57 protein-coding genes (1 of these 57 cut by a window edge) are annotated in these 55,059 nt (G+C 65.8%); 23 read left to right on the top strand and 34 right to left on the bottom strand.

All coding sequences use genetic code 11. From position 1 onward, the window contains the following. A protein-coding gene (locus ACOZ4H_RS05565) for a thioredoxin domain-containing protein (RefSeq protein WP_424328361.1) crosses the window boundary here: on the bottom strand, positions 1-126 show its start. The gene continues 531 nt to the left of window position 1, outside the view; the window shows 126 of its 657 coding nt (coding positions 1-126); the start codon lies at positions 124-126; its stop codon lies beyond the left edge, outside the window. Positions 127-588: 462 nt separating this feature from the next. On the opposite strand from ACOZ4H_RS05565, the gene ACOZ4H_RS05560 reads away from it, so the two are divergent. From ACOZ4H_RS05560 to ACOZ4H_RS05550, 3 genes are all read left to right on the top strand, one after another. Beyond that, positions 589-1,233 carry a helix-turn-helix domain-containing protein gene (locus ACOZ4H_RS05560; RefSeq protein WP_424328360.1) on the top strand — a complete coding sequence of 215 codons (645 nt, stop codon included), beginning with the start codon at positions 589-591 and terminating at the stop codon, positions 1,231-1,233. 119 nt (positions 1,234-1,352) lie between these two features. Continuing rightward, positions 1,353-2,942 (top strand): oleate hydratase, encoded by a 1,590-nt coding sequence (locus ACOZ4H_RS05555; RefSeq protein ID WP_424328359.1) that lies wholly within the window; start codon positions 1,353-1,355, stop codon positions 2,940-2,942. Between the two features lie 56 nt (positions 2,943-2,998). Next, positions 2,999-4,378: a hemolysin family protein gene (locus tag ACOZ4H_RS05550; RefSeq protein ID WP_424328358.1), complete on the top strand. Its 1,380-nt coding sequence runs from the start codon at positions 2,999-3,001 to the stop codon at positions 4,376-4,378. 8 nt (positions 4,379-4,386) lie between these two features. On the opposite strand, the gene ACOZ4H_RS05545 is transcribed toward ACOZ4H_RS05550, so the two are convergent. Beyond that, a complete protein-coding gene (locus tag ACOZ4H_RS05545; RefSeq protein WP_424328357.1) occupies positions 4,387-5,577 on the bottom strand; it encodes a GNAT family N-acetyltransferase in 1,191 nt (396 codons plus the stop codon). A gap of 143 nt (positions 5,578-5,720) precedes the next feature. Here ACOZ4H_RS05545 and ACOZ4H_RS05540 point away from each other — a divergent pair, with 143 nt between their 5' ends. Continuing rightward, entirely contained in the window at positions 5,721-6,692 is a 972-nt protein-coding gene (locus ACOZ4H_RS05540) for an aldo/keto reductase (protein ID WP_424328356.1), read from the top strand. A gap of 63 nt (positions 6,693-6,755) precedes the next feature. Here the strand turns inward: ACOZ4H_RS05540 and ACOZ4H_RS05535 are convergent, their stop codons facing one another. Further along, positions 6,756-7,820 (bottom strand): Brp/Blh family beta-carotene 15,15'-dioxygenase, encoded by a 1,065-nt coding sequence (locus ACOZ4H_RS05535; RefSeq protein ID WP_424328355.1) that lies wholly within the window; start codon positions 7,818-7,820, stop codon positions 6,756-6,758. A gap of 149 nt (positions 7,821-7,969) precedes the next feature. On the opposite strand from ACOZ4H_RS05535, the gene ACOZ4H_RS05530 reads away from it, so the two are divergent. Next, positions 7,970-9,493, top strand: a complete 1,524-nt coding sequence (locus ACOZ4H_RS05530) for a phytoene desaturase family protein (protein ID WP_424328354.1) — start codon at positions 7,970-7,972, stop codon at positions 9,491-9,493. Positions 9,494-9,610: 117 nt separating this feature from the next. Continuing rightward, a complete protein-coding gene (gene hpt, locus ACOZ4H_RS05525; protein WP_014041107.1) occupies positions 9,611-10,159 on the top strand; it encodes a hypoxanthine/guanine phosphoribosyltransferase in 549 nt (182 codons plus the stop codon). 19 nt (positions 10,160-10,178) lie between these two features. On the opposite strand, the gene ACOZ4H_RS05520 is transcribed toward hpt, so the two are convergent. Beyond that, positions 10,179-10,481, bottom strand: coding sequence for a hypothetical protein (locus tag ACOZ4H_RS05520; protein ID WP_424328353.1), 303 nt, complete (start codon positions 10,479-10,481; stop codon positions 10,179-10,181). A gap of 117 nt (positions 10,482-10,598) precedes the next feature. On the opposite strand from ACOZ4H_RS05520, the gene ACOZ4H_RS05515 reads away from it, so the two are divergent. Together ACOZ4H_RS05515 and ACOZ4H_RS05510 are read left to right on the top strand one after the other, a co-directional pair. Further along, on the top strand, positions 10,599-11,018 hold the full coding sequence (locus ACOZ4H_RS05515; RefSeq protein ID WP_424328352.1) for a disulfide bond formation protein B: 420 nt from the start codon (positions 10,599-10,601) through the stop codon (positions 11,016-11,018). A 62-nt stretch (positions 11,019-11,080) separates the two neighbouring features. Next, positions 11,081-12,112: an aldo/keto reductase gene (locus ACOZ4H_RS05510; protein WP_424328351.1), complete on the top strand. Its 1,032-nt coding sequence runs from the start codon at positions 11,081-11,083 to the stop codon at positions 12,110-12,112. Between the two features lie 392 nt (positions 12,113-12,504). Here the strand turns inward: ACOZ4H_RS05510 and ACOZ4H_RS05505 are convergent, their stop codons facing one another. The 4 genes from ACOZ4H_RS05505 to ACOZ4H_RS05490 all read right to left on the bottom strand — a co-directional run bounded on the left by ACOZ4H_RS05505 (position 12,505) and on the right by ACOZ4H_RS05490 (position 17,668). Further along, on the bottom strand, positions 12,505-13,338 hold the full coding sequence (locus ACOZ4H_RS05505; RefSeq protein WP_424328350.1) for an endonuclease III domain-containing protein: 834 nt from the start codon (positions 13,336-13,338) through the stop codon (positions 12,505-12,507). Positions 13,339-13,777: 439 nt separating this feature from the next. Continuing rightward, the gene (locus tag ACOZ4H_RS05500) at positions 13,778-16,246 is read right to left on the bottom strand and encodes a DUF5059 domain-containing protein (RefSeq protein ID WP_424328349.1); all 2,469 of its coding nucleotides are present in this window, start codon (positions 16,244-16,246) and stop codon (positions 13,778-13,780) included. 79 nt (positions 16,247-16,325) lie between these two features. Continuing rightward, entirely contained in the window at positions 16,326-17,102 is a 777-nt protein-coding gene (locus ACOZ4H_RS05495) for an SAM hydrolase/SAM-dependent halogenase family protein (RefSeq protein ID WP_424328348.1), read from the bottom strand. Then, positions 17,102-17,668, bottom strand: a complete 567-nt coding sequence (locus ACOZ4H_RS05490; protein ID WP_424328347.1) for a nicotinamide-nucleotide adenylyltransferase — start codon at positions 17,666-17,668, stop codon at positions 17,102-17,104. Before ACOZ4H_RS05490 ends, ACOZ4H_RS05495 begins: the two co-directional genes overlap by 1 nt. A 170-nt stretch (positions 17,669-17,838) precedes the next feature. On the opposite strand from ACOZ4H_RS05490, the gene lonB reads away from it, so the two are divergent. Together lonB and ACOZ4H_RS05480 are read left to right on the top strand one after the other, a co-directional pair. Beyond that, a complete protein-coding gene (gene lonB, locus ACOZ4H_RS05485; protein WP_424328346.1) occupies positions 17,839-19,968 on the top strand; it encodes an ATP-dependent protease LonB in 2,130 nt (709 codons plus the stop codon). Then, positions 19,969-20,790: a lysostaphin resistance A-like protein gene (locus ACOZ4H_RS05480; RefSeq protein WP_424328345.1), complete on the top strand. Its 822-nt coding sequence runs from the start codon at positions 19,969-19,971 to the stop codon at positions 20,788-20,790. Here ACOZ4H_RS05480 and ACOZ4H_RS05475 read toward each other — a convergent pair. From ACOZ4H_RS05475 to ACOZ4H_RS05445, 7 genes are all read right to left on the bottom strand, one after another. Beyond that, positions 20,787-21,290, bottom strand: coding sequence for an MGMT family protein (locus ACOZ4H_RS05475; protein WP_424328344.1), 504 nt, complete (start codon positions 21,288-21,290; stop codon positions 20,787-20,789). The two genes, ACOZ4H_RS05480 and ACOZ4H_RS05475, sit on opposite strands and share 4 nt — an antisense overlap. A gap of 218 nt (positions 21,291-21,508) precedes the next feature. Further along, positions 21,509-22,510, bottom strand: a complete 1,002-nt coding sequence (locus tag ACOZ4H_RS05470) for a glycerophosphodiester phosphodiesterase (protein WP_424328343.1) — start codon at positions 22,508-22,510, stop codon at positions 21,509-21,511. Between the two features lie 117 nt (positions 22,511-22,627). Next, positions 22,628-23,635, bottom strand: coding sequence for a deoxyhypusine synthase (locus ACOZ4H_RS05465; protein WP_424328342.1), 1,008 nt, complete (start codon positions 23,633-23,635; stop codon positions 22,628-22,630). A 369-nt stretch (positions 23,636-24,004) separates the two neighbouring features. After that, positions 24,005-24,439, bottom strand: a complete 435-nt coding sequence (locus ACOZ4H_RS05460; RefSeq protein WP_424328341.1) for an ester cyclase — start codon at positions 24,437-24,439, stop codon at positions 24,005-24,007. Positions 24,440-24,624: 185 nt separating this feature from the next. Further along, positions 24,625-25,188, bottom strand: a complete 564-nt coding sequence (locus ACOZ4H_RS05455) for a transcription elongation protein SprT (RefSeq protein WP_424328340.1) — start codon at positions 25,186-25,188, stop codon at positions 24,625-24,627. Positions 25,189-25,192: 4 nt separating this feature from the next. Next, positions 25,193-25,960, bottom strand: a complete 768-nt coding sequence (locus tag ACOZ4H_RS05450) for a Nif3-like dinuclear metal center hexameric protein (RefSeq protein WP_424328339.1) — start codon at positions 25,958-25,960, stop codon at positions 25,193-25,195. Between the two features lie 37 nt (positions 25,961-25,997). After that, positions 25,998-26,759 (bottom strand): hypothetical protein, encoded by a 762-nt coding sequence (locus ACOZ4H_RS05445; RefSeq protein WP_424328338.1) that lies wholly within the window; start codon positions 26,757-26,759, stop codon positions 25,998-26,000. A 229-nt stretch (positions 26,760-26,988) separates the two neighbouring features. On the opposite strand from ACOZ4H_RS05445, the gene ACOZ4H_RS05440 reads away from it, so the two are divergent. Further along, positions 26,989-27,861: a CheF family chemotaxis protein gene (locus tag ACOZ4H_RS05440; protein ID WP_424328337.1), complete on the top strand. Its 873-nt coding sequence runs from the start codon at positions 26,989-26,991 to the stop codon at positions 27,859-27,861. 84 nt (positions 27,862-27,945) lie between these two features. Here ACOZ4H_RS05440 and ACOZ4H_RS05435 read toward each other — a convergent pair whose 3' ends face one another. Then, a complete protein-coding gene (locus ACOZ4H_RS05435) occupies positions 27,946-28,914 on the bottom strand; it encodes an alpha/beta fold hydrolase (protein WP_424328336.1) in 969 nt (322 codons plus the stop codon). A 105-nt stretch (positions 28,915-29,019) separates the two neighbouring features. Between ACOZ4H_RS05435 and ACOZ4H_RS05430 the strand changes: the two genes are divergently transcribed. Continuing rightward, entirely contained in the window at positions 29,020-30,045 is a 1,026-nt protein-coding gene (locus tag ACOZ4H_RS05430) for an amidohydrolase family protein (RefSeq protein WP_424328335.1), read from the top strand. A 114-nt stretch (positions 30,046-30,159) separates the two neighbouring features. Here ACOZ4H_RS05430 and ACOZ4H_RS05425 read toward each other — a convergent pair whose 3' ends face one another. From ACOZ4H_RS05425 to ACOZ4H_RS05415, 3 genes are all read right to left on the bottom strand, one after another. Next, entirely contained in the window at positions 30,160-31,182 is a 1,023-nt protein-coding gene (locus ACOZ4H_RS05425; protein WP_424328334.1) for an NAD-dependent epimerase/dehydratase family protein, read from the bottom strand. Between the two features lie 219 nt (positions 31,183-31,401). Further along, positions 31,402-32,205, bottom strand: coding sequence for an agmatinase (gene speB / locus ACOZ4H_RS05420; protein ID WP_424328333.1), 804 nt, complete (start codon positions 32,203-32,205; stop codon positions 31,402-31,404). Between the two features lie 2 nt (positions 32,206-32,207). Then, complete coding sequence (locus ACOZ4H_RS05415) at positions 32,208-32,588, bottom strand: translation initiation factor IF-5A (protein WP_004515075.1); 381 nt, start codon at positions 32,586-32,588, stop codon at positions 32,208-32,210. Between the two features lie 197 nt (positions 32,589-32,785). Between ACOZ4H_RS05415 and ACOZ4H_RS05410 the strand changes: the two genes are divergently transcribed. From ACOZ4H_RS05410 to ACOZ4H_RS05380, 7 genes are all read left to right on the top strand, one after another. Next, positions 32,786-33,424: an HAD family hydrolase gene (locus ACOZ4H_RS05410; RefSeq protein WP_424328332.1), complete on the top strand. Its 639-nt coding sequence runs from the start codon at positions 32,786-32,788 to the stop codon at positions 33,422-33,424. Then, positions 33,418-34,341, top strand: coding sequence for a CobD/CbiB family cobalamin biosynthesis protein (locus tag ACOZ4H_RS05405; RefSeq protein ID WP_424328331.1), 924 nt, complete (start codon positions 33,418-33,420; stop codon positions 34,339-34,341). The genes ACOZ4H_RS05410 and ACOZ4H_RS05405 overlap by 7 nt, the downstream gene beginning before the upstream one ends. Continuing rightward, the gene (gene cobS, locus ACOZ4H_RS05400; protein WP_424328330.1) at positions 34,332-35,123 is read left to right on the top strand and encodes an adenosylcobinamide-GDP ribazoletransferase; all 792 of its coding nucleotides are present in this window, start codon (positions 34,332-34,334) and stop codon (positions 35,121-35,123) included. The genes ACOZ4H_RS05405 and cobS overlap by 10 nt, the downstream gene beginning before the upstream one ends. A gap of 11 nt (positions 35,124-35,134) precedes the next feature. Then, positions 35,135-35,674 (top strand): NTP transferase domain-containing protein, encoded by a 540-nt coding sequence (locus ACOZ4H_RS05395; RefSeq protein ID WP_424330340.1) that lies wholly within the window; start codon positions 35,135-35,137, stop codon positions 35,672-35,674. A 66-nt stretch (positions 35,675-35,740) separates the two neighbouring features. Further along, positions 35,741-36,799 (top strand): threonine-phosphate decarboxylase, encoded by a 1,059-nt coding sequence (locus ACOZ4H_RS05390; protein WP_424328329.1) that lies wholly within the window; start codon positions 35,741-35,743, stop codon positions 36,797-36,799. Continuing rightward, positions 36,792-37,508, top strand: a complete 717-nt coding sequence (locus ACOZ4H_RS05385; RefSeq protein WP_424328328.1) for an adenosylcobinamide amidohydrolase — start codon at positions 36,792-36,794, stop codon at positions 37,506-37,508. Before ACOZ4H_RS05390 ends, ACOZ4H_RS05385 begins: the two co-directional genes overlap by 8 nt. 68 nt (positions 37,509-37,576) lie before the next feature. Then, positions 37,577-38,227 (top strand): cob(I)yrinic acid a,c-diamide adenosyltransferase, encoded by a 651-nt coding sequence (locus tag ACOZ4H_RS05380; RefSeq protein ID WP_424328327.1) that lies wholly within the window; start codon positions 37,577-37,579, stop codon positions 38,225-38,227. 21 nt (positions 38,228-38,248) lie between these two features. Here the strand turns inward: ACOZ4H_RS05380 and ACOZ4H_RS05375 are convergent, their stop codons facing one another. After that, complete coding sequence (locus ACOZ4H_RS05375) at positions 38,249-38,518, bottom strand: hypothetical protein (protein ID WP_424328326.1); 270 nt, start codon at positions 38,516-38,518, stop codon at positions 38,249-38,251. Between the two features lie 74 nt (positions 38,519-38,592). Between ACOZ4H_RS05375 and ACOZ4H_RS05370 the strand changes: the two genes are divergently transcribed. From ACOZ4H_RS05370 to ACOZ4H_RS05360, 3 genes are all read left to right on the top strand, one after another. Further along, positions 38,593-40,068: a cobyric acid synthase gene (locus tag ACOZ4H_RS05370; RefSeq protein WP_424328325.1), complete on the top strand. Its 1,476-nt coding sequence runs from the start codon at positions 38,593-38,595 to the stop codon at positions 40,066-40,068. Between the two features lie 63 nt (positions 40,069-40,131). Further along, positions 40,132-40,899 (top strand): AAA family ATPase, encoded by a 768-nt coding sequence (locus tag ACOZ4H_RS05365; protein WP_424328324.1) that lies wholly within the window; start codon positions 40,132-40,134, stop codon positions 40,897-40,899. Continuing rightward, positions 40,896-41,450 (top strand): hypothetical protein, encoded by a 555-nt coding sequence (locus ACOZ4H_RS05360; protein ID WP_424328323.1) that lies wholly within the window; start codon positions 40,896-40,898, stop codon positions 41,448-41,450. Before ACOZ4H_RS05365 ends, ACOZ4H_RS05360 begins: the two co-directional genes overlap by 4 nt. Before the next feature lie 202 nt (positions 41,451-41,652). On the opposite strand, the gene ACOZ4H_RS05355 is transcribed toward ACOZ4H_RS05360, so the two are convergent. The 7 genes from ACOZ4H_RS05355 to ACOZ4H_RS05325 all read right to left on the bottom strand — a co-directional run bounded on the left by ACOZ4H_RS05355 (position 41,653) and on the right by ACOZ4H_RS05325 (position 47,417). After that, positions 41,653-41,886: an HTH domain-containing protein gene (locus tag ACOZ4H_RS05355; RefSeq protein ID WP_424328322.1), complete on the bottom strand. Its 234-nt coding sequence runs from the start codon at positions 41,884-41,886 to the stop codon at positions 41,653-41,655. 300 nt (positions 41,887-42,186) lie between these two features. After that, positions 42,187-43,002 (bottom strand): helix-turn-helix transcriptional regulator, encoded by an 816-nt coding sequence (locus ACOZ4H_RS05350; RefSeq protein WP_424328321.1) that lies wholly within the window; start codon positions 43,000-43,002, stop codon positions 42,187-42,189. 70 nt (positions 43,003-43,072) lie between these two features. Beyond that, positions 43,073-44,674, bottom strand: a complete 1,602-nt coding sequence (locus ACOZ4H_RS05345) for an FAD-binding domain-containing protein (RefSeq protein ID WP_424328320.1) — start codon at positions 44,672-44,674, stop codon at positions 43,073-43,075. Between the two features lie 155 nt (positions 44,675-44,829). Further along, complete coding sequence (locus tag ACOZ4H_RS05340) at positions 44,830-45,462, bottom strand: helix-turn-helix domain-containing protein (protein ID WP_424328319.1); 633 nt, start codon at positions 45,460-45,462, stop codon at positions 44,830-44,832. Positions 45,463-45,535: 73 nt separating this feature from the next. Beyond that, complete coding sequence (locus tag ACOZ4H_RS05335) at positions 45,536-46,234, bottom strand: class I SAM-dependent methyltransferase (RefSeq protein ID WP_424328318.1); 699 nt, start codon at positions 46,232-46,234, stop codon at positions 45,536-45,538. Further along, the gene (gene merB, locus ACOZ4H_RS05330) at positions 46,227-46,898 is read right to left on the bottom strand and encodes an organomercurial lyase (protein ID WP_424328317.1); all 672 of its coding nucleotides are present in this window, start codon (positions 46,896-46,898) and stop codon (positions 46,227-46,229) included. Before merB ends, ACOZ4H_RS05335 begins: the two co-directional genes overlap by 8 nt. A 231-nt stretch (positions 46,899-47,129) precedes the next feature. Continuing rightward, positions 47,130-47,417: a hypothetical protein gene (locus ACOZ4H_RS05325; protein ID WP_424328316.1), complete on the bottom strand. Its 288-nt coding sequence runs from the start codon at positions 47,415-47,417 to the stop codon at positions 47,130-47,132. 120 nt (positions 47,418-47,537) lie between these two features. Here ACOZ4H_RS05325 and ACOZ4H_RS05320 point away from each other — a divergent pair, with 120 nt between their 5' ends. Further along, positions 47,538-48,050 carry a hypothetical protein gene (locus ACOZ4H_RS05320; protein ID WP_424328315.1) on the top strand — a complete coding sequence of 171 codons (513 nt, stop codon included), beginning with the start codon at positions 47,538-47,540 and terminating at the stop codon, positions 48,048-48,050. Between the two features lie 59 nt (positions 48,051-48,109). On the opposite strand, the gene ACOZ4H_RS05315 is transcribed toward ACOZ4H_RS05320, so the two are convergent. From ACOZ4H_RS05315 to ACOZ4H_RS05285, 7 genes are read right to left on the bottom strand one after another with little or no spacing between them, the layout of a single operon-like run. Beyond that, entirely contained in the window at positions 48,110-48,643 is a 534-nt protein-coding gene (locus ACOZ4H_RS05315; protein WP_424328314.1) for a DUF7261 family protein, read from the bottom strand. Continuing rightward, the gene (locus tag ACOZ4H_RS05310; protein WP_424328313.1) at positions 48,640-49,044 is read right to left on the bottom strand and encodes a DUF7262 family protein; all 405 of its coding nucleotides are present in this window, start codon (positions 49,042-49,044) and stop codon (positions 48,640-48,642) included. Before ACOZ4H_RS05310 ends, ACOZ4H_RS05315 begins: the two co-directional genes overlap by 4 nt. After that, positions 49,037-49,741, bottom strand: a complete 705-nt coding sequence (locus ACOZ4H_RS05305) for a DUF7263 family protein (RefSeq protein ID WP_424328312.1) — start codon at positions 49,739-49,741, stop codon at positions 49,037-49,039. Before ACOZ4H_RS05305 ends, ACOZ4H_RS05310 begins: the two co-directional genes overlap by 8 nt. Beyond that, on the bottom strand, positions 49,738-50,184 hold the full coding sequence (locus ACOZ4H_RS05300) for a DUF7266 family protein (RefSeq protein WP_424328311.1): 447 nt from the start codon (positions 50,182-50,184) through the stop codon (positions 49,738-49,740). The genes ACOZ4H_RS05305 and ACOZ4H_RS05300 overlap by 4 nt, the downstream gene beginning before the upstream one ends. After that, positions 50,177-50,902 carry a DUF7289 family protein gene (locus ACOZ4H_RS05295; RefSeq protein WP_424328310.1) on the bottom strand — a complete coding sequence of 242 codons (726 nt, stop codon included), beginning with the start codon at positions 50,900-50,902 and terminating at the stop codon, positions 50,177-50,179. The genes ACOZ4H_RS05300 and ACOZ4H_RS05295 overlap by 8 nt, the downstream gene beginning before the upstream one ends. Beyond that, positions 50,899-52,791 (bottom strand): type II secretion system F family protein, encoded by a 1,893-nt coding sequence (locus tag ACOZ4H_RS05290; RefSeq protein ID WP_424328309.1) that lies wholly within the window; start codon positions 52,789-52,791, stop codon positions 50,899-50,901. Before ACOZ4H_RS05290 ends, ACOZ4H_RS05295 begins: the two co-directional genes overlap by 4 nt. After that, complete coding sequence (locus tag ACOZ4H_RS05285; RefSeq protein ID WP_424328308.1) at positions 52,781-55,018, bottom strand: type II/IV secretion system ATPase subunit; 2,238 nt, start codon at positions 55,016-55,018, stop codon at positions 52,781-52,783. Before ACOZ4H_RS05285 ends, ACOZ4H_RS05290 begins: the two co-directional genes overlap by 11 nt. Between the last annotated feature and the right edge of the window lie 41 nt (positions 55,019-55,059).

Raw genomic sequence — 55,059 nt, 5'->3', positions numbered from 1 at the left:
GGCTTCGAGGTCTGCGGCCGCCGGGTGGTCGTCGATAGACTCGCCGGTGTCCGCATCGCTGCTACAGCCCGCGACCGCGCCGACGACACCCGCCCCGGAGAGTGTCAGAAAGCGGCGTCTGTTCATATACGCCCGGTCGGCCCGCGCGGGTTTAGCGTTTGTTCTACTGTGTGGCTCCGATGAGTAACCGTCTTGTCGACGGCGGCGGTAGCATCTGCCGGCCGATGACGACGACTCACAGGGCCGAATCGGGGTGACTCCCCGTTGATGACGAGCCCTATGAGTGCCGAGGCCAGTCCGGTATAGACGATGCAACTCAGTAAGCCATAGCGCAATAGAACGGCCCAATCCGAAGCCTGTTAGACTTACGAGTAGCGGCGATTCGATAGCGGTGGCATACCTCCGGCGACAAACCGACCACCCCGTGCTGAGTGGCGACCGCAACGCGGCCCGGTACGATCAGTGATGCAGTTCGCACCCGGTGTCGAGATATCGTCCACGTTCGTCAAGCGACTCCGCCTCCGCCGGTCAGTTCCGACGCGTGAGAATTCCCAGTATGCCTTTATTTTGTTCGGCTGAGCAACACACATGAGTGTCATCTGTGAATTCGAGTTGCAGTCCGCAGATATGCCGCTGTGTACGGTTGCTGCCGAACTGAACACCCGACTGATCGTCGACAACGTCGTCTCCGGCACAACCGACGAGCCGGCGCTGGTGTTCTCCGCGACGGGCGTCGAACCGGATGCCCTCGAATCGGCATTGCTCGGCGACGAATCGGTCGTGGAGTTTGTTGCCATGGACTCGGCTATCGTCGAGTCCCGGTATCGGGTCGTTCTCGATACGGATTACGTCGAGATGTACACCCGGCTCGTCGACCGGCAGACGTATCCGATGGGTGCGCTCGTGACCGAGCCCGGGTGGAAAGTGAGCACGCAGTTCGCCGACAGAGCGGACCTCGAAGCGTTCCGGGACGCCTGTCAGTCCAGCAGTGTCACGTTTCGCCCGCATCGGCTCTGCGAGACGGAGCACGGCGGCGACAACTACGGACTCACCGCCCCGCAGCGAGAGGCGCTACTGGCAGCCCACCGACAGGGATACTTCGCCGTCCCTCGCGAGGCAGACCTGTCGGAACTCGCGGCGGAACTCGATGCCACCACGTCTGCGATTTCGGAGCGCCTCCGTCGCGGAACGGACCAGTTGATCGACCACACGATTGCCAGCTCCGAACAGTGACAGCAGGCTGGCCGGAGCGCGGCTATTTCGGCGAGCTACCTTCTCTTATAAATTGCTGTACATATGTTGGCAACGGTTAGGGCTGGGACTTGCGTACCATTACATGACGGTGACCCAATATGACCATCCACCAGCACCCACACGTCACTGACCGCGACGCACACTTCGTCGGGGGCGGCATTGCCTCCCTCGCTGGCGCGGCGTTCCTCGTCCGAGACGGCAACATGCCCGGCGAAAACATCCATGTCTACGAAAAGCTGGACGTCGTCGGTGGCGCGATGGACGGCGCTGGCGACCCGGACGAGGGCTACCTGATCCGGGGCGGCAGGATGTTCAACTACCCGACGTACGAATGCACGTGGGACCTCTTCGAGACGATTCCGTCGCTCGAAGACGACTCGCGGTCGGTCAAAGACGTGATGGACGAGTTCAACGAAGCGCACCCCTCGTATGCGAAAACACGGCTGATGCACGAGGGCGAACGGATCGACGCGGGCGAGTACGGACTGACGCGCCAGCATCGACAGTCGATAGCTCGGTTGCTCCTCACGCCCGAACCGCGACTCGGTGACGCGCGCATCGAGGAGTGGTTCGACGAGTCGTTCCTGGAGACGAACTTCTGGTACGTCTGGGCGACGATCTTCGCGTTCCAGCCGTGGCACAGCGTCGCCGAAGTCCGGCGGTACATGTACCGGTTCCTGCACGAGTTCCCGCGCCTGCACACCATGGAGGGCATCGACCGGACGAAGTACAACCAGTACGACTCGATGATTCTCCCGCTCCGGCGCTGGCTCGAAGACAGAGGCGTCTCCTTCGAGTACGGCCACGAGGTGACGGATATGGATATCGTCCCGTCGCGGACAGGGCGCACCGTCGAGCGGCTCTACTGTGAAACCGACAGCGGCACCGAGTCGGTCCCAGTTGAGCCGTCCGACCTCGTGTTCGTGACGAACGGGTCGATGACCGACGGCTCGTCCATCGGCGGAATGGACGAGGCCCCAGAACTGAACGAGACCGGGGCGTCGTGGGAGCTGTGGAAGTCCATCGCCGAGGACAATCCACAGTTCGGCAACCCGTCGGTGTTCGCGGACAACGTCACGGAGACGAAATGGGAGTCGTTCACCGTCACCCTGCACAACACCGAGCTGTTCGACCACATCGTCGATTTCACGAACGAGGAACCGGGCAACGGGCTCGTCACCTACCTCGGGTCGAACTGGCTGTTGTCGACGGTCGTTGCCGCACAGCCCCACTTCGCGAACCAGCCGGACGACGTGAAGGTGTTCTGGGGCTACGCGCTGTTCCCGGACCGCGAGGGGAACTACGTGGAGAAGCCGATGTCCGAGTGCACCGGCCGCGAGATCCTCCGGGAACTGTGTTACCACCTGCAGTGCGAGGACCGGCTCCCGGAGCTACTCGACGACGTGACCTGCATCCCGGCGATGATGCCGTTCATCACGGCGCACTTCCAGCCCCGGGAACCCGGTGACCGGCCCAAGGTCGTTCCGGACGGATCGAACAATCTGGCGTTCCTCGGACAGTACGCCGAACAGCCGCGGGACGTCGTGTTCACCGTCGAGTACTCGGTTCGGTCGGCGATGACCGCCGTCTACGAGATGCTCGACCTTGACCGGGAAGTCCCCCCGGTGACCAAACACTACCGGAAGCCCGGTGTCATCGCGGACACTGTCCGCGCCGCGTACCGCTGAGGGAGGCGACGGCGGTACGGGCGCGGAGATTCCAGCACTTTAGTACGGTGACGGAGATGGGTGTGTATGAACACACCGCCGCTCGCCGTCCGGAGGCTGCGATGGTAAACCTCGCGCTCTCGGCGGCACAGCTCGTCTTGGCGCTGGTACTCGTGGGACTGAACGGCTTTTTCGTCGCCGCGGAGTTCGCCTTCGTTCGCGTTCGCGGCACCTCTGTCGAACAGCTCGCTGACGAGGGGAAAGCCGGTGCGGGCTCGCTCCAGGCAGTGATGGCGGACTTGGACAACTACCTCGCGGTGACCCAGCTCGGTATCACGCTCGCCTCACTGGGTCTGGGGTGGGTCGGTGAGCCCGCCGTGGCGGCGCTGCTGGAACCCGTTCTGGCACCGATACTGCCGGAGACCCTCCTCCACCTCGTGGCGTTCGCGATCGGATTTACGATCATCACGTTCCTCCACGTCGTCTTCGGCGAACTCGCGCCGAAGACGTTCGCGATTGCCCAGACTGAGCGGCTCTCACTGCTGCTCGCGCCGCCGATGAAGCTGTTTTACTACCTGTTCTATCCTGGTATCGTCGTGTTCAACGGCTCGGCAAACGCCTTTACGCAGTTGCTTGGTGTCCCGCCGGCCTCGGAAACAGACGAGACGCTCGGCGAGCGCGAGATACGGCGGGTGCTGGCCCGGTCCGGCGAAGAGGGGAACATCGACGCGTCCGAGGTCGCCATGATAGAGAGCGTGTTCGACCTCGACGATACGGTCGTCCGGGAGGTCATGGTCCCGCGACCCGACGTTGTGAGCGTGCCGGCCGACGCCACGCTGTCGGATATCCGGGCAGTCGTTCTCGACGAAGGACACACCCGCTATCCGGTGGTCGAAGCCGACGACAGCGACCAGATCGTCGGGTTCATCGACGTCAAGGACGTGCTGCGGGCCGGCGAGGAAGGTAACGAGAACGCGACTGCCGGCGACATCGCCCGCGAGATACCGGTCGTCCCGGAGACGACGGCTATCAACGACCTCCTCTTGCAGTTCAGGCAAGACCGCCGGCAGATGGCCGCGGTCATCGACGAATGGGGGTCGCTCGAGGGAATCGCGACGATAGAGGACGTGGTCGAGGCCGTCGTCGGCGACTTACGCGACGAGTTCGACGTCGACGGCCGCGAACACGCGATACGCAAGCAAAGCGACGGGAGCTACGACGCCGACGGCGGCGTCCCGCTGTCGACAGTCAGTGAGGCCCTCGGTGTCGACCTCGACAGCGACGCAGTCGAAACCATCGGCGGCCTGGTGCTGAGCCAGCTCGACCGCGCGCCGGAAGTCGGCGACACCGCCGAGGCGGCCGGACACGTGTTCGAGGTGACAGGCGTCGACGGCACCCGAATCTCGACGATCCGAATCAGTGAGGGCGATATCGACGACTCGCCGTCGGCCGAGTGAGCGGCCGGTCAGAAGAACTCGTCCAGGTAGACGGGCTCGGAGCGAAAAACGTCCGCGAGCGGCTGGCGAACCGACTCGTCGAGTATCTCAAGCCCGGCCAGCCGGTCGGCGGCGTCGACGCCGTGGGTCCCGACGGCCAACTGGGAGAGCGTCGCGATGTCGACGGTCGCGTCGGCTGCCGAGTCGCTGGCTGGAAGCGGATCGACCGTCGCGGTGCCGCCGCTCACTGACAGTCGGAACAGACCGTCGTTCCGGTCGAGCAGCGGGTCGCTGACTGAGAGCGTGCAGTCCAGGTTCTCGGCGGGCCAGTCGAGGCGTTCGAGGTGGCCGACGTCGGTGAGGCGAACCATCGGCCCGGCCTCGACGGTACAGTCGACGGCTGCGGGGTCGTCGACGCGATGGAGCAGGGCAGCGTCAAGCGGTAACTGGAGCGTGATGCGCTCGATCTGTGCGCCGTGGTTCCCGAGAAATGCCAGCAGGGCGCGGCGGGCCTCCTCGTCGGCGGCCGCAAAGTTCGAAACCGAGAGCGTGTTGTCGGCATCGTCCGCGATAGTGTACACGACGTACCCACGGAGGTCCCCGTCGCGTTCGTAGCCGTAGCAGTACGGGAGGCCGTCGTCGTCCCAGTCGGCGAGCGTCCGCTCGCGCCACCACGCTTCCGAGCGGCGGAGCGAGAGCGCCGTTCCGGCGGCTGCAGCGGTCTCGACCCGACGGAGCCGCTCCCAGTTGTCGGCGTCGAGGCGGACCAGCTGTCCGGCGATGGAGTGGTCCGGGAGCGCCGACGGCGGCAGATCGAAGCGGCGGTATGTGTTCGCCGTTCCCCAGCCCAGGCGGCGGTAGAACGGCGTCGAAAACGGCCAGAGGGTGACGAACCCGACGTCTGCCTCGCGGTACTCGCGCAGTGCGTGCCGACAGAGGTCGGCAGCGTACCCCTGCCCGCGGTGTTCGGGCGGCGTCGCGACTGCGCCGAGACCGCCGACCGTCGTCGCCGCACCGCGAACGGTCGTATCGAGGAAGTACAGCTTGCAGACAGCCCGGAGGCTGTCGCCGTCGTAGAGGCCGCGCTGGTCGAACAGCGACGGTGGCCAGTCGCCGTCCGGGTCCGGGGTTGCGGGGCCTCGTTCGGAAGCGAAGGCGTACTGGAGAATCCGCTGGCAGGCTTCGCGGTCGGTCGCCGGGACAGGGCGGAACTCGGACATACCGTTGCAGGTGGTCGCCAGCTACAGAAACCTAGGCATCTGCGGGCCGTCAGCGTGACCTTGCGTTGACCGAGAGCTTCCGGACCTGCCGGCTACCACGGGGCCGACAGAGGACTTTACATCATCGTGGTCGACCGGGCAGTATGGAGTACTCGACGTTCAGTTCGACCGGCATCACCGTCTCGGACATCTGTCTGGGTTGCATGAGCTTCGGAACCAAAGGCGACGAGTGGACGCTCAACCGCGCGGAGAGCCGCGAAGTCATCGAGCGCGCGATCGACCTGGGAATCAACTTCTTCGACACGGCCAACGTCTACTCCGACGGCGAATCGGAGGAAATCCTCGGCGAAGTGATCTCGGAGTACGACCGCGACGAGTTCGTCATCGCGACGAAGGGGTACGGACAGATGCGCGAGGACGACCCCAACTCCGGGGGGCTCTCGCGGAAGGCCATCGAGCAGGAGCTGTCGAACTCGCTTTCCCGGCTCGGGATGGACACCGTCGACCTCTACCAGATCCATCGCTGGGACTACGACACCCCAATCGAGCAAACGCTCCGGGCGCTCGACGACGCGGTGCGGCGCGGCCGGGTCCGCCATCTCGGGGTGTCGTCGATGTGGGCCTATCAGTTCGCCGAGGCACTGCACACGTCGGACCGCCGCAATCTCGACCGCTTCGTCTCGATGCAGAACCTCTACAACCTCGTGTATCGGGAGGAGGAACGCGAGATGCTCCCGCTCTGTGACAGGGAAGACATCGCGGTGATGCCGTGGAGCCCGCTCGGCGCGGGCTTTCTCACCCGGCCCCACGAGGAGTTCGACGCGACGACCCGCGGGGAGCACGAGGCTGAAATCGGTCGCCCGTACGCGGCGGGTGGCGGCAGAGAAATCAACGAGCGCGTGCAGGAACTCGCCGCTGAAAAGGGCGTGTCGATGGCCCAGCTCGCCCTCGCCTGGCAGTTCCACAAGGAGTGGGTGACGACGCCGATTCTGGGCACCTCCAGCGTCGAGCACCTCGAAGCGGCCGTCGAGGCGCTGGAGATAGACCTTAGCGAATCGGACATCGAATACCTGGAAGAACCCTACGAGCCGGTCCCGGTTTCGGGCCACGAGTGAGCGGACGCCCCCGGTGCGGCAGTACAGCGGTGTCCACCGTCGTGGTAGTACAGCGGTGTCCGCTCACGGCACGTACCAGATGCCCCGGTCTTGGTCGAGGAGCGACCCGACGACGATGTGCGGGAGCGCGACGATACTGATGAACACGCTCCAGAACGCCACTGCGCCGGGGAGCAGGTCACTCGTTCCCAGCGGGTTCGGGAACGCCCAGTAGACGGCGACGAGGACGCCGAAGGTGGCCAGCGCTCCGACGACGAGGACGACCCAGGCCCGGAGTGCGACAGTCGAGGGGTCCGCGCCGCCGAGCAGGTCCCAGCGCTCGTCGCCGACCGGTTCGCTCTCGACGGCCGCCGTCCGCGCCACCTGTCTGGCGGAGTACCAGAACGGGAAGTACAGGCCGACGGCGACGAGGACCGGAACGAACGCGAAGTACGTCGCCAGCAGCAGCGACTCCCCCGCGTCGACGAGCCAGGAGCGGCCGCCGCCACGCACGTAGCCCAGCAGGACGTGCGTCGTCAGGGCGAGGCCGTAGCCCGATCCGATGACGATTCGGGTCGTGTCGAACGAGCCTGCGTACGGCGAGAGCGCCCCGGGTTCGACGAGCCCGACCATCAGCGAACTGAACGCGTGGAACGTCTCCGGCCAGAACACGATGGGGACGAGCATCACCGCGCCGCCGCGGACGGCCGCTGCGAGCCCGCGCTGGAACCGTGTCCGGAGGTGCTCGGTGCCGCTCGTGGCTTCCAGCACCTGCAGGCCGCCGAGCCCGCCTTTCGCCATCGCGACGGTCAGCGCCAGCGCGAGGCCGGCGACTGGAGCCACGAGGAACAGGCCGACGAATCCGCTGATAGCCGCCAGGTACACCGCGACATATCGCCAGCGAAAGGAGGGGCGACGGCGGCGAAGGTTCTCGAAGTGTTCGTACCCGCCGTGGGGGAGATTGAGCGCGACCATCCCGACGAGGTACACCACCATCTGGGCCCGGAGCGGGACCCTGACGCCGATGGTTCCGAGGAGACCGAAGGTGACGGCGAGTACCAGCAGGCTCGCCCGCGAGAGCCAGAGCGACGGGTGACGGTCGGTGTCCCGATGCCGCTGCCAGACGGACCCCAGGCCGGTCGTGGGCATGTCGTGGGCCTAGGGAAATGCTTACAATAAACGATACAAGGGATTCCAGCGAACTGGGAACAGACCGATGGATTGACTGGAGAGATATCCGTTGTGAGGTCCTGGGAATCCGAGGAACCCTTTTTCAAGCGTAGTCGCTAGCGGTGGATATGCGTGATGGCCTCCCTCGCGACCTGACGGTCACCGTCGTCGGCGGCGGCTTCGGCGGCCTCTCGGCCGCGTGCTACCTGGCCGACGCCGGGGCCGACGTGCGACTGCTCGAACGCCACGACCGCCTCGGCGGCCACGCGGGCGTCCTCGAACGCGACGGCTTCCGGTTCGACACCGGTCCGTCGTGGTATCTGATGCCCGACGTGTTCGAGCGCTTCTTCGGCCATTTCGACCGCGAGCCCGCGGACTACTACGAACTGGAGCGACTGGACCCCCAGTACCGGGTGTTCTGGAAGGACGGCGACCGCGTGACGATGCGGCCGAACCGCGAGAACGCCCGCGAGGTGTTCGAGTCCTACGAGGACGGGGCCGGCGACGCACTGGCCGACTATCTCGACACGGCCGAGCGGAACTACGACCTCGCGATGGACCGGGTCGTCTACGAGGGCCGCGAGCGGTTACGGGACTACGTCGACACCGACCTCCTCCCGCTCGCGCCGCGGGCGCGGCTGTTCGGCTCGATGGACGACTACGTGGGCCGCTACATCGACCACCCGAAGCTCCGGCAGCTGCTCGAATACACGCTGGTGTTTCTCGGCGGCGCGCCACACAACACCCCGGCGCTGTACAGCATCATGAGCCACGTCGACCTGAACATGAACGTGTTCTACCCGGAGGGCGGTATCGCCGGCGTCGTCGACGGCCTCGGGTCGCTGGCCCGGGAACTCGGCGTCGACATCCAGACCGGGACCGAGGTCCAGCACATCGCCGGCGAGGCGGGGGCGTTCGAACTGACTACCGAGGACGGCGTCCGCACCTCGGACATCGTGGTCAGCAACGCCAACCCCGCCTACACCGAGCAGAGTCTCCTCGACCCCGACGCGCGCGACCACGACCCGGGCTACTGGGACGACCAGACCTACGCGCCGTCGGCGTTCATGCTGTATCTCGGCGTCGAGGGCGACGTGGGTCCACTGGCCCACCACTCGCTGGTGCTGCCGACGGACTGGGACGGCCACTTCGAGCAGATATTCGACCGTCCGGCGTGGCCCGACGACCCCGCCTACTACCTCTCGGTTACGTCGAAGACAGACGAGACGGTCGCCCCCGACGGCCACCACGCCGTCGTCGTCCTCGTCCCCATCGCACCGGGGCTCGACGACGGCCCCAAGATTCGACAGGAGTACCGGGAGTTCGTGCTGGACGACCTCGCGGAACAGACCGGCGTGGACCTCCGTGACCGCATCGTCGTCGAGGAGTCGGCCTGCGTGAGCGAGTTCGCCGAGCGCTTCGGCGACCCGCAGGGAACGGCCCTCGGACTGGCCCACACGCTGTTCCAGACCGGGCCGCTCCGCCCCGGCCACCGCGCCGGCCTCGAGGGGCTCTACTACACCGGGGCCTACACGACGCCCGGTATCGGGATGCCGATGTGTCTCATCAGCGGCGAACACACCGCCCGCGATATCATCGAGGACAGCCCGTTCGAGACGGAACCGGACCGCTCGGTCTCGACGGCGGACTGACGCCGACCTCCCGATAGGCAGTTCTCGGGATCCGTCTGCGTCGCGGCATGACGCCGCGACCCACGGACCGCAACCCAGCCTCGAACGGTTTATTGTCCCCCTTCAGGTAACGAGGGCATGGAGAAGCTCCGCGAGTCGCTGCACGAGGCCCCGATCATCGACAAGGACGGATACTCCTACCTGGTCCACCCGCTCAGCAACGGCGTCCCGATGCTGGAGCCGGAACTCCTCCGCGAGGTCGTCGTCGGCGTGACGCGGGCGGCCGACCTCGACGTGGACAAGATCGTCGCGCCGGAGGCGATGGGTATCCACATCGCGACCGCGCTCTCGCTCCAGACGGACATTCCGCTCGTGGTCATCCGCAAGCGTTCCTACGGCCTCGACGACGAGGTCCCGCTGCACAAGACCACCGGCTACTCCGAGTCGGAGATGTTCATCAACGACATCGAGGCGGGCGACGACCTGCTCATCGTCGACGACCTGCTCTCGACCGGCGGCACGATGGCCTCCATCTGCGAGGCGCTCGACGATATCGGGGCGGATATCTCGGACATCGTCGTCGTCTTCCGGAAACAGGGCGAGTCAGCGCTTGACGACACCGACTACGAAGTGACCAGCCTGCTCGATATCTCGGTCGATCAGAACGGCGTCACCATCCACGACTGAGAAGGACTGCTGTCCCTGTTTACGCCTGCTCGACAGCGGCGGCCATGTGCTCTCGGGCTTCCTCGGCCGTCATCCCCCGAACGCCACACGCACAGGAGAGCAGTTCGGGGTCGGTCAGGTCGTCGACCTCCTCGGCGCTGGCCCGTTCGAGCGCGTCGTCCGCGGCGTCGTAGTCGAAGGTCACGCGATACGTGACCTGTGCCACGCCCTCGATCTGGTGGGACTCGTCGGGGTCCGGGTTCGCGATGGCCTCGGCGTGCTCTTCCTGCATCGCGGACTTCCACTGTTCGAGGTTCGCCTCGGGGTCCGAATCGTCGGGCATACGCTGGCTGTCGGCGGGGAGACTGAAAAAGCGAATGCTGACGAGTCAGCGCGGGGGCAGCCGTGAGACGGGTCGGTTCTCGGAACGCTTTTTTCACCGGCCGCCGCCGGCTTTGCTGTGGTCGACTCCCGATTCGTCTCTGACAAGTCTCGGCTCCTGTTGGCTGCCGCGACAGCCGTCGCCGCCGTTGCGACGGCCGGCAGCCTCTATCTCTCGCTGGGCCTCGGGCTGACTCCCTGTCGGCTCTGCTGGTACCAGCGAATCCTGATGTATCCGCTGGTGGTCGTCCTCGGCGTCGCAGCCGTCGAGAACCGCCCCGGCGTCGTTCGGACGGCGCTGCCGCTGGCGGTGCCGGGTGTCGCCATCGCGGCCTACCACTCCTGGCTGCAGGTGAGCCAGACCACCTGCGGTCTCGGGGCGGTTAGCTGTGCCCAGATACAGTACCGGGTGTTCGGCCTGACCGTGCCGAACCTCTCGCTGACGGCGTTTCTCCTGGTGACCGGGCTGGTCGTCGCGGCGTCCGTGAAGCGGTCGTAGAGTACCGGTCAGCCTTCGCCGGGACCGCGCCCCTTTTTCGGATCGCCCGACGTGGCCCCGGTATGGAGTACACACGACTCGGTTCGACCGGGACGACGGTCTCTCAGCTGTGTTTCGGCACGTGGCGGTTCGGCCGAGAGACCGGCGGCGTCGTCGAGACCGACCGCGATGAGGCCCACGACCTGCTCGACGCGGCGTGGGAGCGGGGCATCAACTTCATCGACACCGCCAACGTCTACGGCAACCCCAACGGAACCAGCGAGGCGTACATCGGCGAGTGGCTCGACGACTACGACCGCGAGGACTTCGTCATCGCCTCGAAGGTGTACTTCCCCTTCGACGGCCGCGGCGAGCCCGGGCCGAACGATTCGGGCCTGGGCCGCAAGCACATCCGCGCCCAAATTGAGGGGACGCTAGACCGCCTCGACACGGACTACCTCGACCTCTACTACATCCACCGCTGGGACGAGCACAGCGACATCGAGGAGACGCTGTCGACGCTCGACGACCTCGTCCGCGCGGGCAAGATCCACCACCTCGGCGCGTCGACGATGGCCGCCTGGCAGCTGACCAAAGCGCTCTGGAAGAGCGACGTAGAGGACTACGAGCGCTTCGAGGTGACACAGCCGCTGTTCCACGCCGGGTACCGCGACGACGTGAAGGACTACCTCGACGTGTGTGCCGACCAGGACATGGCCGTCTGTCCGTACTCGCCGCTGGCCGGTGGCTTCCTCACGGGCAAGTACGAGCGCACGGACGACGACGACCCGACGGCCTTCGAAGGGCCGGAAGGCGCCCGCGGCTCGCTGTCCGACCGCTTCGAGGACTTCTACCTCTCGGAGCGCGGCTGGCACGTCCTTGACGAACTCCGCGCCGTCGCGGACGAACTCGACGCCACGCCCGCGCAGGTCGCGCTCCGCTGGCTCATCGAACAGCCGGACATCACCTGCGTTCCCATCGTCGGGGCCCGCACCGTCGACCAGCTCGACGAGAACGTCGGCGCGGCGGACATCTCGCTGTCCGACGACCAGTTCAACCGGATCGTGAGTGCGCGGTACGCCGAGGACGGCGAGCGCTGGGGCCACCGGGAATGACTGCCAGGTTGTGTATTCTCGGCCGGAATACGCCCCAGCGCCGCTTCTAACAGCTAGAAAGCCCCCTGGCTTTGGCTCGCGGCTCCGCCGCTCGCCAAGACGACCGGGGTCCCTCGTGACCCGCGGCTTGCTGCGCGTGCTTCGCGTGCTTACTGCGCCGGGGTTCCCCGATAGCGCGGTCCCTTCCAGTCCAACCCAGCCCAGTTTGACCAACCGACTGCAGGTGGGACTGAAAGGGGCGAGGCGCTGGACGTTCGAGACGAGGCAAGCACTGGAGCGAACAGAGTGAGCGAAGGACACAGCGAGTCGCAGTAGCCCAGCGCCTCGGGGCTTTCTGGTTCTTTGGGGTCGCAGTCACCCAGACCGCTACTGAAAGCGCGGTATCGATTCCGTCAATCCGCTTCGGCGGGGTCGACGACCTCACCGGTCGCCGGATACACGCCGACCTGGTCGCAGTGGCCCGCCAGCGGGCACGCGTCGGGGTCGTCCAGACAGGCCGGCTTCCGGGCGCTACAGTACTCGCGGCCGAACTGAATCATCGCGGTATGCCCGAACCCGCATTTCTCCGCCGGCACGTCGCGCTCCAGATACTCGCGGACGGTCTCGTGATCGGCGTCGGCCGGGGCCAGCCCCATCCGACGGGCGATGCGGTGGACGTGCGTGTCCACCGGAAACACGCCACCGCGGCCGCCCGCGAACAGCAGGACGCAGTCGGCGGTCTTCGGGCCGACACCGTTCATGTCGAGCAGCGTCGACCGCACTGCGTCGGGATCGCCGTCTCGGACGAACTCGTCGAAGCCCGCTTCGCCACCGTACTCCTCACAGATACGCTGAGCGAGGGCGATGATGCGCTCGGATTTCTGGTTGTAGAGCCCGGCCGAGGAAATGGTCTCGGCGAGTTCGGGTTGGTCGGCGTCGGCCAGCGCACGGGCGAGGTCAGCATCGGTGCCGCCACCGCTTGCGGCCCCGCCGTCGCTCCCGTACCGCGCCATCAGTTCGTCGTGAGCGGGCTGGCTCGCCTTGTCCGAGGTGTTCTGACTGAGGATAGTCCGGACGAGGCACTCGAAGGCGTCCCGGCCGCCGTAGGTCTTCGTCCAGTACATTTCGCCGAGGTGATCCACGGTGGCTTCGGCCCGCGTCCCCGCCGTTTCCGGGTCGAACGTTGTCGACTGGCCGCCGCCGGCAGCCCCACCGCTGATGTTCTCCGCTGGTTCCTCGTCGCTCATGGTCGATGCCAAGGCTGGTGGACCCAAAACGCCTGCCCCGAAATACCGGTGGCAGTGTCGATTCGCCAGACACCGGTGGCTAACAAGAATCGGTGTTCCAGTGTGGTCCACGGCAAAGGACCTGAAATGGGGCGTCCTTGGGGCGAGACGCCCACGGGACAGACACGATAAAACTCGTGGCGCGCGGCGACGGGCTATGCCCACGGTGGTCGTCGCCGCTGAATATGGTCGAAGCTGACAGGTCAGAACACGCTCACGTCCTGGCTCTCACCCCCTGTAGGGCGGCGGTTGCGCGGACGACAGGGACGGCAGCACCCGACTCGCTACGGCGACAGATGTCCCGCCTCGATGTGGCCTGGTCGCCCGGCATACAATTGTTTAGGCCACCCTAAAACACAAAAAGCCATCGGTTTCTAGGCGGGCCAAAAGTCTGGGTGGGTTACTCCTCGACGATGACGGTGCCAACCATCCCCGCGGCTTCGTGCGGAATACAGACGTAGCCGTGTTCGCCGGCCGTTTCGAACGTGTGAACGTAGCTCTGGCCGGACTGAACTGCTCCCTCTCCGCTCTCCCATCCCTCGCGTGCGGCCGATTCGCTCTCGAACCCACCAGAGGCCCAGTAGGTCGCGTCTTCTGGGAGGTCGTCCTCGACAGCGGTGACCGAGTGCGGTTCGCCGCCGACGTGTTCCCAGGCGACTTTATCGCCGACGCTGACAGTGAGTTCTTCTGGCGCATACGCCACTGCTTCCATGTCGACGACGTGGTCGGCGTCCTCGGGAACGCCCTCAACGACGTTCGGGCCGCCGGACAGCGACGATTCGGTTTCCTCTGACTCCTCGCCGCCGTGGCCGCCGGACCCGCTCGGGGCGCTATCGACAGCGCCGACGACAGCGAACTGCCCGGTTCGTGTGGCATCCGCCATCCGTGTCGGGTTGCCGTCGCCGTTCGTCAGCCCCTTCGAATAGTCGCTCAACGCAGCCTCGAAGTTCTCGTAGGCGTCGTGGTCCGCTTCCTCCAGCATCTCGTGAACCCGTGCTTCCTCGAACGTCGCGAAGACGTCCTGCACGATGGCCGTCGCGGCCTCACCGTTGCCACCGGCGCTCCCGGCGATGGCGTACGCCGCCGCGATGGCCTCGTCGTTGAACGCCGTCGCCGCAGCGGTGACGTCCCCGCCGTCCTCAGCAGCGGAGCGAACGTCCGTCAGTGTCGATTCGAAGCTCTCGTAGGTTTCCTCGTCGGCTTCTTCCAGTGCCTCGTGGAAGCCCGCCGCGCCGCTCTCGAAGTGGGCGAAGGTGTCCTGAATGACCGTCGCCGCGCGATCAGTCTCGGACAGCGCCGCGAGCCCGGCCGCGTCGAAGGCCCGACCGATCATGTAGTCGGCCTCCGCCCCGCTGGCGACGGCCGTCGACAGAGCCGCTTCGAAGTCAAGCAGGGCCTGCTGGACCCCGTCGTGATGGGTCGCCACGGCCTCGCTGTCGTCGTTCTCGTAGGCCGACTGGAGCGACGTGAGGTGTTCCTCCTCGAAGCGGTGGTAGAGGTCCTCGCTCTCGTGTTCCATCGTCTCGTGGAAGCCGAGTTCGTTCTCCTCGAAGCGGGTGAACACGTCCGAGACGATAGTCGCGGCGCTGTCGGCGTCGCCGAGGCGATACAGTTCGCGGGCGTCCGCGATGCGCGCACGGAAGAAGGCTGACTCCAGCGCCGCCCGGGCGTCCTCGCCGCCGACCAGCGCTTCGATACCGGTCACGAGGTTCGTGTCGACCGTTTCGATGGCACTGTCGATGCCGTCTCCGCTACCGTTCTCGATGGCGCTGGAAAGGTCCTCCAGCCCGCCCTCGAAGGCTTCGTAGGCCTCGCCGTCGGCCTCCTCCAGCGCGTCGTGCGCGTTCGCTCCCTCGAAGTGAGCGAACACGTTCTCGACGGCCGTCGACGCTGCATCGGCCGCGTCGTTGGCGGCGAGCCAGTCCGAATCAGCGACGCGGGCACGGTAGCTGTTCAGCGTGACCGTATGCGCGTACGCCTGCCCGGGACCGCCGGCGGACGCGAGCGCGGCGGCGTCCCAGCCGCGGGCCTGCATCGTCGAGAGGTGGCCCGCGCCGGCGACCGACTCCGGTTGGACCAGCGCGTACGCGCCCGTAACGGTCGCATCGAGCGCGGCGCGGGCCTGTTCAGTGACGCCGCTTGCGTCTTCATTGCCCGCGGCGGAACCGATTCCGGCCAGTGCGTTCTCGAAGGCTTCGTAGGACTCCGCATCCGCCTCCTCGATCTGGCTGTAAACCAGCGCGTCTTCGAACGCGGTCATCGTCTCCGCCGCGATGGTAGCGGCCGCTTCGAAAGCGCCCAGCGCCGCGACCATGGCGGCATTGCTCGCCCGACTACCCAGCACGAGCAGGTCAAGCACTCTGGTTGCCTGCTGTCCGGCAGCGGCCTGCTGAGCCGTCTGGAGATGGCCCGACGCCTCGTCCGCGGCCGAGGCAGCTCCGGACACGTCGCCCTCGGACAGCGACGACTGGACCGTCCCAAGCGCGTCCTCGAACCCCTCGTACGCTGACTCAGACGTAGATTCAAGCTGTTCGTGGGCCCCGTACTCACCCGACGCGCCTTCGAAGCGAGCGAAAACGTTCTGCGCGACAGTCGCCCCTGCACCGGGCGCACCAGCCCGGCCCAGCGCGACGGCGTCGTACAGCCGCGCCCGGTAGACGTTCCACTCGGTCGCGACAGCGGTCATCGGCCCGACCGAAACCTCGCTTTCGCCCCCATCGTCGGTTTCTGTAGCCGTTCCCTGTTCTGTCGCCGCTTCGGTGTCCGCTGACGCCGTGTTCGGTTCGGACGACCCCTGGCTTGGACATCCAGCAAGCAGTCCCGTCGCAGCTATCCCCACCGTCTTCAGCAAGTCGCGTCTCTGTGGCATGCAGTCGATTAGGCAAGCCTAAAAGACTTAACAGCACCGATTTTTCGGCGAGCCTAAACCGTTGCGTGGTTACACGTCGTCACAGTGATACGGAAACTGTGTCGCCGGTACTGACACCGAACGCTTCGTCGCCGCGGCCGCGGTTGACCGCGAGTTCGACGTTCCCGTGGCTGCCGACGGTGACGAGTCGCTGGCCCTGGTCGACGGCGGCGTAAGCTCGGCGGACTGGGGCCTCGACGCCGTCGACCGCGACCGCCCCGCCGAACCGATCCGCGAGTACCTCACCGGGAATGTTCGTCACGGCGTTCCCGAAGTCATCGACGACGAGCACCTCGCCGGTCGCTCCGTCACCCTCGACTGCGGCCTCCGGAAACCGGCGGTCGACGTATTCGTCGGTCGGCTCGATTTCGGGCCGCATTTCGATGGTATCGACGCCGGTGTCGTGGACGGCCGCTGCGGCGGGCGCGAACACGTCCCGCCCGTGGAAGGTCGTGCTTGCGGGGTCGTCGTAGGCCCAGGTGAACACGTCGAACGCGTCCGCCCCGTCGGTCTCGTCGTCGGCCAGTTCGCGGGCGACCGGCAGGAGGACGCCGTTGTCCGGGCCTACGAGCGCGTGCTCGCCTGCGCGAACTACGAGGGCGTCTCTGTCGGTCCCGACGCCCGGGTCGACGACGACACAGTGGACTGCCGGCGGGAAGTACGGGAGCGTCTGCGTGAGCCAGAACGCCGCCGCCCTGACATCTTGCCGTGGAAAGTCGTGGGCGATATCCTCGATACGCGCGTCCGTCGCCTGACAGATGACGCCTTTCATCGCTGCGGGGTACGGCGAACCGAAATCGGAACTCAGCGTAATCATCAGTCGTCTAAGTCGTCGAGCGATTCGGTGACCGACTCGTCGCTTGCGGTGTACCTTTCGAGCGAGTCGCTGTCCGAAACGTGCTGGAGCCGCTTGATGCCGTGGATCTCCTCGATGACCTGCACGACGGACGGCGGGACCCGGTCGCGCCAGGACTCGTCGTCGATCATCCGCTGGCGGATCTCACTTCCCTCCAGCCGGTCGCGGTCGAACATCGGCGACTGGCGGACCTCGATGCCGGCCTCCTCGAACAACCGGACGACCAGCGGGTTGTTCGAGTACGCCACGTCGAAGTCTGGACACATGCTTTCGACGTGGCTCACCCAGACGGCGTTGCGGTTGATGTCTTCGAGGGGCACGACGTAGGTCGTCAGGTCGTACTCCGCGACGGCCTTCGTGATCATCATGATCCGCTCACCGGCGGTAAAGGGGTCGTGTGTGGTGTGTGAATCGTCGGCGCTTCCGATGCCCAGAACGAGCTCGTCGACCTCCTCCGAGATCCGCTCGACCATCGAGTGATGGCCGTTGTGGTAGGGCTGGAAGCGACCGATGTAGAACCCACGCATATTCCCCAGTGGGTGTGGTGGTTTGATAAACCCGACGACGCGGTACTGCCAGAATACGACCCCACCCAATTCGGACGCAGTCCTGCGGTTTCTGGGGTGTTGCAACAACCGACACGGGGAGAAAGTATATCAGTCGACAGGCCTTCCGTGAGTATGTTAGCAACGTTTGTATGAGCGACAACACCGACACCGACGCGACTCCCGACCCTGACCGGGAGGCAAGCGACGCCGGGGAGGAGGCGTCGAACGGCGGGGCCCAGCAAGACCCCGACGACCCTGCCTCTGAACCCTCGGCTGACGAGCCATCCGACCCGTCCGAGGAGCGATGGGGCGGCGAGGGAGAAACGTCCGAAACGACACTCGGAAGCGATGTCCAAGTTGACGGCGAGTCCGAGCTGGAAGGAGATGAGGAGGATCTCCTCGGCGGTCTCGAAATCGAATCGACCGCCGACATCGAAGTTCCAGACCGACTCGTCGACCAGGTCATCGGGCAGGACCACGCCCGTGACGTGATCAAGAAGGCGGCCAAACAGCGCCGCCACGTGATGATGATCGGCTCCCCCGGGACGGGGAAGTCGATGCTGGCGAAAGCGATGTCCCAACTGCTTCCGCGGGAGGAACTGCAGGACGTTCTCGTCTATCACAATCCCGACGACGGCAACGAGCCGAAAGTCCGCACCGTCCCCGGCGGCAAAGGGGAACAGATCGTCGAGGCCCACAAGGAGGAGGCCCGCAAGCGCAACCAGATGCGGACGTTCCTCATGTGGATTATCATCGCCATCGTCATCGGCTACGCCCTGATCCTCGTCCAGCAAGTCCTGCTGGGGATCCTCGCGGCCGGTGTCATCTACCTCGCCTTCCGCTACGGGTCGCGTGGCAGCGACGCGATGATTCCGAACCTGCTGGTCAACAACGCCAACCAGAAGACCGCGCCGTTCGAGGACGCCACGGGCGCTCACGCCGGCGCGCTGCTGGGCGACGTCCGCCACGACCCGTTCCAGTCCGGCGGGATGGAGACGCCGAGCCACGACCGCGTCGAGCCCGGCGCGATCCACCAGGCCAACAAGGGCGTGCTGTTCGTCGACGAGATCAACACGCTCGACATCCGCAGCCAGCAGAAGCTGATGACGGCCATCCAGGAGGGCGAGTTCTCGATCACGGGCCAGTCCGAGCGCTCCTCGGGCGCGATGGTCCAGACCGAGCCCGTCCCCTGTGACTTCATCATGATCGCCGCGGGGAACCTCGACGCCATGGAGAACATGCACCCCGCGCTGCGCTCCCGTATCAAGGGGTACGGGTACGAGGTGTACATGGACGATACTATCGAGGACGACCCCGAGATGCGCCGGAAGTACGCCCGGTTCATCGCCCAAGAGGTCGAAAACGACGGTCGGCTCCCGCACTTCACCGAGGAGGCCGTCCAGGAACTCATCCTGGAGGCCCGGCGTCGCGCCGGCCGCAAAGGCCACCTCAGCCTGAAGTTCCGCGACCTCGGCGGACTGGTCCGCGTCGCTGGCGACATCGCCCGCGCCGAGGACCGTGACCGCACCGAGCGCGCAGATGTCCTGCAGGCGAAACGGCGCTCTCGGTCCATCGAGCAACAGCTCGCGGACAACTACATCGAGCGCCGCAAGGACTACGAGCTCACCGTCAATCAGGGCGACGTCATCGGCCGCGTCAACGGGCTCGCCGTCATGGGCGAGGACAGCGGTATCGTCCTCCCCGTGATGGCCGAGGTCAGCCCGTCACAGGGCCCCGGCCAGGTCATCGCCACCGGGCAGCTCAAGGAGATGGCCGAGGAAGCCGTCCAGAACGTCTCGGCGATTATCAAGAAGTTCTCCGACGAGGACATCTCCGAGAAGGACGTCCACATCCAGTTCGTCCAGGCCGGTGAGGGCGGCGTCGACGGCGACTCCGCGTCTATCACGGTCGCCACTGCAGTCATCTCCGCGCTGGAGAACGTCCCCGTCAAGCAGAACCTCGCCATGACCGGCTCACTGTCGGTCCGGGGCGACGTGCTCCCGGTCGGCGGTGTCACGCACAAGATCGAGGCGGCCGCCAAGTCCGGCCTCGATACGGTCATCATCCCCGAGGCGAACACCCAGGACGTGATGATCGAAGACGAGTACGAGGACATGATCGAAATCATCCCCGTCTCGCACATCTCCGAAGTCCTGGAGGTCGCACTGACTGGCGAAGCGGAGAAGGACTCGCTGGTCGACCGCCTCAAGTCCATCACGGGCAAGGCGCTCGAACACGAGGTCGGCCGGCAGAGCGGCGGCAGTCCGAGTCCTCAATAAATGCCCGACTGGGCCGCATTCGTCGGCCTGACGGGGTTTCTTTTAACCGCGCTTCTCGGTCTCGCACGGCTCTCACAGGGAGCCGTCCGGCCCGACGGCGGCGTCTCATCCACAGTCGATCGCGTCTCGATACCCGACGGGGACCCGACCATCCCACGCTTCGAGACGCAACGGGCAGCGGCCCAGCGACAGCAAATGCGCGACACGCTGGCCCCGAGTGACGTCTCGACAGGGGCGTTGCTTGCCAACGTCGCATTCACGCAGGGGCTGTTCGGCGTGTTGCTGGTCGCCGGTGCGTTCTACTTCGAAATCCCGGCCAGCGCGTTCGGTGTTACCGTCGACGCACTCTCGACGGGACTGCCGGCACTGGTAATCGGCGCTGGCGCAGGAGTCGGCTTCTGGCTGGGCAACGAACTCGCCGCCGCGCTTGCCGACGGCTTCGGGGTCGCCTTCGACGAGTCGCTGCGGGAGTTGCTCGCCCCAGACTCGGTGGGCGGCTGGATCATCCTGCTGTGCGGCGTCCTGCCGGTCATCGCCATCGTCGAGGAACTCCTCTTTCGAGCGGCGGCTATCGGCGTCCCCGTGGCGGGACTGGGCGCACCGGCGTGGGCGATGGCTATCGTCGCTTCGGTCGCCTTTGCGCTGGGCCATGGCGCGCAGGGCCGGGCTGGTATCGTCGTCACCGGAACGCTCGGACTGGCGCTCGCCGGCCTGTTCATCGCGACAAACAGCCTGCTCGCCGTCGTCGTGGCCCACTACCTCGTCAACGCGCTCGAACTGATCGTCCACGAGGGGCTGGGCGTCGACCGGATCTGGGTCTAGAGGCCCTCGATAGCCCGGAGCTTCTGCTCGACGGGCGGCGGCGCGGCGCTCGGTCCATCACGGACTCGATGGTCCGGAATCAACAGCGGCACGGGGTTCGCCGCCAGCGACTCCCGGACCTGGGCCAGGTCGTCTTCGTCGTCATCGTCCAGGTCCGGCGTCATCCGCGCGACCTGTGCGACGGAGGCGTCCTCGCCGTAGGGAATCTCCCGGACGGCTTCCAGCACTGTGCGCTGGTCCGTCGGGACCGTGAGGCCGACGGTAACGTCGGTAAAGTCGTCCTCGACCCCCTGGAGATACTCGTCGATGCGGTCGAGCAGGGCGTGGTCCTCGCTGACATCGTCCTCTGGCTGGGACGGGAACGACAGCGAAATGATCCGGTCGCCGGCCTCGCCGAGCTGGACGTACCGGTCGAGATACGACGACTCGCGGGCGTAGATTCCTGCGTCCCCGGTCGGTGCTTCCATGCTAGCGTCGTCGGCCGGTCGCCCCTTCAACATTCGGCCTTGGATTGACTGTATACACAGACTGGGCAGCGATTTCGAACAGCCAGAATGCCCCGAGGCGCTGGGCTACTGCGACTCGCTGCGCCCTTCGCTCCAGTGCTTGCGTCGCCTCGTACGCCCAGCCCCTCGCCCCTTTCAGCCCCACCCAGCCTGGATTGTCCAACGCGCTTTCTGGTTCTTTGAAGAAAGAACAACGAAACCGAGTTCCGCCGTCAGTCCTGGAACCAGAGCACGCCGGGGTAGTCGGAGATGAGCCCGTCGACGCCGGCCTGGACCAGTTCTTGGGCCTGATACCACGTGCTGACCGTCCAGGTGTTCAGCGTACGATCCTCGTCGTCGGCGATTTCGACGAGGTCGATGTCGCTCAGGTCCGATTCGATGTAGCCGTCGTCGTCAAAGAGGGGCGTTCCCCGAATCATGTTCCAGGGAACGTTCATCGCTTCGCAGTCGTATCGGCGGGTGACTTCCAGGCCCTCCTCGATGCTGTCCCAGAAGAGGAAGGCGATAGGGACCGAGTCGTCGTAGTCCCGGACGGTCGCGAGCGCGGCCTCGTAGAACGAAGAAACGAGGATGTCGTTGTCGTACTCGCTGGCAAGGTCAAGCGCGCGCTCGGTGTAGGACTGCCACACCTCTCGCTGTGCCGACAACGTCTGGTCTGACAGCGACTCGGCGAAGTAGAGGTCCTCGCTGCCGGGGTTCTTGAACTCCAGATTGACGGCGACGCTGGGCGGAATCGAGTCCATGACCGTCTCAAGCGTCGGAACCGTCTCCTCGGTGCCCAGAACCTTCGCGCTGGTCACAGTGTCGGTGTCGGTCTCGAAGACGAGGCCCTCGGTGTCGGTCAGGCCGCGCTCGCCGCCGTCGCGCTCGGCCAGCCCGTTGTCGTGGAAGGTGACGAGCGTGCCGTCGGCCGTCGGCACGACATCGACCTCGATCATGTCGGCGCGCCGGTGGGCCGTATCTGTTCCTGGGCCGCCAAACGACGAGGCCTCGACGGCCAGTTCCGTGTTCTCCGGGTAAACGCCCGCGAACCCGCGGTGGGCGATCAGCGTCGTGTCGTCGGGCATCTCCCCGTCCCCGGTATCGTCGGCTTCGCTGGCATTCGATTCACCGCCGTCTGATTCCTGGGCCGTTGCGCCGCCCACGAGTCCCGCGCCTGCCAGTGTCGCCGCTGTTCCCTCGACGAACGTCCGTCGACCGATGTACTGAGACATGGCAGGTACGGCTGCCGGGCGGTCGCGAAAGACCGTTTATATGAGTGATATAGTTCACTCGATAGCCGTAGTCGACAGCGTTCAGGTCTGTAGCCGTACATACCGGAGCGTTCAGGCTTACTCGCCGATCCGTTCGCGGGCCGCTGCCACGACCAGCGGAAGCGTGATCGTCGCGTCGGCGTACACCGAGACGTTGCGGGCGTCCTTTTCGAGCTTGCCCCACGAGCGCGCTTCCTCCAGCGTCGCCCCGGAGAGCCCACCGGTGTTCGAGGGGTCCATCGTCAGCTGGACGGCGTAGTCGTAGGCGTCGGGCGAGACCAGCATCGTCTGGAGGACGTAGTTCTTCGGGACACCGCCGCCGACGACCATCGCGCCGGCGCTGTCGGCTTCGTAGGCGATGTCCGTGATCTGTGTCATGTCCGCCAGCGCGTCGACGGTGAACTCGCTGGTCTGGGAGTACATCCACGCCTGCAGGCCGAGTACCGAGTCTTGGAAAGCCGGGCAGTACACCGGCACGTCGTTCTCGTAGGCGGCTGCCAGCACGCCGGCGTCCTCTGGCACGTCCTCGCGCTCGTTGACCTCGCTGTTGGCCCGGCCGAGTGCCTCGGTCATGCGCTGGATCGAGACCGCGTCCTCGTCTTCCAGCGTCGAGAACACCTCGTCCCGGAGGTGGTTCTCGAACAGGGCGAAATGCTCCTGGGGGAGATAGACGTTGTAGATGCGGTCGACGCCCTCGTCCCGGAGCGTCTCGTCGTGTTGGCGCTCGGTCCGGCCCTCGGGTGTGACTTCGCCGTGGTGGTGCTTCCCGCCGATGGCCTCGATGCTGTCGTGGGTGCAGTTCGCGCCCGTCGTCACGAGTACGTCGATGTGGCCGTCGCGGATGAGTTCGCTGACGATGGCTCGCATCCCCGTCGGAACCATCGCACCGGCGAGACCGAAGAAGGTCGTCACGTCGTCGTCGAGCATTTCGCTGTAGATGTCGACGGCCTCGTGGATGTCGCTCGCGCCGATGCCGGCCTCGCCGTAGCTGTCAGCCAGTTCGCCGACCGTCATTCCGGCCCGGGCCTCCGCGTGGCCGATGGGGTCGTGATGGAACGTCTCCCGCTCGTCGGTGTGGTCGCTCATTGCTATCCAGTCAAGTGGCGGCGGGTTTCAACCTCGTGGTTCGCCGCGACAGTCACGGGGCGTGTGTCGTTTCATCACCCCACGCCCCAGTGGAAACGGAGGGCTTAGACGTCGCTGCGCTGAATGAGAGCCGCGAATACTGCTACGTTCCGGCGCAGCGTCGGCGACTGAGATGGCCGACCGCTGGGCGACCAGGTACCCAATGGAAGCTACCCCACGCTACGGGACTCGGGTTGACGACCTCGCGTCGGTGCGATCGGATGCTCCTGCTTGGAGCAGACCGAATCGGTCCCCGATTCTGTGTAGTCCGGTCGAAGCCGCCGCCGGGAATGTGGGACGGAAGACGCTCCTCCCGCCCCGAAATACGGTTCAGATTCGAAGGTGTGCCGGTGGATCGACGGCTTCGAGTTGTTCCAACAGCCCGAGACGGTTCTCTTCGACCCACACCTCCGCGATCTCGTCGTCCGCGAGCCGGTACATCGCCATCCCTGTCCACTCGACTTCGTGACCGGTCGGCTCGACATCGAGGTACTCGCCCTTGTGGGTCCCGCTGGCGGAGTATCGAACGGCAACGGTGTCGCCTTCTGTGACCATCGCGTCGGTCGTGCCGCTGTAATCGGGGAACCGCTCGAAGTGCGATTCGAGGAACTCGATGACCTCGTCGGGGCCGTGGAGGTCCTCGTGGATGCTGTGCTCGACAACGTCGTCCGCCAGAATGTCGGCCAACGTCTCCAAGTCTCGCTCGTTAAATGCGTGCAGGTACCGCCTGACGATGTCCGCGTTCGTGTGTTCTGTTGTTGACATTATCCCACCTCACGCGTGGCGATTCGGATACCGGGGCCGGGCTCCAGGTCATGCCCGCGGCCCCACATCAGTGTTCGTCGCGGGCCGTGTTAGTCTTTAACATAATGTGGCTGGGATCGGGAAGCACGCGCCGACGTACCACCGATATCCAAACATCGGACCGCAGCGGTCGGCACTGCCTGGAATCAACTCAGTTTCAGCGACGCTCCACAGCAGTCCGACCGGTACTGCTCGCGTTGCTTGACGAGCTTGCAGTCCTGATAACGGCGGGCGACGAGGTCGCCACACGCCTCGCAGGTGAGGACGTGCTTCGGGTCGGTGAAGGCCGGACAGTGGACATCGGTGTCAAGCTGGTCGGCCCGCTTCCGGAAGGCCCGGCCGTGGTCGGTCGTCCCGTCGCGTTGATACTGCTCGACGTGGATGAGTTCGTGGCGCAGCGTCGCTTCCCAGGCGTCCCGGTCGAAGGTCGAAAACGCGTCCCAGGTCAGCGAGACCGTACACGGAAGCGGACGGCCGTCGCTCCCGTCGACGCTGTCCCAGTCGTACCGCTCGCCGACGGTGGCGTCGGCCAGTTTCGGTCGCGTGACCGCGGCGGCGCGGCGCTTAGCGCGGTGGGACACCGCCCACTCGACGAGGTCGAACCGGACCGAGACGCCCCACTCGCGGCGGACACCCCGACAGTACTGCCGTGACCAGTCGACGAGGTCCGAATCCGAGCTAATACCTTCGTAAGAAACTACGCCGGCCATCGCCTCAGAGGGCGGTCGGGCAGTCGATATAGGTCGTCTCCAGTCCCCAGTCCTCAACGACGGTCTGGAGCGACTGGACGCCGAACGTCTCCGTCGCGTAGTGACCGGCGAGGACGACGTGAATCCCCTGCTCGCGCGCCTCGTGGAAGGCCTGCTGTTTCCCCTCGCCGGTGATAAGCACGTCGGCATCCGTCTCGACTGCCTCCTGAAGCCAGTCGACGCCGCTGCCGGTGACGATGGCGACGTCCTCGATGGTCGACGGGCCGAAGTCCAGAACCTGAACTGGCTGCCCCCCAGTATCTAAGTTTCCTTCAAGGGTATTAGTGAGATCCGAGACTGTCCGGGGCTCTGGGAGGGTTCCGCGCTGGCCGATGTACTCGCCGCCCATCGACCCGAACGGCGCGCGGTTGGCGAGGTCCAGCAGGTCCGCGACGCCGGCGGCGTTGCCCAGTGACTGATGGCCATCCAGCGGGAGGTGGGCGACGTATAGCGCGAGGTCGTCATCGATCAGCGGCGCGACCCGGCGGTAGTTGGTTCCGGTCACGCGCTCCATCCCGCCCCAGACGATGCCGTGGTGGGTCACGAGCAGGTCAGCGCCCGCCTCGGATGCGCGGTCGATGGTCTCGACGGCCGCATCCACCGCGAAGGCCACGTGCTCGACCGGCTGGTTCGCCGGCCCGACCTGCAGGCCGTTCGGACTGGCGTCGATGTCGGCGTAGGCCTCGGTGTCGAGTCGGTCGTCGAGACGCGTCGCGATGTCTCCTGCGTTCATAGCGCGGACTTCGAGATGACCGGTGGTATGCTTTTCTCTACCCGTCCGATTCGACCAGTTGTCCGTTCGCCTGCCCGATGAGGTCCCGGTCCACAGCGGCGTCGATGATGGCGTCGAACTGCTCCCCGTCGATGTCGTAGGCGTTGACCGCGACCTCACGGATCTCCGCGCGGTCGACCGGCATTTTGCGGTTCTGGAGCAGGCGCATCACCTTGTTGTACTCCAGTTTCGTCAGCGAGGGGCCGCCAGCGCTGCCGTCGCTGTTCTCGCTGCTCTCGGTGTCCTCGCGCCCCGTCTCGGCCGCTGTCTCGGTGTCGCTTTCCCCGGTGGGCTCCGCTGCCCGTTCGTCCGAGGCGTCCGCGGTGATATCCGCATCGGCCGTTTCCGTCGCATCCGCTTCTGGTGTCGAATCCACCGTCGCCGCCGACTGGTCCGACGGTTCCGGGTCCACCGCACTCGCGCTATCGTCGCCCAGAAGCGAGCCGTCATCGGCCGGTTCGACCACGCTATCGGTGGTCACCGGTTCGACGTCCGCCGGTGTCTCGGAATCGTCAAGCGGTCCCGGCGGCTCCGCGGTCCCGTCATCGGCAGCCGTCTCCACCGTGTCGCGGGCGTCCGCCTTCGCCGCCTCGACGGCCGGTTCGACGATGGTTGCGAGCTTCTCCCGGCAGGTCGAACAGAGGACGACGGTCCCCTGCTTCTCGGCTTCCGGATCCAGCGATTTCGGGATGATCGGATACTCGGAGAGCGAGACATCGAGCGCGCCACCGCAGAAGTAACACGACGAGAGTCGGTCCATGCTCGCTAAGTGGAGACGCTGCTTACTAAAAAGCGAGGAGAAAGCCTCGCGCTCTATCGCGGGGAGGATGTCAATAAAATGCTTATGCCGTTATAGCTGCTACACCGACCGTGGCCATCCCGTCGGGCGTACCGTCACTATGTGCGATGGATAGGAGGGCTCGATACTCCAAAGTCAGGCCGCTTGCCATCCGTGCAGCCGCGAATTGCGTTCTGAGAGGTATTAGACCGTGACACGGGCAATCGAACTCTCAACGACTGTGCTTTGTCCATCCGTTTCCGCGGAACCGAGCCAGGCGCAGTTTCGGCTCGACGGCGCAGGCGTCGCTGTCGAGGGCGGCCAACTAGCGGAGGAGGCCGGACTGGACGAGATCTTCGATGTCCGGCTGGGGCGGCCACCACAGGCCGCGACGGGCGCGCTGTCGGGGACGGTACTCACAATCGGGTTCGAGCGCGGTGGACAACGCGTCGTCCTGTTCATAGACGGGACGGAATCGACGTTAGATCGAGTCAGTGGGTTGTTGTTCCGCCGATTGCTCGACGGAACAGAGGCGGCCGCGTGCCACCCCGCGACAATCGGAGGGCGTGTGACAGAGCGGCGTTTTGATATCGGTGAACTCCGGGTCACCCCCGGGAGAATTGGGTGTACCGGTATCAGGCAACCGCTTAACGTCGAACTCGAAGCCGTAGTGGGCGTCAGCCGCGCTGAAAAGGAACTGCTGGGCCGTCAGGAACCGAGTGTCCACCTCCGGTACGTCAGACAGGGCGTCGTTGTGGGGGTCGACCTGTCGCTGAACCCGCCACGGAAGCTCAATCTACTCGGGCGGTACCTCCGGCGCAGATACGGTCGTCTGCGGCGGGAACTGCGGGAACTTGACCCCCCGGCCCCGGTCGTCCGGACGCTGACACGGCTCTACACGCACGGGGGACGTACAGAGTCCAGAAGCGTACTGGCACAGGAATCGGCAGATCCGGCGACCTTCCTCGAAGAGCTGATTGAGAACGACCTGGTGACGCTAGATGGCGGCGAAGTCCGGTTAGATATGCTGGGCTGGGTACTCGTCGCTGAGCGGGCCGTCGGCGTCGACGGGTCGGATAGCTGAGCACGTGTTTGTTGTTCACCGTGGGTCAAAGTTCGGCGCCATCTCTCACCGTGCCTGTATACCTTGTATTCAGTCGCATACAGTTTAGTCGAGGAACCCCTGGACCAGTTCAGCGGCTTCATCACCAGGCTCCAGCCACGGCGTGTGCCCGTGCCCTGGGAGTTCGTGGAACTCGGCGTCGGGCATCTTCTCGGCAACGGGACGACCGACATCTGGCGCATAGAAGGCGTCCTCCGTCCCCCAGACGAACTGCGTCGGACAGTCGATTCGCGCGATTTCGTTCCTGATATCGAACAGCGGGTGGGCGCGGCCGAACGAGCCCTGGGCGGTCGCCAGCGACCGCTGGCTTTCCCCTCGCCCGGGTAGGTCCTGCCCGGCGGCGAGCAGTTCGTAGAACACGTCGGGGATGGCCGAGGCGTCGACGACGTTGACCCGCTGCATCGACTGTCTCGCGTTCTCGACTGGATCGCCACGGTTGAGCAGCCACAGCAACACGCGGTTGAGGCCGCGAACGGTCAGCAGGCGAAACAAGAGCGGGAGATCCCGCGAGACGCCGCCCGGCGCACCGACCAGTTGCAGTCGGTCCACGCGGTCGTGGTCGAGCGCGAGCAGGAACGACTGGAGGCCGCCGTGGGAGTTGCCGACCACGTGGGGTCGGTCGATAGCGAGGTCGTCGAGGAAGTCGACGATGTACGCGACCAGAAACGACCGCAGATCACGGTCCCGGTAGCTCGGAGCGGCAGAGAGGGCGAGACCGGGCCGGTCGGGGGCGTACACGCGGTACTCGTCGGTGAGCGCCGGAAACAGGGATAGCCACGTCGCCGCCGGCGTCCCGACCCCGTGAAGGAGCAGCACGGGATCACCGTCCGGGTCGCCCCCGACCAGATAGTGAACGCGACCCACGGCGTCCGTCTCGGTTACTCTGGACTCGACGCCGAGGTCGTAGTGGTCGGCGAGGCGGGCCTGGGCGTCCGCGTAGCGTCGCTCGGCCGGATGAGACCAGTCGTCGGGCGACAGCGCGCGGTCCTCGGGGACTGTGGTACCGGTGCTCATACGCGGACTGTCCGGCCCCGGGCGTATCAGTATACCGCGGGCCGGTGCTATGTGATAAGATTGCGCCTCCAAGAGACACATATAGCTCCGCTCCCTCGCTCCCACATGGAGGCCATCGAGGGGACTGTCCTTGCCGGGCGGTCGTTTGAGCCGGTCCACGGCAGAGTTGTCGTCGAGGACGGCTACATAACGGCCATCGAGGAGACGTCTGAGCGCGAAAGCGGTCACAACCGCATTGTCCTACCGGCGTTCGTGAACGCACACACTCACGTTGGTGACTCAGTCGCCAAGGAGGCGGCTGTCGGTCTCGGCCTGGAGGAGGCGGTGGTACCACCCGATAGCCTGAAACACCAGCAGATCGCAGCGGCCGACGACGAGACGCTGATTGCCGCGATGCACCGCACACTTCGATTCATGCAGCGAACCGGCTCCGGGGCGTTTCTCGACTTCCGGGAGTTCGGCGTCGACGGGGCACGTGCGCTACGCGAGGCCGCTGCGGAACTCGATATCGAGGACTTCATTTTCGGGAGCGATGACGCTGCGGTGCTGGACGTGGCCGACGGGTTCGGTGCCAGCGGTGCAAACGACGACGATTTCACCGCCCGGCGGACCGCCACCGAGGAGCGTGGGGTCCCGTTCGCTATCCACGCCGGCGAACCGGACGCTACTGACATACACCCGGCGCTGGATCTGGAACCGGACCTGCTGGTCCACATGGTCCATGCCGAGGCGGAGCACCTCGAACGGGTGGCTGATCAGGACGTCCCTATCGCGGTCTGTCCCCGTGCGAACCGCGTCCTTGAGGTCGGCCGGCCACCGATTGAGTCGCTTCTGGAGTACACTGACGTGGCACTCGGGACTGATAATGTAATGTTGAACGCACCCTCGATGTTCCGTGAGATGGAGTACACCGCGAAGACCTTTGACCTCCCCTCGCGGACGGTGCTCCGGATGGCGACGACCGCTGGGGCCGACGCAGTTGGCCTCGACTGTGGTGTCATCGAACCCGGTCGCCGGGCCGCACTGCTGGTCCTCGACGGCGACTCAGACAACCTCTCGTCCGTGGCCGACCCGGTCGACGCGGTTGTCCGGCGAGCGTCACCACTGGATATCCACCGAGTTATCTGCTGAAGCCGACGGCGGGACTACTGATGCCCATGGCAGTGTGATTGAAAATGGGCAGTTTGGACGCCCGGTTTTCAAGCCCGTCAGTATCTCTAATGCGCTGGTTTTGCCAGTCGCTCCTCACGGTGTTGCGGTCTGTGCTATCTGCATGTCCAACCCGAGCTGGTCGAGTTCCCATGCCAGATAGTCACGCAGGCCGTCTTCCAAGGCTCGGAATTCTAAGTCGAGATCGCGTTTTGCCTTTGTGTTATCGACGTTGAATTGCCGTCCAGATAAGAAGTCCAGTATTTCTGCTTCGAGGCCGTCCGGCGGCGTGATGACATGTTCAGCCCCCCGCATGATGGTGGCTAACCCGCCGAATACAGCGTCCGGAACGGCTCGTGGGGCCGGGATTCCCGTGAGTCCCTCGGCGCAATCCAACACCTCAGGCATCGTTCGAGGTTGGCTGGCAACGATATACTCCTCGCCGGGTTCGCCAACCTCCATCGCCTGGATGTGCGCCCGCGCGATGTCGTCAACATGGTCCATTGGAAGGGTCCAGTCGCGGGGAACCATCGGGAGGTCACCTGTCAAGTAGTCCCGAAAAACTGTCTGGGGTTTCCCCGGCCCGTAGCGGCCGTTGTGGGGGCCGTAAACACCGCCGGGCTGAACAATGACCAGCGGGAGACCGTCCTCTATCATCGGTTTTGCAACCTCGAAGTGTGCTTTCCACTTTGTACGAACGTACTCAGCGTAGGTCGGGCACTCGGGGTCAGTCGATTCATCGATTATGTCCCCACTCGTTCCCGGATAGACACCTATCGTACTGGTGTAAACGCCCTTGGGAACGTCGAGTTCGTCCATCAGCTCCAGCACATTCCGCGTCCCCTCAACGTTGATTCGTTCTGCCTTTTCTGCCTCCTGAGGTCCGGGTCCGACGTAGAACCACGCAGCCATGTGGAACATGCCGTCGACGCCGGCCATCGAGTCACGCATACTCCCCTTCTCTGTGATGTCACCCTCAACGACGGTCACCTCGTCCGGCAGGTGGTTCGCGTTCGAGCGCGAGCGCGTCAACGCGACAACGTCGTGGCCTCCGTCGGCTAATTGTTCCACCACGTGGGTCCCGATGAGGCCAGTCGCCCCTGTGACGAAGTATTCCATAGTGTGACTAATGTTGACATATGACAAGTAGGTTGGGGGAGAACCAGCGATATTTGTACGCTGTCCCGTGAGCGGTACACACACTGTAGTCACCATATCACTCTTTGTACGGTCTGGAACCGACAGTAAGTATCCTGTTCAAGACGCAGGCACACTGTAGAGTCTACTGTCTGAAATCGGCCCAGTGCGAAAGGGTATGACCCCCCTCGAGGTCTCGACTCAGCTCTCGGCCGCGTGGGCGAACACGAACGCCCGGAGGAGTTTCGTCGCCAGCGTCGCCGCCTGCCCATCGTCGCGGTCGTTGACCTCGACCACGTCGAAGCCGACGGCCTGCGGAGCCGCGGCCCGCACCACCTCATGCATCTCTCGCGGTTCGAGGCCGAACGGCTCCGGCGTTCCGGTTCCGGGCGCGAACCCGGGGTCGGCGGCGTCGATGTCGACGGAGAGGTACACCCGCTCGTCGTCGAACGCGGGCGTCCAGTCGGCCACGTCCTCCGGCGGAACCACGGTGACGTCGTCTTCATTCGCACGGTCCCATTCGGCTTCCGAGCCAGTGCGTGCGCCCAGCACAATCGCTTCGTCGGCCACCGAGAGCGCGTGGCGGGTCACCGTCGCGTGGGAGTACTCGTCGCCGGCGTAGGACTCGCGCAAGTCCAGATGCGCGTCCAGACAGACGAACACGTCGGGGTCGAGGGCGCGCACGCCGGCGACGGAGACGGTGTGTTCGCCGCCGACGACGAGCGGGACGGCCCCCTCGCTGTCGAAATCCGAGAGGGTGCCCTGGAGGTACGTGAGGTACTCGGCGACGTCGGCCGTGGGGCCGATATCGCCGTGGTCGTAGACGGAACAGTCAGTGAAGTGCTGGCCGGTGCGGTGGTCGTAGTCGTCGAACCCCTGGCCGAACTGGCGGACGCGGCGCGGGCCAAAGCGTGCACCGGGGCGAAACGACGTCGACGCGTCGAGTGGCGCGCCCACGAGCGCGTAGTCGGCCGCCCCGCGGTCGGCCCCCGCACCGGGTAACATCGTTACGAGCGTGTGATCTTGCGCTGTTCCTCGTACTGGAGGTACTCGATCTCGTCGTCGGGCTGGAGGTCGATGTCCTCGGGGACGCGCATCGTGAACGTGTCGTAGGTGTCGAGGTCCATCACCTGAGCGTCGTTGCCGTCGGTGGAGACGACCTGCCCCTGCTTTCGGTTGACGATCGGGACCCAGACCTTCGCGTCGACGGGCTGGGACAGCGAGCGCTTCTTGCCGTCGAAGACGCCCTTGGCGTCGATTCGGGCCTTGGCGCTGCCGTGCTTGCCCGGCTTGGCCGTGCTGTAGGAGTTGATCTTACACGGCGTGTCTTCGATCATGACGTAGCTTCCTTCGTCGAGCTCTCGAACTTCGGTCTGCTCTCTTGCCATACCGCCGGATTACCCCTGTTTGGGTATAAACGGTTTGGAATGCCCCAAGCCAGGTCTGTCGCGACTGCCGCTCTGTGGGCTCGTCTGAAATAGCTGGGTGTCCAACATCCCGAAATCCCCGACGGCAGTACCGAGTCCCACAGCGGGTCCCGAGCCCACCCCCACAGTTCAAGTGAGCTTGCACTAACCACACGGGTGTGGCACTCTCGTTCGACCTGTTCGGGACGCTCGTTACGGCGGACCGACCAGAGGAGCCGTGGGAGGCCGTTTCAGAGACGCTCGCAGCCCGATCAGTTCGGGTCCCGGACGACTGGGAGGACGCCTATCGCTCGGCCCATCGCGACTACGACCGCGGCCGGGAAGCGCCGCTGGACGAGCACGTTCGACTGGCGCTTGCCAGCCGCGGCGTCGAGATCGCTGCGGAGACGGCGACTGAGGTCGTCCTCGATGCGTTCGACAGCCCGGTAACAGTCCGTGAGGGAGCCGTCGAGGCGCTCGATGCCGCAGCACAGCGAGGGCCGGTCGCTGTCTGTTCGAACTGCAGCGTCCCGGGACTGGTCGAGCGGACGCTCGCCCGAGCAGATATCGAGGCCCGAAGCGACCACTCGTTCGACGCCGTCGTCACCAGCGTCGACTGCGGCTGGCGGAAACCGCACCAGCGCATCTTCGAGGTAACTGCTGACGCGCTCGACGCGGAGCTTTCTGACCTCGTCCACGTCGGCGACGACGCCCGAACGGACGGCGGCGCGGGCCGCGTGGGCGCGCAGTCGATGTTACTGGAAGACCACCCGCTACCGGCGATAGCCGAAAAACTCCGGGAGGGGGAGCTGTGCTGAGCGCGTTGGCGGTGGCCGTCGCCGGGGGGCTGGAACTCGCAATCGGTGAGCCGCCGACCCGCTTGCATCCGGTTGCGTGGTTCGGACGGCTCGTCGGGGCGGTCGACCGCGAGTGGGACCACCCGCTTGCGGTCGGAGGGTTCGCCGCGGCGCTGTTGCCCGTCGGAGTTGCTGTCGTCGTCGGTGGCAGCGTCGCACTCGCCGCCACTCGCGAACCGCTGGCCGCCGTCGCGCTCGCCGGCCTCGCGCTGTTCCTGACCACGAGCCTCCGCAGTCTCCTCTCGACCGCTCGGGGCGTCATCGCCGACACCGACGCCGCCCTTCCTGCTGCTCGGGACGGGCTGCTCGCACTCGCTGGCCGCGACGCCAGCGCGCTCTCTGCGGGCGAGGTTCGCAGCGCCGCCGTCGAGAGCGCATCTGAGAACCTCGCCGACGGCCTCGTCGCGTCGCTGGCCGCGTTCGTCGGGGGTGGACTTGTCGCTACTGGCGTCGGCCTCCCGCCGCTGCCCGTCGCTGCCGGTGCAGCGGCGTGGGTCAAGGCCGTCAACACGATGGACTCGATGGTGGGCTACCGCTCGAAGCGCGTCGGGACGCCTGCGGCGCGGCTCGACGACGCCGTGATGTGGCTCCCGGCCCGACTGAGTGCGCTCCTGCTCGCTCTCGCCTGCGGGTCGCCCCGGTCGGTGGCCCAGGCCCGGGACTGGCTGGACGGTGTTCCCTCGCCGAACTCCGGGTGGCCGATGGGGACAGCCGCCGCGGCGCTGGACGTTCGACTCGAGAAACCGGGCGTGTACGTCCTGAATCCCGCAGGTCATCTCCCCGACGTGGCGACGGCCCAGCGCAGCGTCACACGGGTCGGCGTCGCCGGAGCGCTGGCGTACCTGCTCACCGGCCTGGGGGTGTACGCGTGGTTCTGACCGCGGTCCGGGGGGCGCTCGGATTCCTCTCGCGGCTCCCGGTCGGCCATAGCGAACGGGCGTGGGACGCCTTCGTCGGGACGCCGGCGGCGTTCCCGCTGGCCGGCTACGTCGTCGGCGGCCTCGTCGCGCTCCCGTTCCTCGCCGCCGGTCTGCTCCCGGCCCCCGTAATCGCCGCGGCCTACCTCGGAGGCGTCGTCCTCGTCACCGGCGTCAATCACGCCGACGGCCTCGCAGACCTCGGGGACGCCGCTGTCGTCCACGGCGACCCCGCGGAGCGCCGCGAGGTGATGCGGGACACGACTGTCGGCGTCGGGGCTGTCCTCGCGCTGGGGACCGTCCTCCTCGCGCTGGCGCTGGCTGCGCTGGCCGTTGCGGGGCTCCCGCCGCTGGTCGCCGTCGCGCTGGTCCTCGCTGCCGAAGTGGGGGCGAAGCTCGCGATGGCGACGCTGGCCTGCATCGGACACCCAAGTCATGAAGGGTTCGGCGCGACAGTCATCGACGGGAACACCCCACGCCACCTCGTCGGCTCACTCGCCGTCGCACTCCCGGCCGCTCTCGTCGTCGTTCCGGCGACCGCAGTCGCGGTGCTCACCGGCCCGCTGCTCGCTGTTGGCCTCTCGGGCTGGGCCGACCGCCAGTTGGGTGGCGTCAACGGCGACGCGTTCGGCGCTGCCAACGAACTCACGCGCGCCGTCGCGCTCCACATCAGCGTCGCCACGTGGTCGCTGTTCGGTGGTGTCTGGCCGGTGCCGCTGGGCGATATGGGGGTGCTCGCATGAACGCTCTGGTGATGTGTGGCGGCCGCGGGACGCGGCTGGACACCGAGGCCGAGAAACCGCTCTTTCGAGTCGGCGGTGTCCCGATGGTCGACCGAGTCGTCGGCGCACTTGAGAATAGTTCCGTCGAGAGAATTATCGCTGCAACGTCGCCGAACGCGCCGGATACGCAGTCCCATCTGGACGTTCCCTGCGTCGAGACGCCGGGCGAGGGATACGTCGCGGACCTCGACGCGGCGCTGGCCGACGACCGGCTCTCCCGGCCGGTGCTGACCGTCGCTGCGGACCTGCCGCTGCTTGACGGCGAGATAGTTGACCGTGTTCTCGACGAGCACGACGGGGGGTCGCTGACGGTCCTGGTCCCGGCCTCGCTGAAGCGTGCCCTCGGCGTGAGCGACGACACCACGTTCGAGCATGAGGATCGGGAGGTCGCGCCGACGGGCGTCAACGTCGTCGGCGACGGCCCCGACGATGCCTGGCTCACCCGGGACCGACGCGTTGCGGTCAACGTCAACACGCTCGCTGACGCGTGCGTGGCAGAACAGTGGCTGTAGCGACGGAACAGCGGAGGCAGTGCCGCCGCGAAACTTTCTCCACACCGCCCGCCGTAGTCCCTGTCCATGGACCCTGATTCGGTCGAGGGCTTGCGGGCGAGTGGCGGTGGTGGGGCCGGAGACGCTATCGGTCCGGACGGACGCGTGCCACACGGCAGCAGCGACGACCCGGACCTGCTGGATTTCAGCGCGAACACGAACCCCCGCGTCCCGCCGGACGCCGCGAAGACGTACCGGGAATCGTTCGAGGCCGCCCGCTCGTATCCGGCGGACGACTACCCCGAGTTCCGGGCGGCCGCGGCGTCCTTTGTCGACTGCGATCCGGAACAGGTGATACCCACGGCTGGCGGCCTCGAAGCGATACGTCTGGCGATCCAGACGACAGTTCGGACCGGCGACAGCGTGCTCGTCCCGTATCCCAGTTTCGGTGAGTACGCCCGCGAGGTCCGGCTCCAGGGCGGGAAGCCGGAGTTCGTCCCACAAGACGAACTGCTGACCGCCGACCCGGCGGGCCACGCGCTCGCCATCGTCTGCAATCCGAACAACCCGACCGGCGAGGCGGCCGACCCGGCGCCGCTCCGGGCGTTCGCCGACGACTGTCTCAGCGCTGGAACGACGCTCCTGGTCGACGAGGCCTTTCTCGGGTTCACCGACGAGCAGTCGCTGGCGGGCCGTGAGGGCGTCGTCGTCGCGCGCTCGCTGACGAAACTGTTCGGCCTCCCCGGCGTCCGGATGGGCTACGCCGTCGGAGCGGGCGCGGCCAGGGACCGCCTCGCCACCGCACGCCGCGCCTGGTCGATGAGCGCCGCCGCGGCCGCGGTTGGCACGCACTGCTACGGGCAAGGCGGGTTCGTCGCGGAGACGAAGGCCCGCGTCGCCGAGGAGCGAGCCCGCATGCGGGACCGACTCGCGGCGCGGTTCGACGTGTGTCCCTCCGATGCCCCCTTCCTGCTGCTGTCGGTCAGCGACGATGACGTAACCGTGGACGAGATCCTTGCCTCGGCCCGCGAGGCTGGTATTGCCCTCCGCGACGCCCGGACGTTCCGCGGGCTGGACTCGCACATCCGCGTCGCCGTCAGAGCACCCGAAGAAAACGACCGGCTGCTGGACGCGCTGGATGTTTGAGACGACCGTTCGGGACGGTGTCTGTCAGGTCCGCCGCGAGGGTGCCAACTGGCTCTCGACGGCGTGGGACGGCGGCTACCGGCACGCCGATGCCGTCTACAACGTCACCGTGCCGGAGGGGTTCGAGCGGACCGACCTCGACGCCTACCGCGCCGAGCGCCTCTCCGCGGCTGGCTTCCCCCTCGGTCCGGCGCTGCTCACCGGCGTCCACATGGAGCACGCCCGCTGTGCCCGGAGCGGCCCGGTGTCGGTGCTGGCGACCGCGGGCCTCTCGAACCCCGCCGCGCTGCCGATGTCGGGAGAGAGTGAAGCGGACGGCTCAGACGAGGCCGCCGGAAAACCGGCAGACAGCCCCGACTGGCGTCCCGGCACGGTCAATCTCGTCGTCGGCGTCGACCGAGCGCTGGACGGCGGCGCGCTGGCGACGCTGCTCGCCACGGCTGTCGAGGCGAAGGCCGCGACGCTGCTCGATGCGGCGGGCATCCCCGGGACCACCTCGGACGCGGCCATCGTCGGCTGTGTCCCGGCCGCCGAGTCCGCTCCGTTCGCCGGCAGCGCAACAGAAATCGGGGCCGCTGCCCGCGTCTGCGTCCGCGACGCTATCCGAGCGAGTCTGGCTGCCCGCTACAACGACGATACTCTGCCGACCGTCGACGGCGCGGCGTACGGCGTCGTCACCGACCGTGAGACGGAGGTGTTCGAGCCGTGAAAAGGCCGTTATCACACGACATTCCCGGAGACCAAACTGCTAAACAGAATCCGGGCGAACGGACTGATATGAGCGACAACACGGCCGGACCGACCGCCGAGCCCATCAGCCCGAGCGCGCCCGAGGAGTTCGGGTTGGTGCAGGTCTGGTGGGGCGACGGCAAGGGCAAGACGACCGCGGCGCTTGGGATGGCGACCCGCGCCGTCGGCCACGGCTACCGCGTCCACCTCCTGCAGTTCATGAAGGGCGGGACCAGCACCGTCGAGGACGTGCGCGGAGAGTACAACGCCATCGCCGCGCTGCCGGGTTTCTCATACGAGAACGCGGGCCACTACGGCTGGCACGGCTTCCTCGACGGCAGCGAGGACGACGAGCACGAGGCCCGTGCGAAAGGCGCACTCGACCGGGCACAGGAACTCGTTCAGGCCAGCGCCGACGCCGACCTCTCGACGCCGCGGGATGCCGACGGGCCGCCAGAGGAGGGCGTCAACATGCTCGTCTTCGACGAGATTCTCTACGCCGCGAACCGCGGCCTCGTCGATCCGGCGGACGTGATTGGGCTCATCGAAGCCAAGCCCGACGACCTCGAACTCGTTCTCACGGGCGGGCACGAGCGGCCGGAGTTCCTGACCGACTACGCGGACCTCATCACCGAGGTCGGCAAGGAGAAACACCCAATCGATGCCGGGCAGGGCGCGCGGAAAGGCACTGAGTTCTGAGTACGGCATCCCCGAACGGATTTATTGTTCGGCCAGCAGGTCATCGACGATCTCGCGAGCCGCTTCGACATGGTCGTCGGCGACGGCATCGCCAGTGCCCGCTACCTGCGACAGGATGTGGTCGACGGTCGCCAGCCGCTCGGCTAACACGTCCGCAGAGATATCGCCCTCGGCGATGTCGGCGGCGACAGCTTCTGCCTCCCCGAGCCAGCGGCTGGCCGTACGTTCGACCGGCCGCTCCCCGGTTGCAGCGAGGTGTTCGTACAAGGCCTGGAGTCGTTCGTCGGTCACAAATATATCTCAGCGGCCCGGCGCAAAGAACCTCGCCGAACCACTGATAGTCCAGGCGGCCCCAGACCGTCGTAATGGCCCACACGCTGCTGGTCGCCGGAACGGCGAGCCACGTCGGCAAGTCCACCGTCGCGGCCGGCCTGTGTCGCTACCTGGCCGACCGCGGCGTCTCGGTCGCGCCGTTCAAGGCCCAGAACATGAGCAACAACGCCCGGGCGACACCCGGCGGCGAAGTCGGCGTCTCGCAGTACGTCCAGGCCCGCGCGGCCGGCGTCGCGCCGTCGACCGACCACAATCCGGTACTCCTGAAACCGCGGGGGGACGGCGAATCCCAGCTCATTCTGGATGGCGAGGCGGTCGGGCATTTCGAGGCCCGGGGATACTACGACGAGCACTGGGAGGACGCGCTGGACACCGCCCGCGCGGCCCACGACCGACTCGCCCGGTCCCACGACGTGATTGTCGCCGAAGGGGCGGGCTCGATTGCCGAAATCAATCTCCACGACCGCGACCTGGCGAACGTCGAGACGGCGCGTTTCGCCGACGCCGACATCCTGCTCGTCGCCGATATCGAGCGCGGCGGCGTGTTCGCCTCGCTCGTCGGGACGCTAGAGCTGATTCCCGACGACATCCGGGACCAGGTGGCCGGCGCGGTCATCACGAAGTTCCGCGGCGATCGCTCGCTGCTTGACCCCGGCATCGACGAGTTCGAGGAGCGGACCGGCGTCCCCGTCCTCGGCGTGATTCCCCACGACGATCCGGGCCTCCCCGAGGAGGACAGCGTCGCGCTGCCGCCGGTCGGCGAGCGGTCTGTCGTCGGTGCGGACGACGGCGTGCCCGACGACGAGAGTGTTACCGTCGCCGCCCCGCGGCTCCCGCGCATCTCGAATTTCACTGACTTGGAGCCACTTGCCAGCGAACCCGGCGTCAGGGTCGCGTACGTTCCACCCGACGCCGCCCTGGATGACGCCGACGCGGTGGTCCTGCCGGGGAGCAAGAACACCGTTGACGACCTGCTGGCGCTTACCGACGCCGGATTCGGTGACCGACTACGGGCGTTCGACGGCCCCGTCGTCGGCCTCTGTGGCGGCTACCAGATGCTCGGTGAGGCGATCACGAACGCCGCAATCGAGGGGACCGGCGACGCGGACCGCGTCGAGGGCCTGGGCTTGCTCCCGGTGACGACGGAATTCAGCGAGTCGAAGACAGTCGAGCACGTCCGGCGGGACCTCCGTGGCGTCGGGCCGCTCTCCGGGGCGAGCGGGACTGTCGAGGGCTACGAGATCCACATGGGCGACTCGACGCTGACGGGTGAGGCGGCCCGGCCGTTCGACAGCGACGGGGCGGCGACCGACAGCGTTCTGGGAACATACCTCCACGACCTCTTCGTCAACGACAGTGCGAGGGTTGCCTTCGTGCGAAACACGTTCGAGACCGCCGGTATCGACCCGCCTGCGGCGAGCGAGCGGGACGCCGGCGACCCGTACGAGCGAGCGGCCGGCCTCGTCGCCGACTTTGTCGACCTCGGACCGCTGGGACTCGCTGAGTAGTGGAAGTTTGATACTCGCTTAAATTCCGGAAATTTATATACGGCCAGACCGCAATATTCTCCAATGGTCGAAGTGTTCGCGGTCGCCAGTGGGAAGGGCGGGACTGGCAAGACGACGAGCACCGTCGCCCTCGGGATGGCGCTGTCCGACCGCTACGACGTGACGGTGGTCGACGCCGACACGGGCATGGCGAACCTCCTGTTTCACGCCGGCCTCTCGGATGCAGAGACGACGCTGCACGACGTGCTGGCGGACGACGCGCCCGTCGAGGCGGCCACGTACGACCGGTTCGGGTTGACCGTCGTTCCCTGTGGAACGAGCCTCGACGGCTTCAGGGACGCCGACCCGGACCGGCTCCGGGACGTGGTTGCGGCGCTCGCAGAAGACACGGATATCATCCTGTTGGACTCGCCGCCGGCGCTTGACAGCCGGACCGCCGTCCTTCCAATCGTGCTGGCAGACCGCATCGTCGTCGTCCTCCAGCCGACGATTCCCGCCATATCGGACGGGCTGAAGGTCCAGGAGTACGCGACGACCTACGACACGGACGTAGCGGGCCTCCTGTTCAACAAGGTCCGCGAATCCGAGTCAATCGAACAGGTCTCGGAGAAGACCGAGCGGTACTTCGACGGGCCGACGCTGGCCGCGGTCCCCGAAAGCGAGCGGGCACGTGAGGCACGGCGTGCCGGCCGACCGCTGCTGGCCCACGCCCCTGAATGCGAGGCGGCGACGGCCTACCGGGTGGCCGCCGAATCGCTTACCGTGCGGGATGGGACGGCCGCCGACGCCGCGGACCGGTTCCAGAGCGCCGTCATCCCCGAGTCACTATGAAGTTGCCCCGCGGCCGACTCGATAAATCCCGCGTCGTCACGGACCCGCGGGACACGCTGGCCGACGTGCTCGACCGCGAACTGACCGGCTATGCCGTCTTCGAATCCCAGGAGACGCTCCTCCTCGATGGCGAGGGGCGAGGGGTCATCACGTTCACTGACGGCGTACCCGTCCTGACCTACCACACCGGAACTGACCGCGGCGGCCCGCCGGCGCTCGCGGACCTCGCCATTCCCGGGCCGTACCACGTCTCGTTGTACACGCTTGACGCCGCTGACCTCGAATCGGCACACGAAGCAACCGACCTGCGAGTGCCGCCCGGGATGCCCGCCGAACGGCTGGGCGGCGACCCGGCACTGGCCGACAGCACGCGACGGGCGGCTCCCGACGAGCGGCTGTCGGCGACAGACGACGACGCGGCAGCAGTCGAGGACGGAACCACGGAACAGAGCGCCGTCGAAGCGTTCCTCGACGATGCGGAGAAAATCGAGGCCATCAAACAGCAGGCCCGCTCGGAAGCTCGCGAACGCGCACAGCAGTGGGAGTTCTGAGGGGTACCGCTTGTGTGGGATTCTATACGGGTACCGATGCCATCGGTCTGCTTTGCGACAGGTCCTCAGTGTGTACATCGCGACACGGCCCCCACGCTGAAAACGAACCACCGTGACGGCTCATACGGATTGTTGGAGCGATGTCCCGGTATGTCCTGACCCGAAATCAGCACGATCCGGGGATAATCTATAACAATCCGTCTCAGTCTGCTCGCACAGGGATCCACCACACCCGCGACCGCCCCCCGACTTTCTTGCTCGTGATATCGGTCTCTGCTTCGAGGTCGTGGAGTTTGTTCAGCGCGGTCCGGCGCGAACAGCCGAGTCTGTCCGCGACCTCCGACGCTGTGAGTGGCTCCGCGTAATCGCCTCGGTGTTTGAACACCTCGATAACATCCGATTCAGTGTACTGGATCTCCCGTCCAGGCGGAGACATACTTCTGGTAACGATTGCCACACACTTATACTGTCGGCCATTATTTCATTTTGGCTGACGGTATAGAAAATCACCGACCAGTGGAAGTGAGCAAGCCAGCGCCGAGACCGAGGAGACCCCGAGTGTTACAGCCCCTGTAACATGTCTTTGGTCCTCGAACAGTTACAGCAAATAAGTATAGGCACCCGCCAGCAGTAGCCTGTGCCGGGGATACGCCATCCCGCCCTCCAGTGAGTGCTGGAGCGCCGACCAGTGCTCCCTTCGGCCCTTCCATGCGGACGACACCAGTCAGCGCCCGGGTTACTGCTTGTTTTCTTGCACCGACAGGATCGCCTCAAGCGGCTGTGACCGCTCTTTGTATCGGTCGAATACTGTCTCAGCCCAGCTATACACCGCTTTGGCGTCAGATTCGGCTATCGCCCGGACGTTGTTCCGGTCGTCGTAGGCCGCCAGACAGACCCGCGAGCGGTCCAGCGCGAGGCCGATATCGAGCGGGGCGTCGTGGACGTACGTGTCGATGTTCTCGTGTTCGACGCTTCGCTGGAGAGCGTCTGAGAAATCGGACTCGGATCGTTCGAGCACGCTGTGGTCGATGATGAACTCGATATGCGTCCCCGTTTCGAGCAGTTCCACCGCGACGTCGTTGAACACCGACGTCACGATCGGCGAGATGGCCCGAACGTCGCCCTCGACCTCGCTGAGCCAGTCTGTGAACCGACCAATCGCGGCCAGGGGATTCTGTTCGGAGCTCGTCGTGAGGCAGTCAGGGTCTAACAGGTCAGCTGGGAGATCTGCCGCGATAGAACCGAGATGGGCGGCCAGCGGACCGACCGCCCGAGCCCGTTCGACCTCGCTCATGAGTGCCGTGTACTGGTCGAACACCCGCTCTCCGGTCACCGTGAGTCGGTACTCGCCGTCCCGTTTGACGACCCACTGGCGCTCGGAGAAGCCCGCGAGTATCCGCTGAATCGTAGTCCGCGTCGCGTCCACCGTATCACACAGGTCGGTGGGCCGTGCCGGACGCTCCCGGAGCTGGGCCAGCACCGCGAACCGCTGTGGTGACCCAGTGAGGAACTGGCAGTCCTCGAACGCGGTATCGTCCGGACCCTCCGTCATTGCACACGTCTGCGTGGGCGACCGTCTTAGCCTCTTTGCCGTTTGGCAACACTGGCAGACTCTTTACGAACTATTCGTCACCGAACGAGCCGAGACTGGTCTGGGTCCCGCCGTCTTCCGCGCCGTTCGACGCATCCGTCCCGTGTTCCGCGGCGATACGTGCAGCAGCCTCGCGGCCGCCGGAGAAAGACGCGCGGCGCGCGATAGTCGGGTCGCTCAGGGCGGCGGCCGCATCGGCACGAACCGCCTCGTACCGTTGACGGAACGCCTGCCGGGCCGCGTCGTAGTCGACGACCGGTCGGGGGTAGTCCTCGCCGACGTCGACGCCACAGGACGCCTGCACGTGGACCGGCGTCCCCTCAGGCCGGTCGAGGTACTCGTCGGGGAGGTTCTCGAGTTCGGGCACCCACCGACGAATGAACTCGCCGTCCGGGTCCTGATCGCGGACCTGCTTCCGGGGGTTGTACAGCCGGAGCGTCGGCTTGCCGACCAGTCCGCACTGGGACTGCCACTGGGTGTAGTTGATCGCCGCTGAAGCGTCAATGAGGTGGTGGTAAAACCAGTCCGCGCCGATCCGCCAGGGCTGCTGGAGGAGGTGGTAGTAGACCGAGGCACACATCGCTCGCATCCGGAAGTTGAGCCAGCCCGTCTCTTTGAGACACCGCATCGAGGCGTCGATCATCGGAAACCCGGTCCGTCCGTGCTTCCAGGCGGCCACCAGGTCGGGGTCGTACTGCGCCACGTTGAACCCCTCGAACACCGGGTTCACCGCCGTATCGAGCCAGCCGGGCCAGTCTTCGAGCTTCTGTTCGTAGTGTTTGTTCCAGAACAGCCGCGAGACGAACATCTCTTTCCCGCGGCCGTCGGGCGCGTGGGCCTCGATGTACTGGACGACCTGCCGCACGGAGAGACAGCCGAAGGCGAGGTACGGCGAGAGCCCGCTGGTCCCGTCCCGCGCGTCCGTCGGCGCGGAGATGTTCCCCGGGTAGTCGTCGATCCGCTCGGCGAACGCAGACAGCCGTTCGCGTGCTGGCCCGGTTCCGCCGCGCGGCACCGCAGATTTTGACGGCGTGAGGTCGTAGTGGTCCTCAATCGTGCTGATGTCGATGCCGCTGTCGAAGCTCCGAGAGGTGACCGTGCTCGGGTCCCAGTCGTACTGGTCGGCAGCGAACCACGCCGACACGTCGTCCTGCCACCCGTCGCGGGTATCAGCTCGGTCCCGCACCAAGCCGTCGCCGTCGACGAAGGTGACGTCACACTGTTCCCGCACGCGACGGTCCCGTTCCCGGCCGTACCGTCCCGTCGGAACGGCCATCGTCACGATGTCCCAGCCGGCCTCGCGAAACCGCCCCAGCACGTCTACCGGGTCCCCGTGGGCGTAGGTGAGCCCCCGACCGGTCGCGGTGTGGTACTGGTCCGAGAGGTCGGCCAGACAGTCGTGCAGAAACCGAACCCGGCTGTCACAGGCGAGGCCGTCCGCGCCGTAGAACGCCGGGTCAAACACGAACAGCGGGAGCATATACTCGGACGACGCAGCCCTCGCTACCGCGGCCTGGTCGCGAACCCGCAGGTGTTCGCGATGCCAGACGACCGTCCCGGACTCGTCGTCGGTGAGCGTCGGAATCGCGTCTCCCCGTGGGATGAGCGTGTCGTCCGACTCCAGTCCCGGCATACGCACCAGTCGAATCAGCGTTGGACCGCAGACACCACTGTCTTTCGGCTCCCGAAGCCACGCCGTTCGGGACCGTCGTTTCTGTGGCCGGATCAAACGCGCAGATGGCAACTGGTTACGACGAGTGGTCCGGATAGATAGTGGGGCCCAGACGCTCAGAGAATCTGCTTCAGGAGGTTCCGCTCGGCCCGCTGGAGGTGCTCGTTGACGGTCGAGGTCTCAAGGCCCAGTTCAGTCGCAACGTCGCCCGCCGAGACTTCCTTGGGAACTTCGTAGTACCCCATCTCCCAGGCCGTCTCGATGACCTCCCGCTGGCGGCTCGTCAGGCCATCGAGCAGATACTCGGGACCGTCGTACCCGCCGATTCGGTGGAGGGTCGGCGAGACACCCGCGTCCTCGTACCCACCGAGTTGGTCGGATATCGCCTCGTGGGGACCGACGAGCGACATCGTGGCGCCGTGTTCGTCGATCTCCGGGTCGCAGGTGCCGATTAGCTCGTCGGCCGTCGCTTCGAGACTAGCCGGGAGGTCCGGCGCAGTGAACGAGATCACGTACACATGCGAATCCACCCGCTCGGTTACATGGTTGTACTGGTCGACGTAGTCGAGTCCGGCGAGCGCGTCCTCGTCACAGCGCGTCTCGACTTCGATCTGCACGACCGCCCCGTTCCCGCGACAGGCCAGTTCCTCGAACGCGAGCAGACCGGCCTCGCTGGCGATCGAGAAGAGCTCCTCGATGCCCATCGCCGCCAGCTCACCGTCGGTGATACTGATCTCGGCTTCTCGCATACGTTTCATTTGAGTGAACATCGACTACAAGCTTGTGCCCAGTATACTGGGAAGTGGATAAGTCAGCAGGCCGTCACTCCGGACGGGCCTCGATAGCGGTGATGATACCGAGCAAAGCTGACGACGACTCAGTTGTCGTTAGCGGCGACGCGGCGACGACATCGAGTGGCTCCTGATTCCACCGACAGCTGTGTTTCTCGAAGTGGGCGTCCGCCCGCCAGTCCTGAAACCTGGCGATGGCTCCGACGCTGCTCCGACCGTGCTCCAACAAGAGAATCCGTCCATCGGGCGCACAGACGCGGCCCATCTCCGAGAGTGCCGCCACTGGGTCGGGAAACGTACACGTCGACAGGGAAGAGATGACGGTATCGAAGCTGTCGTCCGGGAACGCCATGTTCTGTGCGTCCATCTCGTACAGCGTCGTCTCTTGTTGGCTGTCTTCGAGGCGTTGCCGTGCCGCTGTGAGCACAGCATCACTGATATCGATGCCGACGTACTCGGTGTCGGCGGCGAGGTACGTGGCGTTGGTCCCGACGCCACAGGCCACGTCCAGGGTTCGGCCGGTGGCGTCGCCAAACAGCGCTCGGCGATATCGCCCACTGAGCGCCCGGTTCAGCCAGTCCATCCGGGCCATCGTCGTGGCCTGTTCCCGGTACGTCTCCCTGACATCGGCAATAGTATGCCGTTGCTGTCCGGCGAGCACGGAGAGTTTTTCATCATCTCGGGTCATCGTCGATATGTCACCGGTGTCACTGCCGTACGCATCAGTCATAATTACTCTCCGCGGTCAGTGCCCGAGCGAAGGCTGTTGCCCCCGAGAGCGGCGTCCCCACGGTCGCGGCGGGGACCTCGGTGGCCCACGCTTCGTACGCCTCACGGTCAGGGAAGGCCTTGACGTACGGACAAATAGCAGCGTAGCCGTCCTGCAACGTCGGATCACCCCCGGACCGCTCGTGTGCGTCCAGCGCGATACCGAGCGAGAAGACAGCCGTTTCGGGCGTGACTGAGAGTTCATCGCCCCCAACGGCGCGGGCTTCGACGACTGCCCCGTCGGGGCTGACAGTGTGAATATCGACCGGGCTGTCTTCCAGCGACGCGAGAATGACCGCGTCGTAGAAACACCGGAAATGGTAGCGCTCGCCGTCTACCGCACCCCAGTGGGCAGATTCCCCGTCAGTGTGGCAGAGTTGTTCGACATCGACGGAGCCGCCGCCAGCCCGCCGACGGATCTGCTCGCCCCACTCGGCCAGTGTATCGACCGACTCGACGCCGAGGAACCGACCGAGTGCCGTTCGCAGGTCGTCGGGAAGCTGCTTCTCCAGCGTGACCTCGTCTAGCCAATGCCCGCCGCTTCGAGTGTCCGTTTCCTGTTCGGTACTGCCACAGCATCTATCAGTGTCTTCGATCGTCGTGGTATCGCTGTCAGTGTTAGACATTCCGCCTGGACAAACGGGACATCAGCCCCTCGTCCTTGCTCCCAGTGTGCTGGGCAGGTTTATACGCGGAACGGGCGCACTACTACGCCGTTCACGTCGTGGATAAGTGCCGCAACGCAGGACAATCCGCCGTATGAACCGCCTCATCATGGCCCAAACCGGAGTCAATGAGAGCACCGCAGGTGATGTCGACAAGATGTAACGGATCGCCGGACAACCTTGGTATGTCGCTTACCGCCAGCACCGCCGAACAGTTACCGTCGCTATCACGGCGATCACGATGGGGACTGTCGTTGCGGGATACGAACCCACGAACAGGAACCCGAGGAAGCCGATTGCGATCGGTATCGACGCGGTGATCGGAGCGTACGGTCTGTGAGTCGTCTCTGGGTGTTTTCGGGAGAGTTCTGTGGCCCTATACTGGATCGGTATCATATCGCCACGGTCGTACCAGACGGTTGTCGGCCTGACTCCCACGTTACTGGAGGTATTTACTACAGAGACGATTGTCCCCACCATCTTACACGCCAGTCCGGGACAATGGCTTCAGGCCGATATTCAGTTCATCAGCTCAGGCAAGAGCCGGCGGTCCGTAGTCGTATCAGAAAGGTTACCCCGCGGGCCCCGTGCTAGCCGATAATGGAATTCGAGTCCACGCGCCGCCGCTTCATGCAACTCGCCGGAACGACCGCGACAGTATCGCTCGCCGGCTGTAACGCCCTCCAGGGAGGAACCAGCGATGGAACGGAGACGGGTACGGGGCCGCAAAGCCAAACCCAGACCGCAGAGCCTGCCACGGTGACGGTCGGCGTCGAACCGGACCAGGAACAGCTACGGGAGCGCCAACAGGAGATTCAGTCCGAACTCCAGGCAGGGAATCTCACACAAAGCGAAGCACAGGCGGAATACCGCACTGCACAGGAGAGCCTGATCGAAGAGGCGATCAGCTCCTTCGAGGAGCGGGCGACGTCCGATCTCGGTCTCACCATCGACGATTCGGTTTCCGAAGCCGGTGCGCTGTTGATCACTGGCCCGCCAGCCGGCCTCATCGATACCCTCTCGGTTGAGAGCGTCACCGGCCTCTTCCCGCAAGCGACGTTCGAACAGATACGGTCCCAGGTCCGAACCGAGACGCCGGGGGCAGCGGAATAACGCACACTACGGGCTATCTGCTGAGTTACGGCAAATGGGAAAGTTTTTGATTCGTATTCTCACCGCGAGGACCGACCGCTGGTTTCCAGAACCACGGTGACAGTGGTTTCGCCGCGTTCGGTTGTCGTCGTCACGTCGAAGCCGACAGCGAGAACGTGCGTACGGCCCACGCGGTTCTGAACGACGATACCGCGGTCGGCGACGCAGTCCCCGAACTGGCGGTCCGGCCCGCCCGGACAGTTCGCGTCTTTCCACTGCCGTGCCGCAGTGTGGTTGTAAGTGATATTGTAATGGACATTGTCCACGATTCGGGACGTTCTGAGTCGGTCAAGCGGTGGTCGCAACCCTGTGTGAACGGCCGACGTCGCGGAACCGTTGGCGGCCCAGGCGTACTGGTTCGGGATGGATGCGCTCTCAGTTGCGACGGCTCGCTCAAGGACCCGAAGCGCATCGACAGACGGATCGTCATCGTAGTCGGCCGCCGCGCGAACATCGTCGTGATACCCCAGTTGCAGGGATGCGAGGAGAATGGGGACGAGTGCCACAGCCACGACCGTGGCCGCAACGAGAACCAGCTGTCCGCGCCGAGTCATGCGTACCACACGATGATTCGGACGCTGCCGTGGCCCGTCGGGACAGTTGCAGTCCCGGTACTGACGCCCTGTGGAGTCGGCGTGCCGACCGCTCCGTGCGGTGTTTCGACCCGGAACAGAACGTTTTCGGGGAGGATGCGAGCGACTCGGTTCGAAAGCGCGTCCTGTTCGCGGTCGAACGCTTCCGGATTCGCAACGACTTCCTGAAGACGCGTCGCGCCGTCGTGTCGCGGCGGGTCGTTAGCGAGGAGTGCCGCCGTATCCGAGGCGTAGGCGTCGAGCTGTGGCCCCTGTCTATCCGGTGCCGGCGTCCCCAGCGCGAACCCGAGCGCGACGCCGAGAATCAGCACTGTGCCGAGCGCGACCTCCACGAGCGACAGCGGGAGTTGGGCTCTACGCATCGACGGTCACCACCAGGGTTTCTTTGGTCGACCGCGGGGCATCGTAGCCGATGGTCACGTTCCCGGGTTCGAGTCGGCCGGCGCGCTGGAAGCGTAGCTCTGTCGTCTCGTATGGCACCAGCGGGATCTCGTAGCTGCCATTCAGCCCGCTCCGGTTATGGAGGACGACTCGGTCATTAGCGCGGACCGTCCAGACGGTCGTGCCGGCCGGCGGATCGATGGTTACTGTGGCCTGCGCGCTCCGGCGCGGGAGCGTCACCGCGGCGGTTGTCGCCAGGTCGGGTGTGAGTGTTCGTGTCTCCAGAGACTCGACCACGACGAGTCGGCTGATCCGCGTGCCGCTGTGAACCGTTCCACTGCTTGCTATCTCCTCGTCAGCCAGCTCGACGCTGACCGCATACTCACTGGCCGGCGGTGCGCTCCGCTTCAGAGCCGATCGGTCGAAGCCGTCCACTCGGGATTTATTGAGTACGTTGCTCCGGGCGGCTAGTGGACCGTCCGCCGCGACGAGTCGGTCAGCGATAGCGGCGGCGACCCGACGCTCGTCAGGTGCTCTATCCGCACCAGCGATCGCGGTGTCCGCCATCGCGACCCCCAGTCCGGTGACGACTGTCAGAAGCACGAGCGCGATGCCCAACGCCGGTAGCGACGTCTGGGCACGCGCGGAATTGTCAGAGCGACGGCTCGGCGCGGTCATCGCTCAGCCTCCAGTGTCACTGCCACGCTCCCCCGTGTTCCAGAGACAACGACCACCGTCGAACTGCCGCTCTGCCATTCGCCTTCGAGAGTATCGACTCTATCGGGCAACAGTGGCTGTGTCCGGCCGCCGATTTCGGGGTCAGGATGGTCGAGCACGAGGGTATCACCGTCAGTCTGGATGGTGTATCCTACGCCGTCGATGGTGTCCGGCAGCGACACCCGAACAGTCGCCGAGACGGCCCGAGCAGCCGGCGGGACAGCCTGCTCGACGCGGGCCGTCGCTTCGGCGAGCGTCCGGTCGCCGAGTTCCGCTCCGACGGCCGATTGATATGCCGGGACAGTGCCGCCGTACAGCGTGGTCGTCACTAATCCGATGTACAGCAGCACCAGTCCCATGCTCAGTAATTTCTCGACGACCGTGCTGAGCGCGCGGTTATCCATGCCCCACCTCCGTCCGCATGTCGTGGCGGACCAGATACAGCGTCGGACGGCCCGGGAACGTCGCCACGACGCTCGGGACGCCGTCGCCATCGATATCTCTGACTCGCGTAGTTGCACCGACCCGCTGGAAGTACTCGGCGAACGGACGGGGCGTCTCCGTCTCGATAGCCACGCTATAGTTGTCGGCCGGGAGCCGCTCGCGCTCGTGGCTGACGTTCTGCCGAATGCCCACGGACACACCGCCCGTCCCGGACACCGTTCCGCCGCTGGCGTTGACGAGCGGTGCACCGACGATGACCGCCGTGTCGTCCCGCGTCGCCGTCACCGGCGGATCCGTGTCGAGCCACGCGTTCCCCGCTGTCCCGCGCACGACGCTGCCCCCGAGAAAGCGAACGCGGTTGTCGCCGGAGTCGTACACGATCGCGTCGATGGGGACCGCTCGCTGGACCCCAGAATCGTTGAGGACGCGCAGTTCCCGTTCCGTTGTGGTTAGCCGCCCCTCAGTAAACCGGACGCGAGCGGTCTGGTGACCCGTCTGCTCGACCGGCCGGAACGCTGTCTCGAACGTGTTTGCGACGCGGGTCTCATCGGCGGTCGCAATGTGGCCGTCGACGACGGTCCCGACGACAGCCGTCAGTCCACCGAGCGCAACGACTGTCAGCCCCAGCAGCAACACCACGCCGACGACGTGTGACTGGGCGTCGGTGTCGGTCCTCAAATCAGACCAGCCCCCGCAAAGACGACGTAGGCAATGAGCACCAGCCCTGAAGAGTGTAACAGCGCCTCGTAGATCCCGCGGCTCGCCGTGCCGGCGAACCAGCCACAGGCCAGCATCGTCGCCTGCGTGACGACGTAGAACCGGTGTTGTTCCCGGACGGGTTTGATCGCAGTCGGGTCGAACGCGATGTTCGCACCGCCCGAGACCGACGACAGTTGCGCGAAGCTATCGAGGACGTAGACGTTGACGGCGACGGTGATGCCGATGACAAGCAGCGCTGTCGTCCAGCCGACCGCAACGTACACGAGCAGGGCCGAGCGGATTGATTTCCGGAGATGGTACAGTTGCCCTATCTCCGTCTGTAGCGTTTCGAACACGTCCTCCGCGTCACTCCCCGTATCCAGCGCGCCGACGACCAGTCCGATGGTCTGTTCGGCCATCGGCGTGCCGACGCGGTCGACGAACTGGTCCAGTGCCGCGGCCCGTCTGTCGGCCGCGGCGTCGCCTGGACTGTCACCGAGCGAGAGCGTGAACGCGAGGGACTGGACGTCGCTGGCGAGCGCACCGAGTTCCACATCGTCGGCGACGCGTCGGACCGCTTCGGGAAACGGACGGCCCAGTGCGACGTGGCCGGCGACAGCGTGGACGAAGTCCTGAATCTCCCGGTCCTTCGCGTCGTCCGCTCTGGCCCGGCGGACCGTTACCACACCGACAGGGACGCCAACGGTTGCGTACGAGAGTAGCGCAACGTTGACCGGACGGTAGCCCAGCGACCAGAGGCCGACCGCGACGACGGCACCCAGCGGCACGCAGGCGAGGAGCGCGCTCGCGGGATTCGAGGGGATGGTTGCGAGTACCGCGATGGGACCGTCCGGCAGGCTGTAACTCGGGGCGGCCGTGTTCCGCGGCCGGAGCGTAGCGACGACGAAGGCCGCCAGCAGCCCGGCGGCCATCACGAACGCCGCACTACCGTAGACGACAATGGCGCGGACGGTTGTCTCCCCGAGCGGTGTCGCAACAGGCTCGGAGAGGCCGGGTGCGAGAATTCCCATCACGGTGACGATGAGCACCACGAGCGCTGGCAACACCAGCAGCACGACGAACAACTCCGCGAGCAGTTCGAGATAGCCGGTCGCCCGCTCGTGCTGTCGGCTCTGTTCGTGTGAGAGCAAGCGCCCCTCCATCTCCAGATATCCCTCTAGTGCCTCGGCGCTCTGGTTTGCGTGTTCGCGGAACTTCAGCAGGAACGGCGCAAGCAGATCCCGCGAAGGGGTTTCACTGGCGACCCGTTCGAGACCGGTGTCGAGACTGCCGGTGAGAATCCCCTGATTGAGCGCACGCCGGAAGGCGACTGCCGTCTCGCCGTAGGCGTCCTGTTCAGCGACGGCGCGTAACATCTCACGCCGGTCATGGGTTCCGGAAGCGAGGACTCTGAGGTATCGGACTGCACCGGGGAGCGTGGCTGCGATGTCCGCGCGCCGCGCGCTTGCGACCCACGAGAGGTACCGGTTTCCGGCGACGAACACGCCCCGCTTGAGCGTGAGTCCAGCGACGGTTCCGAGACCGGTGGCCACGAGAAGCCGGGGGACCGCTGGCAGCGCCAGCCGATTGATAACCGGGAGGCTCTGCTGGAGCACCGCGACGAACGAGTCGAAGGTCCCCGGCGGCACGAGCATCGCTGTCGTCGCAGTTCCGACGACACCCACAACGAGCGCCAGCCACGAGAGCCCGTATACCCTGGCGACGTAGACGCCGAAGCCGGCGCTTGGATAGGCGGCCCGGTAGCGGTCGCGCGTGCTTGCGTGCCGGCCATCCTCGGCGTGGTGGGCAAACAGGGCGTACAGCCCCCGGTCGAGCAGGCCGAGCGTCCCGCCGCCCTCAGTCGTCACCCGCACCGACCTCCAGTTGCGGATTATCCGGAGCGCCGGCCTGCCGTCGCAGTCGCTCGACGGTCGCTGCCTCGTTCGTCTCCAGATCGGCGAGAACGCTGAACAGGTCGTCAAAGTCGGTCAGGCCCTCCTGAACGAGGTACTGGACGTAGCGGTGGCGACGGTGGAACGCGTCCTCGACTGCCGACACCGGTTCGTCCCGGAGGTCCGAAAGACGGTCGAGAATGCCGGTGTCGACCTGCCGCCGGTCGTCGCCGAACTGCGGGTGGTCGTAGGCGAGTTCGAAGCTCCCGTCGGGCCGCCGCCAGCAGACGCTGTTCCAGTGGATGGCCGTCCCGTCCTTGTGTATCGTCCCGTTCCGGTCACTCCCGCTCTCGACGACAGCGGGGTCGTCGACGAACTCGATAACCTCGCCGACGTAGCGCTCCCCGTCGACGTATCGGGGGAACACGACGAGGTCAATCTCTTCGAGCAGGTAGGTCGGCAGTCCCTTCTCGATGACGCGATTGACGAGCGATTCGATATCGTCAGCGTGTGTCGTCCCGATGACGCCGTGGCCAGTATTGAGCGTTTCAGCGAATGTTTCGAACGACGCGGCCGTGTTGATTTCCGCGATGACCTCCACGTCTGGGTTCAAATAGTTACACTGTGTCATCAGGTCAGCCATCGTCACTCGGCGGTGGTCCCGCTCGTGGTCTCTCGTGGTGAGCGAAACCCCGGTCTCGTGGGGAATCCGGACCTCACGCGACCCTTCGTCGATACTGATTGGGCGGTCCCGATACGGGATGAACGGCATATGTGCGTTCATCAGCGTCGTCTTGCCGGCTCCGGTCGGCCCGGAAAAGAGGACGACGCCGTGAGCCTCGTACAGGAGCCACAGCAGTGCGACCAGTTCCGTTGGCAGCGAGTCCCGCTGGATCAGGTCCACCGGCGTCATCGCGTCGCCGGACTGCTTCCGTATAGAGATGTGTGGGCCGCCTTCGCTGATAGTCGGCAGGGCAACAGCACAGCGGATGGTGTCGTCGGCGTCGTGGAGGCCGTCCCCGTCCGGGTCGATGTTGACCTTCGCGCTCGGGTTCGAGGCGTTGAGTTCGACGCCGTCGTCGGCGGCCAACTGCGTGACGACGTTGACGAAGGCCGCTTCCGAACCGAAGGCAAGATTGGTCGGCACCCGGCCGTTGTGGCCGAGGTCGGCGCGTGGGAGGACCTTCACGCGTTCGTCGACCCGGTTTGCCTCAATGTCTTCCAGCGTGTGGTCCCGAATCGGGACGGTGAGTTTGCCGTATCCGACTAGGTCCCGAAGCACGTAGTACAGCAGGTCGTCAAGGCGGTCGGCGGCGAACCGGTGATCGACCGGCGGCACGGCGAGGTCGAGTTCGGCCAGCGCCGACCGGAGTCGATAGCGGGCGGCGTCGACCCACTCGGTCGTGTTGCGGACGGTCAACTGGCGCGCCAGCAGTGAGCGGGCACGCTCCCGCACGAACTCGACACGGTCTTCGACGACACCGTCGACGCCGGTCTCCCAGACGCGCTCCTTGCACACCTCGATGAGCTGCTCGTCACCGGGGAGCAGGTCCGGCTCTCTGACGGCGTACTTCGTCGTGAACGGGTCGGCACCGAGGAGATGCTCGCGGTAGACGACGACCGGAATTTCGAACCCCTGAAACCGGACGGTGTGGCGTTCGACACGCTCGCTCGCAAAGCGGTTGAGATACGCTGGGTCCGATCCCAGGTCGGTCTCGGCCGGGGCGTAATCGTCAGTGTGGACGACGACGCCGTCGTCAGTCACGTCGGCGACATCGATTCGAGAATCAAGCGCATACGGGGTCAGATCGTCGAAACACGCCAGCGACGAGAGCGCATGGTACTCGATTCGACGGCGACTCGCCGGTGACGCGTCGATCAGCCGGTCGATGACTCGGCGGTGTTTCGCGTCGAACCCGCCATTCATTCGCTCCACAGCCCCCTCACGCGTCCGTGGTCGCTCGATGTTTGCACCTGAGAAGTGTGACTCGATGGTCGACAGCGCGTCATCCTCCGGCGCTGAAAGCACCGGATCACGGACATCGTACCGGAACCCGCTCCGTTCCCGGCGAACAGTCACGACGACGCCCGGATACACCTCGTCTTGCTCGCGAACGTCCGGCGCGTACCAGGCGTCGGCGGCGTCCGGTGGCATCGGTGCGGGGACCACCGGTGCGGTCTCCGTGTCAGCCTGTACGGTCATACGAAGGTTTAGATTTGCCTCGTCACTTAAAGTTGTAGACT

Origin of the sequence: Haloarcula amylolytica (genome assembly GCF_049705545.1) — an archaeon.
Classification (GTDB): Archaea; Halobacteriota; Halobacteria; order Halobacteriales; family Haloarculaceae; genus Haloarcula; species Haloarcula amylolytica_B.
Note: the sequence above shows the minus strand (reverse complement) of the source record. Positions and strands in the feature narration are given on the sequence as shown.

Coding starts and splice junctions, on each gene's coding strand:
- ACOZ4H_RS05560 (WP_424328360.1), top strand. CDS start 589: ATGAGTGTCATCTGTGAATTCGAGTTGCAGTCCGCAGATATGCCGCTG.
- ACOZ4H_RS05555 (WP_424328359.1), top strand. CDS start 1,353: ATGACCATCCACCAGCACCCACACGTCACTGACCGCGACGCACACTTC.
- ACOZ4H_RS05550 (WP_424328358.1), top strand. CDS start 2,999: ATGGGTGTGTATGAACACACCGCCGCTCGCCGTCCGGAGGCTGCGATG.
- ACOZ4H_RS05545 (WP_424328357.1), bottom strand. CDS start 5,577: ATGTCCGAGTTCCGCCCTGTCCCGGCGACCGACCGCGAAGCCTGCCAG.
- ACOZ4H_RS05540 (WP_424328356.1), top strand. CDS start 5,721: ATGGAGTACTCGACGTTCAGTTCGACCGGCATCACCGTCTCGGACATC.
- ACOZ4H_RS05535 (WP_424328355.1), bottom strand. CDS start 7,820: ATGCCCACGACCGGCCTGGGGTCCGTCTGGCAGCGGCATCGGGACACC.
- ACOZ4H_RS05530 (WP_424328354.1), top strand. CDS start 7,970: ATGCGTGATGGCCTCCCTCGCGACCTGACGGTCACCGTCGTCGGCGGC.
- hpt (WP_014041107.1), top strand. CDS start 9,611: ATGGAGAAGCTCCGCGAGTCGCTGCACGAGGCCCCGATCATCGACAAG.
- ACOZ4H_RS05520 (WP_424328353.1), bottom strand. CDS start 10,481: ATGCCCGACGATTCGGACCCCGAGGCGAACCTCGAACAGTGGAAGTCC.
- ACOZ4H_RS05510 (WP_424328351.1), top strand. CDS start 11,081: ATGGAGTACACACGACTCGGTTCGACCGGGACGACGGTCTCTCAGCTG.
- ACOZ4H_RS05505 (WP_424328350.1), bottom strand. CDS start 13,338: ATGAGCGACGAGGAACCAGCGGAGAACATCAGCGGTGGGGCTGCCGGC.
- ACOZ4H_RS05500 (WP_424328349.1), bottom strand. CDS start 16,246: ATGCCACAGAGACGCGACTTGCTGAAGACGGTGGGGATAGCTGCGACG.
- ACOZ4H_RS05495 (WP_424328348.1), bottom strand. CDS start 17,102: ATGATTACGCTGAGTTCCGATTTCGGTTCGCCGTACCCCGCAGCGATG.
- ACOZ4H_RS05490 (WP_424328347.1), bottom strand. CDS start 17,668: ATGCGTGGGTTCTACATCGGTCGCTTCCAGCCCTACCACAACGGCCAT.
- lonB (WP_424328346.1), top strand. CDS start 17,839: ATGAGCGACAACACCGACACCGACGCGACTCCCGACCCTGACCGGGAG.
- ACOZ4H_RS05480 (WP_424328345.1), top strand. CDS start 19,969: ATGCCCGACTGGGCCGCATTCGTCGGCCTGACGGGGTTTCTTTTAACC.
- ACOZ4H_RS05475 (WP_424328344.1), bottom strand. CDS start 21,290: ATGTTGAAGGGGCGACCGGCCGACGACGCTAGCATGGAAGCACCGACC.
- ACOZ4H_RS05470 (WP_424328343.1), bottom strand. CDS start 22,510: ATGTCTCAGTACATCGGTCGACGGACGTTCGTCGAGGGAACAGCGGCG.
- ACOZ4H_RS05465 (WP_424328342.1), bottom strand. CDS start 23,635: ATGAGCGACCACACCGACGAGCGGGAGACGTTCCATCACGACCCCATC.
- ACOZ4H_RS05460 (WP_424328341.1), bottom strand. CDS start 24,439: ATGTCAACAACAGAACACACGAACGCGGACATCGTCAGGCGGTACCTG.
- ACOZ4H_RS05455 (WP_424328340.1), bottom strand. CDS start 25,188: ATGGCCGGCGTAGTTTCTTACGAAGGTATTAGCTCGGATTCGGACCTC.
- ACOZ4H_RS05450 (WP_424328339.1), bottom strand. CDS start 25,960: ATGAACGCAGGAGACATCGCGACGCGTCTCGACGACCGACTCGACACC.
- ACOZ4H_RS05445 (WP_424328338.1), bottom strand. CDS start 26,759: ATGGACCGACTCTCGTCGTGTTACTTCTGCGGTGGCGCGCTCGATGTC.
- ACOZ4H_RS05435 (WP_424328336.1), bottom strand. CDS start 28,914: ATGAGCACCGGTACCACAGTCCCCGAGGACCGCGCGCTGTCGCCCGAC.
- ACOZ4H_RS05430 (WP_424328335.1), top strand. CDS start 29,020: ATGGAGGCCATCGAGGGGACTGTCCTTGCCGGGCGGTCGTTTGAGCCG.
- ACOZ4H_RS05425 (WP_424328334.1), bottom strand. CDS start 31,182: ATGGAATACTTCGTCACAGGGGCGACTGGCCTCATCGGGACCCACGTG.
- speB (WP_424328333.1), bottom strand. CDS start 32,205: ATGTTACCCGGTGCGGGGGCCGACCGCGGGGCGGCCGACTACGCGCTC.
- ACOZ4H_RS05415 (WP_004515075.1), bottom strand. CDS start 32,588: ATGGCAAGAGAGCAGACCGAAGTTCGAGAGCTCGACGAAGGAAGCTAC.
- ACOZ4H_RS05395 (WP_424330340.1), top strand. CDS start 35,135: ATGTGTGGCGGCCGCGGGACGCGGCTGGACACCGAGGCCGAGAAACCG.
- ACOZ4H_RS05390 (WP_424328329.1), top strand. CDS start 35,741: ATGGACCCTGATTCGGTCGAGGGCTTGCGGGCGAGTGGCGGTGGTGGG.
- ACOZ4H_RS05385 (WP_424328328.1), top strand. CDS start 36,792: ATGTTTGAGACGACCGTTCGGGACGGTGTCTGTCAGGTCCGCCGCGAG.
- ACOZ4H_RS05380 (WP_424328327.1), top strand. CDS start 37,577: ATGAGCGACAACACGGCCGGACCGACCGCCGAGCCCATCAGCCCGAGC.
- ACOZ4H_RS05370 (WP_424328325.1), top strand. CDS start 38,593: ATGGCCCACACGCTGCTGGTCGCCGGAACGGCGAGCCACGTCGGCAAG.
- ACOZ4H_RS05365 (WP_424328324.1), top strand. CDS start 40,132: ATGGTCGAAGTGTTCGCGGTCGCCAGTGGGAAGGGCGGGACTGGCAAG.
- ACOZ4H_RS05360 (WP_424328323.1), top strand. CDS start 40,896: ATGAAGTTGCCCCGCGGCCGACTCGATAAATCCCGCGTCGTCACGGAC.
- ACOZ4H_RS05355 (WP_424328322.1), bottom strand. CDS start 41,886: ATGTCTCCGCCTGGACGGGAGATCCAGTACACTGAATCGGATGTTATC.
- ACOZ4H_RS05350 (WP_424328321.1), bottom strand. CDS start 43,002: ATGACGGAGGGTCCGGACGATACCGCGTTCGAGGACTGCCAGTTCCTC.
- ACOZ4H_RS05345 (WP_424328320.1), bottom strand. CDS start 44,674: ATGCCGGGACTGGAGTCGGACGACACGCTCATCCCACGGGGAGACGCG.
- ACOZ4H_RS05340 (WP_424328319.1), bottom strand. CDS start 45,462: ATGCGAGAAGCCGAGATCAGTATCACCGACGGTGAGCTGGCGGCGATG.
- ACOZ4H_RS05335 (WP_424328318.1), bottom strand. CDS start 46,234: ATGACTGATGCGTACGGCAGTGACACCGGTGACATATCGACGATGACC.
- merB (WP_424328317.1), bottom strand. CDS start 46,898: ATGTCTAACACTGACAGCGATACCACGACGATCGAAGACACTGATAGA.
- ACOZ4H_RS05325 (WP_424328316.1), bottom strand. CDS start 47,417: ATGGTGGGGACAATCGTCTCTGTAGTAAATACCTCCAGTAACGTGGGA.
- ACOZ4H_RS05320 (WP_424328315.1), top strand. CDS start 47,538: ATGGAATTCGAGTCCACGCGCCGCCGCTTCATGCAACTCGCCGGAACG.
- ACOZ4H_RS05315 (WP_424328314.1), bottom strand. CDS start 48,643: ATGACTCGGCGCGGACAGCTGGTTCTCGTTGCGGCCACGGTCGTGGCT.
- ACOZ4H_RS05310 (WP_424328313.1), bottom strand. CDS start 49,044: ATGCGTAGAGCCCAACTCCCGCTGTCGCTCGTGGAGGTCGCGCTCGGC.
- ACOZ4H_RS05305 (WP_424328312.1), bottom strand. CDS start 49,741: ATGACCGCGCCGAGCCGTCGCTCTGACAATTCCGCGCGTGCCCAGACG.
- ACOZ4H_RS05300 (WP_424328311.1), bottom strand. CDS start 50,184: ATGGATAACCGCGCGCTCAGCACGGTCGTCGAGAAATTACTGAGCATG.
- ACOZ4H_RS05285 (WP_424328308.1), bottom strand. CDS start 55,018: ATGACCGTACAGGCTGACACGGAGACCGCACCGGTGGTCCCCGCACCG.